The organism is Flavobacterium sp. (genome assembly GCF_013823965.1).
Lineage (GTDB): Bacteria > Bacteroidota > Bacteroidia > Flavobacteriales > Flavobacteriaceae > Flavobacterium.
Genome location: NZ_PNNA01000012.1, coordinates 1 through 57,671 on the forward strand (window position 1 = coordinate 1; position 57,671 = coordinate 57,671).

Below are 57,671 nucleotides of genomic sequence, written 5' to 3' on the forward strand. Positions count from 1 at the left end.
AAAATTTCTTCGATGTTCGATTCGACGATATTTACCCATTTTGGGTCTGTAACTAATTTTAATCCCAACATTTTCTTTCGTATATAAATTATTTACAAAAATACTGCTTTTATTTGGGTTGGAACAGATTGATTTCGGGATTATTTACCGTATTTTGTGTCGTTAAATGTAACTTATGAATGCAAATCAGACTGTTTTAATTATTGGATTTGTTTGGCCGGAACCCAATTCTTCTGCAGCCGGAGGACGAATGGTGCAATTGATTTCCATTTTCAAGGAACAAGGATTTGAAGTCACTTTTGCCAGTCCGGCGATGGACAGCGATTATATGATTGACTTAAATTCTTTGAACGTCAACAAAAAATCCATTGCCTTGAATTGTTCCAGTTTTGACGTTTTTGTCAAGGATTTGAATCCATCCATTGTCTTGTTTGATCGTTTCATGATCGAAGAGCAATTTGGTTGGCGTGTTGCCGAAAATTGTCCCGATGCCTTGCGATTGCTTGATACTGAAGATTTACATTGTCTGCGTTTGGCACGCCAAAAAGCATTCAAGGAAAGCAGACCATTTTCAACAGATGATTTATTGGTCGAAGAAGTTGCCAAAAGAGAAATTGCCAGTATTTTGCGTTGCGATGTTTCCTTGATGATTTCCGAATATGAAATGGAAGTGTTGAAAACTGTTTTCAAAATCGATTCCAATATATTGTATTATTTGCCTTTGCTGTTGGAGCCAATTAAAGAATCGAACATTCAAAATCTGCCTTCGTTTGAAAATCGAAACAATTTTGTTTTCATTGGCAACTTCCTCCACGAACCCAATTGGAATGCGGTTCAATACCTGAAAGAAACGATTTGGCCACTTATCAGAAAGCAAATGTCGGAAGCGGTTTTGCAGATTTATGGTGCTTATCCTTCGCAAAAAGTACTGCAATTACACAATCCTAAACAGGGTTTTTATATAATGGGTCGCGCCGATGATGCACAGGAAGTCGTGAGAAAGGCAAGAGTGGTTTTGGCTCCTTTGCGTTTTGGTGCAGGAATAAAAGGAAAATTGTTGGAAGCGATGCAATGCGGAACGCCAAGCGTGACCACAACCATTGGAGCAGAATCAATGTGCGGTGATTTGCTGTGGAATGGTTTTATTGCTGATGATGCCCAGACTTTTGCTGATAAAGCGGTGGGATTGTATCAAGATAAAACGCTTTGGATAAAAGCCCAAGAAAACGGTTTTGAAATTATAGAAAAACGCTATTTGAAATCCTTGTTTACAGATGATTTTGTAAAGCATATTTTTAATGTGCAAACCAATTTAAATTCACATCGTTTGCATAATTTTATGGGAACTATGCTCCAACATCATACTTTGATGAGCACGAAGTATATGTCAAGATGGATTGAGGAGAAGAATAAATAAGCCTTTATTGGAGTCATCTTTTGATATAGTGCGTTGAAAGTTATATATTTGTGACCTATGCTGATTAGGCTAGACGTTATTTTATAATAATAGGTTTTCCTCTTTCATACAATGAATTCTAAAAATGAAATTTCAAATGCTGTTGCTTTATTTGCAACGGGTTTGCTTGCTGGTACTTTTTTCTATGTGAGATTTAATATAATGCCAAGTTTTTGGGAAGTGCCCATTGATGTCCACCTTCGTTTTAGGGTTGTGCTAATGAAGTACAATGATTTTGTTTTTAAGGTACTGATGGTGGCTTCCATTATTTCTTCTGTTTGGTTTGCATGGAGGATAAGGTCGTTAAAATATGTTTTTATTTTGACTGGCTTTGCAGTGATTCTCGCAACAATAACTTTTCTGATTAGTTATTTTGGGAGTATGCCAATTAGTGCCCAAATAAAAACATGGCTTCAAACTTCTCCTCCAAAAAATGGGGTTGCCATTCTTAAAACCTGGGATTTTTTTCACACTTGTAGAACGGCTACAGCCATGGGAAGTTTTATACTCATATTGGTTGCTACTTTTTTTAAAAAGGAATTGTTGAAACAAATGCAAAATTAGAATGGGATAACTTGCAAGGTTTTGAATCAAATTTTAAAATTAGAAACACTAAATTTTATGGATATTCGCATACTCTAGTTATTATAGCTGTTCTGACAAATTATTCAACAATTAATTTCACGGGTAATGTCAATATTGATTCTTAAAAGTTATTGGTTTTAATAAATAAAAAAATCCCGTTCTGATTTACTCAAAACGGGATTTCTATTATTAAAGTGAAAAGCTCTTAAGCAAGCATCGTCACTGGGTTTTCAATATATTGTTTCAAAGTTTGCAAGAACTGTGCTCCGGTTGCCCCGTCGATAGTTCTGTGGTCGCAAGCCAATGAAAGCATCATCGTGTTTCCTACCACGATTTGTCCATTTTTCACCACTGGTTTTTCTACAATCGCTCCTACAGATAGGATGGCAGAATTCGGTTGGTTGATGATGGAGTTGAATTCAGTAATACCAAACATTCCAAGGTTGGAGATGGTGAAAGTACTTCCTTCCATTTCGGTAGGCAATAATTTTTTGTTTTTGGCTCTTCCTGCAAGGTCTCTTACGCTGGCTCCAATTTGAGACAAGCTCATACCATCGGTGAATGGCAATACTGGAACAACCAATCCGTCTTCAACGGCAACGGCAACACCAATATTCACGTGATAGTTAATAGTGATGGCATCAGCAGACCATTGAGAATTGATTTTTGGGTGTTTTTTCAAAGCCAATGCCGAAGCTTTAATTACCATATCGTTGAAAGATACTTTGGTATCTGGCACGCTGTTGATAATACTTCTTGATTTCATTGCTTCGTCCATAGTCACCTCGATTACCAAGTTGTAATGCGGTGCCGTGAACAAAGATTCTGCCAAACGTTTGGCAATAACTTTACGCATTGTGGAGTTTTTAATCTCCTCGGTGGCAACTTGTCCAGCCGGAACATAAGGTTTTGCAGCTGGTGCAGCAGTTTCTGCTTTAGCTGGTGCGGCAGCACTTGCAGCGGCAGGAGCAGCAGCTTGTGGAGTAAAGTTTTCAACGTCACTTTTGGTGATGCGTCCGTTTTCTCCAGAGCCTTTTACTTGTGTCAATTGAATTCCTTTTTCGCTGGCGATTTTCTTTGCTAATGGCGAAGCTAAAACGCGTTGTCCGTCGGCTGGAGCTTCTTGAACAACTGGAGCTGCTTGTGTAGATGGAGCTGCTTTCGCTTCTTCAGCAGGAGCGGCTACTGGTGCAGCACTTCCACTAGCAATAATTCCACTAACATCTGTTCCTGCAGGTCCAATGATGGCCAAAAGTGAGTCAATTGGAGCAGTTTGTCCTTCTTGAATTCCGATGTATAATAAAGTTCCTTCGTTGAAAGATTCGAATTCCATTGTGGCTTTGTCGGTTTCGATTTCGGCAAGCATGTCGCCTTCGACAACTTTGTCACCTACTTTTTTTAACCAAGTGGCCACTGTTCCTTCGGTCATGGTGTCGCTCAAACGAGGCATGGTTACCACAATAACTCCTGCGGGTAAAGCTGCCGAAGTTGCTGCTGCTGGAGCGGCTTCTTCTTTTTTGGCTTCAACTGGAGTTTCTGCTTTTGGAGCAGCGGCACCACTAATTAAGGCAGAAATATCTTCGCCTTCGTTTCCGATAATTGCCAAAAGTGAGTCAATTGGAGCAGTTTGTCCTTCTTGAATTCCGATGTATAATAATGTTCCTTCGTTGAAGGATTCAAATTCCATTGTTGCTTTGTCGGTTTCAATTTCAGCAAGCATGTCGCCTTCGCTTACTTTATCTCCTACTTTTTTTAACCATGACGCCACCGTTCCTTCAGTCATCGTATCGCTCAAACGAGGCATTGTTATAATTGTTGCCATAATTGGTTTATAGTTTATGAGGGGTGAATGGATAGTTTTCTTGTTCGTAAACAACGTCGTATAGTTGTTGCTTTTCAGGGTATGGAGACTCTTCGGCAAATTTTACGCACTCGTCAATCAAATCTTTTACTCTTTGGTCGATGATTTCGATTTCTGCTTCCGTAGCATATTTTTGATCTTTAATTACATCCAAAACTTGGGTAATTGGATCAATTTTTTTGTACTCTTCCACTTCTTCTTTCGAACGGTATAATTGTGCATCCGACATGGAGTGTCCTCTGTAACGGTACGTTTTCATTTCAAGGAAAGTTGGTCCACCACCACTTCTTGCTCTTTCGATGGCTTCGCTCATGGCTTCGGCAACTTTTACCGGGTTCATTCCGTCAACTGGTCCGCAAGGCATTTCGTATCCTAGACCTAGTTTCCAAATATCAGGGTGATTGGCAGTTCTTTCTACAGATGTTCCCATAGCATAACCGTTGTTTTCAACGATAAATACTACTGGTAAATTCCATAACATAGCCATATTGAATGCTTCGTGTAAGGAACCTTGTCTAGAAGCGCCATCTCCAAAATAAGTCATTGTCACTCCGCCAGTATTGTTGTATTTGTCGCCAAATGCGATTCCGGCACCTAGAGGAATTTGTCCGCCAACAATTCCGTGACCTCCATAAAAACCATGTTCTTTTGAGAAAATGTGCATGGAACCACCCATTCCTTTTGAAGTTCCTGTTGCTTTTCCCATAAGTTCCGCCATTACACGTCTTGGGTCAACGCCCATTCCTATTGGTTGAACGTGATTTCTGTATGCGGTAATCATTTTATCTTTTGTCAAGTCCATAGCGTGCAAAGCACCTGCCAAAACGGCTTCTTGACCATTGTATAAATGTAGAAATCCCCTGATTTTTTGTTGGATATATAGTGCTGCTAGTTTGTCTTCAAACTTTCTCCAAAGTAGCATTTCTTCATACCACTTTAAATAAACCTCCTTTGTAACTTCTTTCATCTGAATTGTTTCTTTTTGCTAATTGTGTGTTGTGCTTAATAACTGTAATCGATAACGCTCAAGGTTTTTTTACCCCAAATTTGCAAGATGCAAAAATAGAACATTCTAAGGAAGTACTAAAATTTAAAATACACTTTTACTGCTAATTTTGTTTTTTTTACAAAAACTTCTTGTCAAACATAAAAGGAAGCAGGTTTTTTAGCGATGCCGATTGGTATATTATGCCAATTTCGCCCATAAAATAGATTTCAATTGGAGAGTCTTGTTTGATCTCATATTCGGCTATGGATTGTCTGCAAGAACCACAAGGAGGAATTGGGGCAACTGTCTGGTTGGAGTCTGAGGCTGCCGTAATTGCCATTTTCAATATTTTTGCTTCAGGATATAGCGCTCCGGCTTGAAAAACGGCTACACGTTCCGCACAAAGTCCAGAAGGATAGGCTGCGTTTTCTTGGTTTGAACCTAAAATAATTTTTCCATTGTCTAATAAAAGTGCTGCGCCAACCCTGAATTTAGAGTACGGAGCATAAGCATTTTTTCTGATGGCAACGGCTTGTTCCATTAGATTTTGAACATCAAGAGGCAATTCTTGAACAGAATCAAAAACGGAAAATTGGGTGGTAATAGTAATGTCTTTCATTCTTTTTATTGGAAAAAAAATCCAAACTTCATTGAAATGAAATTTGGATTTAAGTATAAATTAATTATTTGCTAGTATTCATCGTATTTGTCGCCAAAATTAAAGGAAAGTGAGAATCGTAAAGTGTTTTCCAAAGGATTTTTAACCTTGGATGTGGAAAACAAATAAGAAAGGTCCACTTTTACTACATTGTATTTAAATCCTGCTCCAAGAGAGAAAAATTGTCTGGCTCCTTTGTCTGGACTTTCATGAAAATAGCCCATTCGCATCGTAAAGGAATCTTGGTATAAATATTCAGCACCTACAGAATAGGTGAATTCTTTTAGCTCTTCGCTTAAACCACCTGGAGCATCAGTAAAGGATTGAGAAACTCCTGAAAACCATCCAATGGATCTGTAATTGTCATTGTTTTGGGCTCTTTCTTCGGCGGTAATCGTTCCGTCTTGATTCAAATCTGGGTCTTGCGGTGTTGGCACAAGCAACTTGTTGAATTCTACATTTAAAGCTACTTTGTTGTAATCGTCCAATATGAAATCGAATCCGGTTCCCACTTTTAAGTTGGCAGGAAGAAAGTTGTTGCTAAATTCGGTATTGTCATAGCTGATTTTTGGGCCTAAATTTTGGATATTGAATCCGGCTCTCCATCTACCGTTGAATTCGTTGTAAGCTATTTCTTCTGATTGGAAAAATCCTGCAACATCAACGGCAAATGAGCTTGCGGCAGAAGCATCTCCATTATCTGTTGCCACTTTAAGGCTTGAATTTATGTATCGGGCACCAACTGCCATCGAAAATTTCTCGCTTAATTTTAAGGAATATGATCCGTCAAAAGCAAATTCGCTTGGAGATACAGTTCTTACGGCTTCATTTGGATCGCCGGTTTGTCGTAATTCGATTTCGCCTAGTCCAAAATATCTAAAACTTCCGGCAAAAGCACTTTTTTCGTTTATTCGATTGTAATAGTTCAATTGTCCCAAAGAAATGTCATTTACCAAATCAGTAAGGTACGGAGTATAAGTTATCGAAAAACCTTGTTTGTCTATCGCAAAAGCATATTTTGCAGGATTCCATTGTTGCGAAAAAGCATCGGCAGATGAGGCAACGCCATTGTCAGCCATACCCGCAGCTCTTGCATCGGCAGCAACCAATAAAAACGGGACTCCTGTCGTTATGACATTTTCTTGTGCTTTGACAAATGAAACTATGAATAAAAAGACAAAAAGGAAAACTGTTTTTTTCATTGGTACTGAATAATTAGTGGAACAAATATAGTATTTTATTAAAGTATTACAAGTTTTTCAAATTTTTCGGTTTTCGAGTTGGTTAGGTTCGATTTCACGGTGAGTTTATAGACATATACTCCTTTTCCTATTCTATTTCCAAAATCATCTTTGCCGTCCCAAGTGATTTCTTTTGAGAGAAATCCTTCTGTCGTGACGATTTGGTTTTTTGTCCAAACCACTTTTCCGGTTATCGTTATCACTTGAATTTGAACTTCCAAAGGTTCATAAGGCCTATTGTGTGAAAACCAAAATTCAGTATAATTGACAAATGGGTTGGGATAATTCAGCACATATGTCAAACTTATGGACTCGTTGCCAACGACAATAAACTGGATTTCGGCAGTGATGGGATTGTTGTAAACATCCCAAGCTTTGAACGTGATGGTATGCAGTCCGACGGCTAAATTTCGCAAAGGAAATCGAAGCGTGCCTTTTGTATAATCATCCAGATTGGTTTGATAATAATCGTTTACAATAAAAGGATTGTCTACATCTCCATCCAATATTGCCACCATGTCATGTCCTATTCCGCTGGCTGTATTTATGCCGCTTTCGTCTTCGAGCTTGGCCAATAGAAAAGGGGAATCGTTTGTTGTGCCACCCGAAACAAAAGTTTCATCGTTCATATATAACTTCACAGTTGGACTAATATTGTCCACTACGGCATTTTCATTTATTCCGCCAATTTTTATGCTGGTGTCGTAACCGGTTTGATTCTCGAAAAGCTGATTCTTTTTGGCGTAAAAACTTATTTTTCCATTGGCTACGGGAATTCTAATGTCTCTTGGGACCACGAAGCTAAATTCAAATTTCCCATTGTTAACCGATGCATTTCCTCTAAAGATGGTTTCGCCTAGTGTGTTAAAAGACATGGATGGGCTGTGTCCGTCATTGTTCAAGGTTGTTCTTGAAATCATTTTGTCGAATATCGCGGTCGAAAGTTCTCCGTTATAATTGGTTAATGGAATATTGTTCTCGTCTGTTATTTCGCCTGTTATTTTCATTTTTGCCAATGATTTGAAATCGTCAAAGGGTTGTGAAACAGGAACGTCGTTCACTTTTGTCAGCCTTATTTTTGGTTTGGCTATGGCTAACATCAAGGCTGGATCGCCAAGGTAAAAAATCACGTTTGAAGAAGAGCTTGGATTGCTGTTTTTGGATATTCGCAAAGCTTCGGCGATTGATGTATATTGATTTGAGTCAAATGAAAATAAATTTTTTGCCAAAACATCATTGAAGTTTTCGGCACTAAATTGTCCAATGGATCGAATGGTGGTAATCATGGAAATAGCACCGCCTTTAGGATTCCAATAAGTGTATTCTCCCGCCGTTGGTCGGGTCGGGTTGTCAAATCTCGAAAAATCACAGGTTATGGTGATAAATAAGGGATATTTATATTGATTGCTTAAATTTTGTCCGTCAGATTTCTCCCAAATTCGTTCACTCGACAAGCCATCTTCTCCTCCATGGCCCAAATAATTGAATACCAAAGATCCTTTTTCGAATGCGCTGAAAATGTCTGTTCGAGCTTTAGGATAGCGCGATCCACCGGCTGAAGCTTCTTGAACATAAGAATCCAATATTATTTTATTGACGTTCATAAATGGTTTTGCCGTGGTAATGGCATCGGCCAAATTGTTTTGTCTGTTTTGCAAACTGGCATCCGAGGCTTTGTCGGAATCGTCACAAATCAAGGTAAAATTATTGCGCCAACTTCCGTAAGATTTCAAATCGTGGTATTCGATTACTTTATTGACCATTTCTTCGGCTTGTGCTGCGTCGTTATTCAGCATTCTGCCCACGGCGATGTCTATTCCTCCAAAAGAAGAAATGATATTTCCCTCATTGGGATCCATTAAACCGAAGAAATCATCGGAGGCAAAGGAGGATTCTCCCGTGGAATTGCTGTTTAAGGCGTGGTATATTGGGACAATATTGGTGTTGTTCGGGATTCGGTTTTTATAATCATAAGAAGCATCTCCAAAAAGGTTGACGTATTTCAATCTTTTTTCAGGTTCGGAAGCATTTTCATAAATGTATTTGATGCAGTTTCGAATAGCTGCAACATCCTGTTTCCCCGAAGAAAACTCTTGGTAGATTGTCTCTAGAGGAATTACTTTTACATTTAAATTGGAATAGGAACGGTGAAAATTGGCTAATTTTTCGGCCTGGACAGATAAAAAAGAAGGGGTGATGATCACGTAATCAATATCTTGAAATTGGCCTTGGTTGTTTTTAAAAATTGTTCCTTTCAAGTTCTGGTTGGTAATTTTTGTTCTGCTGCCCTTTAATGGAGTAAAATAATCCAAAGCGTCAATGGCAACGTATTTTCGGAGTTCACCTAAATTTGCTTTAAAAGAAAATGAAGCTTGATTAAGATTTTCGACTTTAGTTACATTATATAGGTCTGTAATGTCCCAAATTTTGGAAATTCCTGCAGCATTCGAAATGTTGTAACTCACAATTCCCAAGCTGGAACTGGCCAAATCATATTGAAACTGAAATTGTTTCCCGTATCCTTGAAGTTTGCTTTTGGCGGTAAGCCTGATTTTATCAAGATAGCCTTTGGAGTTTGGAACGCCATTGTTGTTGTAGGACAACTTGATTTTTATGGTTTCCGAAGCGGGAAACGAAACGTTGTTTAAAGCACCCGTATTGTAAACGATTTCCGAATTGACACTGAGCGGAGAAAAAGACATTGTTCCCACATCTTGACCATTTGCCGAAACTTTGAACGAGGTGGCCGTAAAAGCGGACGAAGCAGCATTGATGTTCAGTTTTACCGGCGTAGTGGAATCTATGTTTGGAAAAGTAAACGTAAATTCTTGGTCTTGGTTGATGTCAAAGGATTCGCCAAACCACTGTCGACCCAATCGCACCACATTTATAAGGTCTAATTCGTGAAATTGATAGTCGTCAAAGGTGTTTAAATTTAAAGTGCTGGTTCCGGTAGGCTGGACCATGTTTTGAATTCTTTTTCCGTCACTTCCTTGCACAGTTACATAATAATAGGACTTGGTGTCATATAAATTAACATTGGTTTGGCTGTCATTGTTCCAAGTGTCAACTCCTTCGGCATAAAAAAGAATATAGTCTTCATTGTTGAAAACGCCGTCGCTTTCGCCTATTATTTCAATGGCATTTTCGGCTAAATCTAACGGATAATAAGTGCTGTTCAACAAAGGCAACATTCTGCCTCCATTTCCGTAAATCTTTATCTTTTTTGGGTCAACTTTACTTACGTCAAGTCCTAATTGTTGCAGAAAACTTTTCGATATTTTATAGACTCCTGATTTTTCAACATAAAATTGATACCAGTCGCCGGTTGCCAAAACGGAATTAGTAATCACGCCAGTGGTTTTGCTGGTTTGTGCGATTCTGGAACTGCCGCCATTTATGGAATAGGAAAAAGATTTAATTCGTTTGAATCCCAATTCGTCTTTCACAATTGGTGAAAGAACCAGAAATACTTGTTTCAAATCTCTTGATTGATTGATTTTTAATGAAGCGGAAGGTGTTTTTGGGATGTTTTCCGGGTCTAAATCGCCTAGTTGAGAGGTTGTCAAGGTTTCGTAAACCACGTTTGTGATTTGAACTGAATTTCCGGCGAATGAATTTGATCCCGATAGGTTTAGGGTATAAAAAAGCGCTTTTTTGGAAGTGTCATAGTCATAACAATTTCCAACGAATTGAGGAATGTTAATGGTGAAATTGCCAAACGACATTTCTTTTTTTTCGAGCCATTCAATAGCTATGTCGCCTTTAATCTGTGCAAAAGAAACAAAGGGAATTAAGGTTAAATAGACTAAAAGTGTTTTTTTCATTGTTATTAAACGTAATTTATGACGTATTATTAGGATGAGTAAAAATATGTCATTTAGTGTTATTGTAAATAATAAAAAGTATAAATTTGCGTTGTCTTATGTAATTTATCCAATGTTATTTGGTTTTATTTAATTATTAAAAAATGTTGTTGCGGTTTAATGCTTAATTATTATATTGCACCACCTAAATTATTACCCATTAAATAGTATGAAAGTAAACAGAATTATAGCCTTGCAGTTGATGTTGTCAATGATGTTGATTATAGGTATTACTAGTTGTAGCAAAAAATCTAGCACAAAAAACTCCTCACGTGCAACGGGTTGGAACGTAGACAGTAAAAAAGCTTCAGCAAATAAAAAGCAAGAAGCTGGTCCAGGTTTGGTTTTTATTGAAGGAGGAACATTCACGATGGGTAAAGTTGAAGATGATGTGATGCATGATTGGAATAATACTCCAACCCAGCAACACGTTCAATCCTTTTATATGGACGAAACCGAAGTTACCAATTTTATGTATTTGGAATATTTGGACTGGTTGAAAAAAGTATTTCCGCCAACTGAAGAAAACTATAAAAACATTTATGAAGGCGCATCTCCTGATACATTGGTATGGAGAGATAGATTGGGGTATAATGAAACAATGACCAACAACTATTTGAGACATCCTTCTTATGCATATTATCCTGTAGTGGGAGTAAACTGGATTCAAGCAGTCGAGTTCAGCAAATGGAGAACGCAACGTGTAAATGAAGCCTTACTTGAAAAAAATGGCTACCTTAAAAAGAATGCCAAAACATTGGACGTAACCGCAGAAAGTAATTTTGACACGGAAACCTATTTAAATTCTCCGACACTTGCTTACGGAGGAAATTCCGAAATTGTTTTACCAGGAAAATATGCTGATAAAAAAGGAGGAATAAGAACTCCTAAAGCCGGTAAAAACGGAAAGGTAATTCAACCAACAAATATTTACGCCCAAAGATCTTCAGGAATCCTATTGCCTGAATACAGATTGCCAACCGAAGCAGAATGGGAATATGCCGCTGCTGCAGATGTGGGTCAAAGAGAATACAATATTTATAAAGGACAGAAGAAATATCCTTGGTCCGGAAGCTACACTCGTTCTGGAAAAAGACAAAGCAAAGGCGATCAACTTGCCAATTTCAAACAAGGAAACGGTGATTATGGTGGAATCGCAGGATGGTCTGATGATGGAGCTGATATTACTGATGAAGTTAAAAAACATCCAGCAAATGATTTCGGATTGTATGACATGGCTGGAAACGTAGCTGAATGGGTTCTTGACGTTTATAGACCAATCGTTGATAACGAAGCAAATGATTTTAATTATTTTAGAGGGAATCAGTACACCAAAAACAAGATTGGAAGCAACGGGAAAATTGAAGTTGTTACAAAAGAGACTATTAAATACGATACCTTAAGCAACGGAAGAATTGTTGCCAGAGCTTTCCCAGGTCAAATTGTCCAAGTTCCAGTTGATGAAAAAGAAACTTATTTGAGACAAAATTTCGATAAAAGTAATAACATTAACTACAGGGATGGTGATAAACAATCGTCCAGGTACTTTGATTTTGCCGACTCTGAATCCGATACCAAAAAAGTAAAAGAAGAAAGAGCGATGTATAACTCTCCTAGACATAATGTAACAACTGACAGTTTAGGCAGAATGGTTCGCAAATACGACAAATCAAATAAAAGAACGACTTTGATAAATGACAACATTCGAGTTTACAAAGGAGGATCTTGGAGAGATAGAGCTTATTGGTTAGATCCAGCACAAAGAAGGTATTTCCCTCAAGATATGGCTACTGATTACATTGGATTTAGATGTGCAATGTCGAAAGTAGGAGCTAAAGCTGAAAAAAGAAAATCGGCCAGAAATTAATCTAAAACAGAATAAAAACAAAAGCCCTTTGATTAGGGCTTTTGTTTTTTTAAATCATTTTTGAAATGGATATCCCTTACATTCATAGTTTGTTTTTAAAATGCAACTCGGTTTCTATCGATACGCGAAAAATTGAGGCAAATTCAATGTTTGTCGCCATAAAAGGCGAAAAATTTGACGCTAATACATTTGCCAAAGAAGCCCTGGAAAAAGGAGCTGCTTATGTGCTTGTTGACAATGAAGACTATTGTATTGACCAAAGAACTATTTTGGTTGAAAACAGTTTGATTGCCTTGCAAGAATTGGCAAAATTTCATAGAATGTATCTAAAATTACCCATAATAGCCCTAACAGGGAGCAATGGAAAAACAACAACAAAAGAACTAATCAATGTTGTACTTTCTAAAAAATACAATACAAAAGCAACCGTTGGGAATTTAAACAATCATATTGGCGTTCCTTTGACGTTGTTGTCTTTTAATGAGAAAACGGAGATTGGCATCGTTGAAATGGGAGCCAATCATAAAAAAGAAATAGCATTTCTATGTGATTTGGCGCAACCTGATTATGGATATATCACTAATTTTGGCAAAGCACATTTAGAAGGTTTCGGCGGGGTGGAAGGCGTTATAGAAGCTAAAAGCGAAATGTATGATTATCTTTCCAAAAACAACAAATTGGCTTTCGTTAACTTGGAAGATCCCATTCAGGCCAGGAAATCTGTAAATTTGAATTCCTATTCCTTTGGATTGGATAAAGTAGGTACGAATGTAAACATCAACTCCATAGCCGCAAACCCGTTTGTGGAAATTTCATTTTCAAATCTTCTTGTTCAAACACATTTAATTGGGCTTTACAACGCCAATAATGTCAATGCGGCAATCACCATCGGGAAGTATTTTGGAGTAGAGGATCTAGCCATTAAAGAAGCTTTGGAGAATTATATCCCAGAGAATAATAGGTCGCAGCTTATGACCAAAGGTACAAACCAGATTATTTTGGATGCTTATAACGCCAATCCTAGCAGTATGGCTGTTGCCATTGCAAACTTTTTGCAATTGGACAATTCAAACAAGATTTTGATTTTGGGCGACATGTTTGAGTTGGGCACCGAAAGCAGTAATGAACATAAGGCCATTGTGGATTTGCTATTGAATGAAAAAGCCATTGACTGTTATTTCATTGGAAAGGAATTCTATGCCAATCGAATGGATAAGCAGGGCTTTTATTTCCACGATACATTCGAATCGTTTTCGGAGTATTTGCAAAAAAACAAAATCGAAAATTCCTATTTGCTGATAAAAGGATCGAGAGGAATGGCTTTAGAGCGTACCTTGGATTTTTTGTAGCAGAACATAATTTAAACCAAAACGCCATCCTGATTTTAGAATGGCGTTTTGGTTTAAATTAAATACTCATTAAATATCCGATGAGATTTTCTTTCTTGTTGAGTCCGAGTTTTTTTCTTAATCGGTAACGTGCCAATTCCACACCGCCTCCAGAAATATTCATGATTTCAGCAATTTCCTTGGTCGACATGTTCATTAATAAATAGGTCGATAAATCCAGCTCACGAGGTGAAATGGTCGGGCATTTTTCTTTTAATCTTTTCAAGAAATCAAAGTGGACATTTTTGATGTGTTTTTCCAAATCTTTCCAGCTATGATCGGCATTAACCTCTTTTGCAATGCTTTTGTTTAATTTCGTGAACTGGAATTTGGCAGATTCATCAAATGATTCGATATCAATGTCTTTTAGTTTGTGGATAATTCCATTTAAAATTTTATTTTTCTTTACTACTTGCAAAGAATTGGTTACTAATTCTTTGTCTTTTGCCAAGATTTTGATTTTTAGTTTGTCGTTTTGCAGTTTTTCGATTTCTTTTTCCAAATCAAATTGCTCTTGCCTTATTTTTGATTCTTTTTCCAGATAAAGTCTTCTTTGTTCTACTGTTTCGTAGTATTTGTTTTTCCTGATCTTTGCCTGTATTCTTTTTCTGATATAATGAATGATTGTTGCGAAAACAAAGAGGTAGAAAACATACGCCAAAAAGTGTCTGTACCAAGGCGGAGAGACATTAAAAGGAACCACTGCGGCGTTAGACTGGATGCCATAACTGTTTATTACTTTTAATTTCATCTTATAATTGCCTTCCCTTAAATTGGTATATTCTTTTGTTGAAGCTGACGACCAATTGCTCCATTTGTCTTCAAATCCTTCTAATTGATAGGAAAATTTAATGTTTTCAATATTTTCATAAGTAGGAGATGAAAAGGTGAACTTTACATAATTCGATTTATAGGGAATTTTATATTTCTCGATTTCATTTTTATTTCCAAACATTAGAGTGTCTCCCAAGCTGGAAAAGCTTCTAATAAATGCCTTTGGTTTTGACGCGAAGTCATTTGATAATTTGGAATTATAATGTGCAAGTCCTTCAGTAAGTCCAATGAATATGTTTTCGGAATCTATGGTGTTTACAGACAGGTTGTTGTATACTAAATTCTGGGTTAAATTGATAAACGGTGCTGTAATATTAGAATAATGTCCATTTTCTTTTTTCATTAAAACGGCTAATGTCCCTTTGACTACATACCAAATGTTGCCATTACGGTCTTCCAAGATTGTACTTGTTTTAGGGACTTTTTTGAACAAGTTGGTCACGGCTTTGTCTTCATAAAACGCATTTTTTCTTTCAGAATATTTATAAAAATGATTGAATGTTTGAAAATAAATGCTTCCTTTTAGTCGTTGTACGCTGGCAATTCCTTTGAGGGTTTTAGATAGGTTTTGGTGGGTTTTTACAGATTTGAATTTTTTTAAATCAGTATTGAGTACAATTTGATAGAGAATGTCATCTTTTTTTACCCAAATATTATGGTCGTCAATTTCGTAATCCCCCACAGATTTTGAAAATCCTTTAATTTGACACACGAAATGCCAACCGTCTGTTTTCTTTTCAAATAGTGAAAATCCATCGTAATTAGATCCAATCATGTAGGCTGGTTTTTTTGGAATTTTTTTGAAACTCCAATATCCCACATTGTGTAATGTTTTAGTTGATTTACCGCCAACAATGGCTAAGGCTCCTCTGTTGTGAGCACAAATTAATTGATCGTCAATTATCTGTATGTTCCATGCTTGTCCGGTTGTGCCTTCAACAAGTGAAAAAGAGCCTTCCTCAAAAGGAGACTTCCAGGAGTGATAAAACACTCCCTGATTCGTCGCCACATAGAGGTTTCCTTTATAAATTGCAGTTGCATAAACCGTGCTTATGTCATAGCTAAAGCCAAAATAGGAAAATGGAGAATTCTCGTTCACGAATGCAATCCCGTTGTCAAGTCCTAACCACAGATTGTTTTTCTTGTCGATAAAAGAAGTTAACACAGTGTTGTTTTGCAAGCCTTTCTTGCGATTGATGTGCTGGATTATTCTGCCTGTTTTGTCGCAGACAATAATTCCATCCAAAACAGAATTAAGGACAATATAATTGTTCTTCATGGCAACTCCTCCCAAACAACTGTTCTTTTTGATAAAAGCATTGGCCTCGGTATTCCAAGGAATGAGTTTCCCGGTTTCGTATATATAAAGTCCTTTGTCCAAGGTTGCGATCAATAGTTTGTTTTCGGGCATTTGAAATATTCCCCATACTTCTGTGCTGTTTAAAACAGGGGAATTCACTAACGGGTAAAGATTGCCATTTATGTATTCCATCAATCCTTTTGAAACATCTTGAAAATAAATTCTACTCCCTACCTGAAACGAAAACTGGAATCGGGAAAAAGGCTTGAGTGTTTTTAGGGTATTGTTTTTAAAGATGAAAGCGTTACCAAAAGACTGAAAAATCACTTCATCATTATTAAGATGTATTTTCCAGGTAATGTCAATGGATTTGACAATTTTCTTGCTCAGGAATCGGGCTAGGGAAAAATAGACCAGTTTGCCCCTTGAGTTGGATTCAAAATAACCGAATTCGTTGTAACCTCCTACAAATATTTTTCCGTCATCCCCAATTTTTATGGCTCTAATGACGGAAAGGTTGGGTAAGTTGTATTTACGCCAAGAAGAGCCGTCAAATTGAAAGAGTCCATTGTTGTTGGCAAAATAGAGATTACCGTTTTTGTCTTGGTCAATATTCCAGTTTTGGGTTCCTCCTTTATAATCGGTTCTTTTATAGTTTCTGATTTCAGGAAGTCCAATGTTTTTTACCTGACCAAACAGGGATGTTAATGATAACAATAATAATGTGATTGCAAAATGGCGAATTGAAAATATCATAATGGAATTTTTTGCAGAAGTAATCAATTGTAGGATATTTATTGATAATAGTTAATTAATAATAAAAATTTAACATAAAGCAGGGGTTAATGAATGTGTAAATAACGGCAAATGCTTATCTTTTTATAAATGTAGTGTTTGTTTTTTAATTATCATATTTTAAATGTGATAAATAAAATTTTAAACAATTAAATATCAATAATTTAATTTTTATTTGATGTGTTTTTGTAATATAAAAAAATAGCTTTTGATGTGTTTTTGTAAGGAAAAAATCCAATGATGATATGTTAATTGTGAAAATTTATCCATATTATTGTATTGAATTACTAATTAATTAACCAAAAATTTAGAAAAATGAAATTAACAAAAGTATTTATTTTTTGTTTTTTATCTATTCTATTTTCAGTTTACGCGCAAGCACAAGATGTTGCAGTAAGCGGAAAAGTTATAGATGAGAGTGGATTACCCATTCCGGGAGTAACCGTTTTAATTAAGGGAACTTCTAAAGCCACGTCTTCGGATATTGATGGGAATTATCAAATAAAGGCTGCTTCGAGTGGTACTTTGGTATTTAGTTACTTGGGCTATTCTTCCTTGCAAGAAGCCATTAACGGAAGAACTCGTATTGATGTAAAACTTAGCCCAGAGGCTCAATCTCTACAAGAGGTTGTGGTTGTGGGGTATGGTACTCAAAAGAAAAGTGTAAATACTGGTGCTATCTCTAGTGTTAAGGCAAAAGATCTTGAAAAAATTCCTAATGGGCGTATTGAACAAGCTTTGCAAGGAAGGGTTTCCGGGGTTATTGTTTCGGCACAATCAGGCCAACCGGGAGCTGCATCCACGGTTAGGGTTAGGGGATTAACTACTTTTGACACTTACGGTGGAAACAATCCTCTTTGGGTTGTTGATGGTGTAATCGTGGATTCAGGAGGAATTGGTTATGTAAACCAGTCAGACATTGAGTCTATTGAGGTGCTTAAAGATGCCGCTTCATTGGCTATTTATGGAGCTCGTGCTGCTTCTGGTGTTATCATGATTACGACCAAAAAAGGGAAAGAAGGTAAATTTAGCGTAAGCTACACTGGATTTACAGGAGTTTCTGCTCCAGAAAAAACAATAAAATTACTTAATGCTACCCAATATGGCGCCATAATGAATGAAAAAGCGGGTGCGGCAGGACAAACAATTCCTTATCCTAATTTGAGTACTTTGGGTGTTGGGACAGATTGGCAAAAAGAAATTTTTAGTGATGATGCCATGCGTACCAATCACGAATTCAGTTTAAGCGGTGGTAATGAGGTTTCGACCTTTTTTGCTTCTTTTGGTATTCAAGATACGGAAGGTATTGTTTCTAAAGAAATTTCAAAATTTGGCAAAAAGAATATCCGTTTAAATTCAACCCACAAATTATCTAAAATGTTCACCATAGGACAAACATTTGGATATACACATCAAAAAGGGGTTGGTTTAGGAAATACAAACAGTGAATATGGAGGACCTTTAAGTTCAGCTTTAAACTTGGATCCTACAACTCCAGTAGTGGTTACGGATCCTATTGCTGCCAATAGTACTTTATATACCAATAATCCAGTATTTAGAGATGCAAATGGAAATCCTTACGGAATTTCGTCTGTGGTAGGTCAAGAGATGACTAACCCTGTTGCATACATAAACACAAGATTGGGAAATTATAACTGGTCTGATGATTTTATCGGAAATGCTTTTCTTGAATTTACACCAATCAAAGATTTAAAATTCAGGTCAACTGTTGGTTTGAAAAGAGCGTTTTGGGGTGAAGAAAATTTTACTCCTGAATATTATTTAAGTGCTACCGTATTGGCTTCACAAAATAATTTAAGCAGAAATACCAATGAAACTTATGCTTGGAATGTTGAAAACACGATTTCTTACACAAAAAGTTTAGGGGAACATAACCTTACTTTATTGTTGGGACAAGGTGCTTATGTAGACAATAATTCTAGCGGAACTTACGTGTCTTATCAAGATTTACCGGTTAACAACTATCAAGATGCTTCATTCAATTTTCCGCTTCCAGACGATAAAAAAACGGGAGGTGCATATACTTCTCAAGAGCATAGAGTAACTTCTTTATTCTCTCGTTTAAATTATGATTATAAAGAAAAATATTTGTTTACTGGAATTATTCGTCGTGATGGTTCAACTAATTTTGGATCTAACAATAAATATGGGGTCTTCCCTTCCTTTTCTGCAGGATGGGTGCTTTCAAAAGAAGATTTTTGGAAACAAAATGATGTAGTGAGCAGCTTAAAAATTAGAGCTGGTTATGGAGTAACAGGTAATGACGCGATTCAAGCTAATGGATTTTTAGCGCTTATCGGTGGAGGCAGGAATTACACTTTCGGTACTTCAGGTTCAGTTATTGAATCAGGAAACAGCCCTGATGCACCAGCAAACCCAGATTTGAAATGGGAAGAAACATCACAAATGAACATTGGTTTTGATGCCAAATTATTCAATGATTTTAATTTGACAATTGAATATTACGATAAAAAAACTACTGGAATTTTGCAATATGTTGAATTGCCAGGTTATGTTGGAGCAACAGGAAGTCCTCTAGGAAACGTTGCCGATATGGGAAATAAAGGTGTTGAATTTGAACTTGGTTACCGTAAAAGATTTGGTGACTTTAATTTCTCTGCCAATGGAAATGTATCATATCTAAAAAATGAAGTTACCTTTTTAGGTCAAGGTAAAACATATATCGGTGGTGGTGCCTCTTTTCAATCTATGGGAGATGTGACAAGAACCGAAGTGGGTCAGTCATATAATTCTTTCTATGGATATCAAACGGCTGGAATTTTTCAAAGCTACGAAGAGATTAATGCCAATACAAATGGTGCAGGAGCTTTAATCCAACCAGGTGCAAAACCAGGAGATTTCCGTTGGGCTGATACCAATGGTGATGGATCCATCTCTGATGAAGACAAACAATATTTGGGAAGTCCACTACCAAAATACACTTTTGGTTTGACTATCAACATGGATTATAAAGGTTTCGACTTTATGGCTTTTGCCCAAGGAGCAACTGGAAATAAAATTTTCCAAGGGTTACGTCGTTTGGATGTTTTAAATGCAAACTATCCTGTAGATGCCATGAGCCGTTGGACAGGTCCAGGAACTTCAACAGAATATCCTAGACTTACAAATGATGATTCTAATGGCAACTTTGGAAAAATGTCTAATTTCTATTTAGAAGACGGAGATTATTTGCGTCTTAAAGTGGTTCAATTAGGATACTCTTTGCCTAGTAGTGTTGTCGCTAAAATGAAAGCTTCCAAAGTGAGATTTTATGTAACTGGCGAAAATTTATTGACACTTACAAAATACACAGGTTACGATCCAGAAATTGGAGGAAATGTTTTTGGAATAGATAGAGGATACTATCCTCAGGCCAAAACTTTTATGATTGGAGCTAACGTACAATTTTAATAAATAGAATTATGAAAACAATAAAATTTAAGTCTTTATTTGTCGCTATTGCAATGGTAATCACATTGGTATCATGCAGCAAGGACTTTTTAGAGGTAGAACCTAAAGGAACTAATCTAGAATCAAATTATTATAAAAATGAAAGCCAAGCTTTTGCAGGACTTGTTGCTGTTTATGACATCATGAACAAGAATTCTGGAGGTTTTGATAATATGGTAACCATGATGAACGCCGGTTCTGACGATCATTATGCTGGTGGCGGTGGAGCAACCGATGGAGCTGGAATTCAAGGATTTTCAAATTATACTTTGAATCCTACCACTATTTCAGGAAGTTTTTGGAGTGACCATTATCAAGGCATTTACAGAGCTAATTATTTGCTGACTAAATTGTCCGATGTTCCAATGGATGCAAGCTTAATTGCAAGATATACTGCAGAATGTAAAGCTTTGCGTGCCAATTATTATTTTAATTTGGTGAGAATGTTCAAGAATATTCCCCTAATAACAACTCCTCTTGCCGGTTCAGAATATTATACAGTATTACAAGCAACTCCAGCCGCGATTTACGCACAAATGGAAAAAGATCTTAATGAAGCAATAGCTGTTTTACCAGCTACCGTTCCAGCCGAAGAAGCAGGTCGTTTTACAAAAGGTGCCGCTAGAGCGTTACTTGGAAAAATATATTTGTATGATCCAGCCGGAGACAAGAAAGCATTGGCTGCAACTGAATTGGCCGCCGTTAATGGAACTCCAGGCGCAACAAGTCAATACGGTTATAAATTATTGACTAATTACAAAGACCTTTGGGTTGTTGACAATAAATACAACACAGAATCTATTCTGGAAGTTGGACACACTAATGCCTCAAGTGCCTACTGGGGAAACTGGGGTGGTGGTGCTGCCGAAGGGAATATTATAAATACCATGTGCGGACCTAGAAACTACACTAAAATTGGTGCATCTGCTCCTGATTTACCTTCAGGATGGAGTTTCAATGTATTTACACAAGCCTTTTATGACGTGATTAAAACTGATCCTAGATTTGGTGCGACAGTTTTAGACTTAAAAGCATTGAGTGCAGCCAATCAAGCAAGTTATATTGGTGGATATCAAGACACCGGATATTTCCTTAATAAATTTATTCCAAGAAAAGCCGATGTGACTACAGGAACAGGAGAGCCAGTTTTGAATTACAGACAAAATTCTTATGTTATTCGATTAGCCGATACTTATTTGTTGGAAGCAGAAGCCTTGGGAGGAACAGGAGCAAGAGCACAAGCATTACTTGATGCCGTAAGAGCAAGAGTAGGTTTGGCCAGTACCCCGGTTTCACTTGCCGCAATTAAAGCGGAACGTAGATTGGAATTAGCAGGCGAAGGACACCGTTTCTTTGACTTGGTGAGATGGGGTGATGCAGCAACTGCATTGGCCAGTAGAGGCTTCAAAGCAGGTAAAAATGAAGTGTTCCCAATTCCTTACAAAGAATTGCAAAACACTTTAATTGTTCAAAATCCTGGGTATAGTAATTAATAGTAATAATAATAATATGAAAAACATAAAATTAATTTTCAGCTTCGTATTGCTACTGGCTGTTACAATAAGTTGCAGCATTCCTGACGGGATTGATCAGGACACTTCTTTTTTAAGTTCTGCAGCTTCAGGAAATGTTTCTAAAATTTTTGACATAAGTACTGATAATTCTGGAAATGTAAAAATTTCGCCATTAGGTGAAGGTATAACATCATCGACAGTTAATTTCGGACACGGAACGGGTGCTGCTGCATCTGCAGTGGTTGCACCTGGAGGAAGCACGACTCACGCTTATCCAGAAGGAACATATACGGTTTCCATAGTTTCTACAGATGTCTCTGGGAAACAAACAACAGCCACTTATCCGTTGACGGTTACTTATAGAGCACCAGAAAATTTGGCAGCAAATATTACTGTAAATGTTTATACTGTTAAAGTATCTGCAACTGCTTTGTATGCAAAATCATTCTTGGTTTATTTTGGGGATGTGGCTAACGAAGTGGGAACTCCATTGGCAGTAGGTGCAACTACACCTTTACACACGTATGCTGCTGGAGGATCTTATAATATAAAAGTTGTAGCCTTGAGCGGTGGAGTTGCCAAAACGGAAAGTATTACTCCTATCGTAATTTTTGATCCACTAGCACTTCCTTATACTTGCGAATTGGCTTCACAAAATTATATGGCAGGAGGAACATTTGGAGGAGTTAATTACTCCATTGTGGATAATCCGTTTTCTTCTGGATTGAATACTTCTTCTAAAGTGGCTAAATTCGAAAAACCAGTAAACGCCGAAGAATGGGGTGGTACTTGGAAACCTTTTGATGTTGCAATAGACTTAAGCACCGGAACAAAAATAAAAATGCTTGTTTACGCGACTGAAGTTGGCAAAAAGGTAGGTATTGAATTGCAAGGTTCTACAAATGGAGCGCCAAATACCTCAATTTTTGTGGCAACTACTGTGGCGAATCAATGGGAAGAACTTGTTTTTGATACTACAGATCCAGCAGTTAGCCCTGCCATTCCAGCCGGAGCAAAATACAAACAATTAAATATCAATTACAACAGACCTAATAAAGGTTTGGGAGAAGTAATTTATATTGATAATATTAGAGTAACCAATTAATTATAAAAATCATGAAAAAAAACATAAACTATTTTCTAGGTGTTTTCTTTGTGTTACTTCTAACAGTTAGTAGTTGTTCAGAAGAAACATATTCTTTAGGAGATTTAACAGCTCCTTCCAATATAGCAATTACTGCAGATCTTGTAGGTAAAGATGCTTCACATCCAAATGGTGATGGTTCAGGTAACGTTAAAATAACGATAACTGCAAATAATTCACTGGGATATAAAATTGATTATGACGCCAATGATTCTGAGTCTTGGAATATATTGTCAAGTAACGTGGTAACCAAAAAATTTGATTCAAAACTGGGTGTAAACACGTATAGAGTTACTGTTGTTGCTTCAGGAGCCGGAGGCACTACATCTACTACCACCAAAGATATCACGGTAAGATACGATTACACTCCAGATCCAGCCATTGTTACTAATTTAACAAACAATGCATCTAAAACTTGGATCGTGGACAAAAGTGTATCTGGTCATTTAGGAGTTGGTCCATGGGAGGCTGGTTCTGCTACTCCAGTATGGTGGGCTGCAGGCGTGAACGAAAAAGTAGCTTGTTGTAATTGTTTTTACACCGCTTCATTTACGTTTGCTAAAGATGCGGCTTCAGGAACTTATTCATTAACGGTAGCAACCCCAGATGGGGCATTTACCAAAACTGGAGCTTTAGCAGGTGGTCTTCCTGGTATTCCAGCTTCTGGAGACGAAGGTTGTTATGCTTATGCCGGAGGAACTTCTGCCTTTACTTTTGGTGGGTCAACTTCAGGTGTTGCTGCATCAGCACCATCTACACAAACCAATATTAATTTAGCAGGTGTTAACACTTTCATTGGTTATGGAGCTACCCAAAAATCATACGAAATCATGACAATAACATCATCTACCATGTACCTTAGAGTACAAGGAACTGAAACAGGAAATGCTTGGTATTTAAAAATGATACCAAAACCTTAATTTTCTAGACAAAATGACCCAGAACCATCTCTTGGTTCTGGGTTTTTTTTTGAATATTTTTTGTTAATTCTAATTAAAATATTCTAATGGATTAATACTAATAAGTCAACACTAAAAGTTAATTATAATGATACAAAAAACAGCAATTCAAAGACATTTACTTACAAAACTACTCGATTATCGTTTATTTGTATTATTTCTTTGCACAACTTTTATATTGATTTCCTGTAGTGGAGATAGCGGTAGCAGTGGGGGAACAAATGCAGGAACAACTCCTTCAAATCTTGTGGTTTCGGCAGCAGTTGTAGGCACAAGTGCTCAAAATCCAAATGGTGACGGCAGCGGAATAGTAAATTTTAATATTAGCGCGACAAATGCAACTTCCTATAAAATTTCACTCGGAAATGGAGAAATACAAGAGGTAACAAGCGGCACTTTCACTTATACTTACACGACAGGAGGAACAAATACCTTTGTTGTATACGTATCTGCATACAATGGAGCCAATTTTATCAGTACTTCAGTAAGTATAACTTTATATGTGGCCCCCACTTCAATTTGGTCAGATGAATTTAATGTGGATGGCGCACCGAATAGCACTAAATGGGGATATGATTTAGGCGGCGGCGGCTGGGGAAACAACGAAGCCCAATATTATACTAGCAGAGCAGAAAATGTTATTGTTCAAGGTGGTGTTTTAAAAATTAAAACCATAAAAGAAAGTTATAGCGGAAGCAGTTATACTTCGGCTAGAATTCTCAGTAAAGGCAAATTTTCTTTCAAATACGGCAAGGTCGAAATCAGGGCAAAAATGCCTGTGGGAGGAGGAACTTGGCCAGCGCTGTGGATGTTGGGAAGCAATATAGATACAGCTCCTTGGCCAGCTTGTGGAGAAATTGACATCATGGAACACCTAGGCAATCAACTTAATAAAATATATGGTACGCTTCATCATCCTGGCCATTCAGGTGGAAACGCGGATGGAGGAACCACTAATATAACCAATGCAACAACAGAATTTCATGTTTATGCATGCGACTGGAGAGCAGATGCCATCAAGTTTTATGTGGACAATCAGTTGTTTTACACTTTTACAAATTCGGCTAGTTTGCCATTTAACCAGAATTTCTTCTTAATCATCAATTGTGCAATGGGAGGTAATTTTGGCGGGACAATAGATCCGAATTTCGTTTCTTCGACATTTGAAGTTGATTACGTTCGAGTTTATAATTAATATTTTGTGTAGTTCATTTTTTCATTATTCGCTTCCGGTTTTTACATAAAAAGCGGAAGCAATGGTGAAAATAAAATTTAAAAGTTTTATAATGAATAAATTAAATGCGTTTGGTGTTCTATTTTTAGTTTCTACTTCAATATTTTTCTCGGCTTGTGGGGTCAAAAAGCAAGCTTTAAGTAATAAAATTGAATTAGCAGAGAATAGTATAATTGCCCACCGCGGCGCATGGAAAAAAATGGGATTTCCCGAAAACTCCATTGTTTCGCTTAAACATGCAATTGAATTAAAATTGGCGGGGGCTGAATTTGATGTTAGAATGACTGCTGATGATTCACTAATTGTTAATCATGATCCACAATACAATAAACTGGCTATAGAAACTACAACCTATGCTGATTTAATTAAATTCAAATTATCCAATGGTGAAAAGTTGCCTACTTTAAAAGAGTATATCAAGGCCGGAAAAGAAAACAACAATTCCACACGATTAGTTTGCGAAATAAAACCATCCGAAATAAGTAAGGAAAGAGGACAAATAATTGCGACAAAAACGGTTCAATTAGTCGAAAAACTCAAAGCAGGGCAAATGGTTGTTTATATAAGCTTTGATTATGATATTCTTAAAAAAATAAGAACAATGAATCCCACAGTTTCCCTGCAATATTTACAAGGTGATAAATCTCCTGAACAATTGAAAGCAGATGGAATTTCAGGACTAGATTACCATTTTTCTGTTTTTAAAAAACATCCTGAATGGATTGAAAGCGCCAAGAAAAACAATATTACATTAAACGCTTGGACAGTTAATGATGCCGAGGATATGGATTGGCTTATTGCCAATGGATTTAATTATATTACCACAAACGAACCGGAATTATTACAAGAAAGAATAAAATTATCACCAGTTTCAAACGGAATGAAATTGATTTGGAGCGATGAATTTAATGGTAAAGGAGCGCCAGATTCAACAAAATGGGATTATAATATTGGCGGTGAAGGATGGGGGAATAATGAATCTCAATATTACACCAACAGACCAGAAAATGTAAATGTTCAAAACGGGCTATTAAGTATAAAAGCCATAAAAGAAGATTACAAAGAAAGCCATTACACCTCAGCCAGGATCCTTACTAGAAATAAATTTTCTTTCAAATACGGAAAAGTGGAAATCCGTGCCAAACAGCCTTCTGGGGGAGGAGTTTGGCCAGCTTTATGGATGTTGGGAGACAATAAAGGGGAGCTTAATTGGCCTGCTTGCGGAGAGATTGACATTATGGAATATGCTGGAAACCGTGTAAATAAAATAACGGCAGCTTTGCATCACCCCGGACATTCTGGTGCTAATCCTGATGGTGGATTTACAATGATTGCCAATGCAGAAACTGAATTTCATATATATACTTTAGAGTGGTCACCTTCATATATAAAGATATTTGTTGACAACCAACAGTTTTTTGCATTTGCAAATTCAAGTAGTGTCCCTTTTAATAAAGATTTCTTTTTGATATTCAATTGTGCAATGGGAGGAACTTATGGGGGGCCAATAGATCCTAATTTTGTCTCTTCGACTTTCGAGATAGATTATGTTAGAGTATACCAAAACAAATAAAAAAAATAACAATTAAAGTGAAATATATCCTGATTTTATTGACGGTATTAAATGCATGTTGTTCAAGTGCGCAAAGCATAAAGATCATGACATACAATATTCGTTTGGATGTAGCCTCTGATGGTGAAAACGATTGGACGCATCGCAAAGATTTTTTTGCTTCACAAATACAGTTCTATGAACCGGATATTTTTGGAGTTCAAGAAGCAACACCCAATCAAGTAATCGACATGTCGGGAGTTTTCCCCCAATACAACTTTTTAGGCATCGGAAGAGAAGGGGAAGGAAAAGGAGAATCTTCCAATATTTATTATAAAAAAGACCGTTTTAAGGTATTGTCCAGCAACACTTTTTGGCTTTCAGAAACTCCGGACAAAATTTCAAAAGGTTGGGATGCGGCATTCAACAGGGTTTGCACCTATGGTTTGTTTAAAGATTTGAAAACACAGACAACGTTTTGGGTTTTCAACACGCATTTGGATCATATGGGTGAATTGGCCAAGACCAATGGAATTTTGCTCATTCTTTCGAAAATAAAAGCATCGAACACTAAAAATTATCCAGTGTTTTTTATGGGAGATTTTAATTCCCTGCCTACCGACGATAGAATAGAAATGTTAAAAAAAGAGATGAACGATACTCGGGATATTTCGGAAACAAAGCCTTTTGGACCTTCGGGGACTTTTAATGGTTTTCAACACGACAAGCCCGTAACAGAATTGATAGACTATGTTTTTCTGTCCAAAAACAATAAATTTAAAGTGAAAAAATATGCCGTTTTAAGTGATTCCAAAGATTTAAAATATCCTTCAGATCACTTGCCGGTTTATGTAGAGATAAGTTATAAATAAAATAAAAATGAATAAAATAAAAATGAATAAAATAAAAACAATAATGAAAATTTTTCTGATAGCCTTCTTGACCAGTCTTGTAGCAGAGTGTTCTCCATCAAGTCCACAGCCTACTCCAACACCGCCAACACCACCAGTAGTGACAAATGATGTGGATTTTTGGTTGACAAAAGGAGATCAATCCGTATTGCTCAAAAAACAATCCGCTATTTTAGGATTTGGCACGGTGTACAACATGTATCCAAATATTGAAGTCAATGATGCACAAACTTTTCAAACTGTTGACGGGTTTGGGTACACTCTAACGGGAGGAAGTGCTGAAGTTATCAATCAATTAACGACCGTCAAAAAGCAGGAATTATTGCAGGAGTTGTTTGGCTCAAGCGAAAATTCAATTGGCATAAGTTATTTGCGTTTGAGCATTGCCGCTTCAGATTTGAACAGCGCTCCATTTTCTTATGATGACATGCCAACTGGACAAACGGACGTGAACTTGGCCAACTTTAGCTTGGCTCCCGACATGACAAATTTAATACCCGTTTTGAAAGCTATTTTGGCCATCAATCCAAATATAAAAATCATGGCGACACCTTGGTCACCTCCAGTTTGGATGAAGGACAACAATAGTTTTATTGGCGGAAGCCTGCAGCCACAATATTATGGAGTTTATGCCCAATATTTTGTGAAGTACATCCAAAAAATGAAAGCAGAAGGCATTACTATTGACGCTATTTGTCCACAAAACGAACCCTTGCATCCAGGAAATAATCCAAGTATGTTGATGACGGCAAGCCAACAAGCAGAATTCATAAAAAATAATTTAGGACCAGCTTTTCAAACTGCGGGCATCAATACCAAAATTGTAATTTATGACCACAATTGTGACAGACCTGATTATCCAATTGCTGTTTTAAGTGATACTGCGGCAAACCCTTTTATAGACGGGGCTGCATTCCATTTGTATGGAGGTGATATCAGTGCTTTGTCATCCATTCACGAAACTTTTCCAAACAAAAATGTTTATTTTACAGAACAATGGACTTCATCCGAAGGCAACTTTGGAGGCGACCTTAGATGGCATGCCAAAAACGTGGTTATTGGTTCCATGAGAAATTGGAGCAAAATTGCGTTAGAGTGGAATTTGGCCAATGATTCGTCATTTGGACCTCATACTCCAGGTGGATGTTCGCAATGCAAAGGCGCCATAACCATAAACAGTGCAGATAGTTATGTTAGAAACGTGGCTTATTACATAATTGCCCACGCTTCTAAATTTGTTCCATTTGGTTCAACAAGAATCGCCAGCAATGTACAAGGAAATTTAAGCAATGTGGCTTTTAAAACACCTACCGGGAAAATAGTTTTAATTGTTGTAAATGACGGAAACAATGCGGCACAATTTAACATAAAATACAACGGCAGATGGATTACCTCTTCACTGGAAAGCGGTGCTGTGGGTACTTATGTATGGTAAAAAAACTTAAACCAAAATAATTAACAATCAAACAATAAATTTTATGCAAACAAAAAAAAGTTCAGTAACCCTTATTGCACTTGTAGTGGCAATGGGTGGATTTTTAATGGGATTTGATGCATCCGTTATTTCCGGGGTAATTAAATTCATAGAACCCGAATTTCAACTTTCAAAAATAGAATTGGGCTGGGCAGTGGCTTCACTGTCTTTATCGGCTACAGTGGCGATGATGTTTGCCGGACCCATAAGTGATAAATATGGCCGAATTATTGTTTTAAAATATTCCGCTTTATTGTATGCTTTTTCTGCAATTTTATCGGCTGTGGCTCCTACATTTTTTATCTTGGTTTTTGCCAGAATGCTGGCCGGAATTGGAGTGGGGATTTCTCTAATCATAGCACCAATGTACATTGCCGAAATTGCGCCTGCCGACAAACGTGGTAAAATGGTTTCCTTCAACCAGTTGAATATCGTGATTGGTCTTTCGGCAGCTTTTTTCACCAATTATCTTATCGTGCATTTAGCCGGTTCCGATGCTGCTTGGGTTGATACTTTAAAAATTCGTGAATACAATTGGAGATGGATGTTGGGAATTGAATTCCTGCCAGCAGTCTTGTATTTCATATTTTTGTTTTTTGTTCCCCAAAGTCCAAGATGGCTTATCATGAAAGGCAGATACAACGAAGCTTTGGATGTCATGAAAACCGTTGGCGACGAAGAAGTTGCCGAGAAAATGGTTAGCGAAATCAAGGAAAGTATTCTGTTGGATTCCGCTCCAAAAGAAAAAATTTCCATCAAAGAATTGTTTACGCCATCGATGAAATTGGTGATGACCATAGGAATTGGAATTGCCATCTTGCAACAAATTGTCGGAATCAATTGCGTGTTTTTCTATGCGCCAATGATTTTCGAACAATCCGGAATTGGTACCGATGCTTCATTTATACAAGCTATTTTGGTGGGTCTTATCAACGTGGTGTTTACCATCGTGGCAATGTCATTGATTGATAAACTGGGAAGAAAACCGTTGTTGGTCATTGGTGTAAGCGGTATTGCGCTAAGCATGTTAGTGTTGGCTTACAGTTTTAATGCGGCGACTTATACCCTGACCGATGCTTCTGTTGCGAAATTGCCAACCGAGATTCAAGCTGACCAATTGGCGACTTTAAAAAACAAAACCTTTGAAACCGATACCGAATTTAAAGCTGCAGTGGCGGAAACTATCGGAGCTGATATTGCAACCAAATACGAATCAGAGTTGATTACGGCTTCGATAACGATGAATTCAACACTAATCCTGTTCTGTATTTTAGGTTTTGTGGCGTCATTCGCCATTTCGCTTGGGCCAGTAATGTGGGTGTTGTTTTCCGAACTTTTCCCTAATAGAATTCGAGGTGTTGCCATTTCATTTGTAGGATTTGTCAATTCAGCGATAAGCTTCTTGGTTCAATTGGTTTTTCCATGGGAATTGGCCAACTTGGGGACTACTTTGACTTTCTTGCTATTCGGACTTTTCGCAATTTTAGGACTCCTTTTGATAATAAAATTATTGCCGGAAACTAAAGGGAAATCATTGGAAGAATTAGAGGCAATTCTAGTAAAATAATTGATTAAAATAATAGAGATATGTTAATGCAGTATAGAAAATTAGTAAAGCAAACCGCTTTGCCATTGATGGCAATTTTGTTATTGTCCAATTGTGCCAATACAAAAAACACCAAAAATTCATCACCAACAGTAGTAATCGAAGCCGAAAGTTTTATCAAAAACTCTGGGAATATCACAGTTTTAGACAAAGAAAATGCTGGATTTGTCAAAACGGGTCAAGATGGATCTTGGCTTAGTTATAGTGTCAACATTCCTGTTTCTGGTAGATACATGGTTCGCCTTTATGCCAAAAACGAGACGACCAGCGAAGTAAAATGTTGGCTTGAAGATTACATAGACAACAAAGATGAACGAACATATAATGTCACTGGCAGCATGAATGTTGCAGGTAACAGTGCCAGCAATTTTGTCCAAATTGACGGTTCCCCTTTTGAAGCAAAGACGCATTTGATGAAATTCCACATAGAAAAAAGCCCTTTGTTGATTGACAAAATCGAGTTGATTTTGATGAAAGAACACAAAGCTTCTCCAGTGGTTGTCAAACAAAATACCACCGGAAAAGATTGGGAATTAACTTGGAGCGACGAGTTTAACGGCAAAGGATTAATTGATGAAACAAAATGGACTTATGATTTCGGAAATTGGGGTTGGGGCAATAACGAGCCACAATACTACACCGAAAAAAGAGTTGAAAATGCCAGACAGGAAGATGGTAATCTTGTCATTGAAGCCAGAAAAAATGACGATGGAAAACCTTGGACATCGGCTAGAATAACCACTCGTGGAAAGGCTAGTTTCTTGTTCGGAAAAATCGAATTCAGGGCCAAAGTTCCGGCAGGACAAGGAGCTTGGGCAGCAGGATGGTTGTTGGGAGATTCGTATGTGGATGAATTATCTTGGCCTTATTGTGGCGAAGTGGATATATTGGAAAATGTAGGTTCTGAAATAGACGACACTACTGGAAACGGTAAAACACACGGTTCCGTTCACTATGAAGGATATTATTTCAAGAAAGGAAACCAAATACCGTTTGTTACCGATGTCGAAAACATGAATGGAGAATTCCACAACTACACACTCGAGTGGTTGCCAACAGGAATGACGATGTATGTTGACGGAATAAAATATTTTGACTATCAAGTCACAGAATCAAGAAGTGCAGCTTGGCCTTACAGCAAAATACCCCAAAACCTGATTTTAAACCTGGCGATGGGCGGCGGAATGGGCGGAAATATTGATCCGGCATTAACTTCCCAAAAACTAATCGTCGATTATATAAGGGTTTATGAATTAAAATAAACAAACAGAATAAAAATACAGATTTAGATTAAGCATAAAAAAATGGAAAAAGAAATTCTTCTCGGAAGCAATAAATTAAATGTCGAAAGCAATACAATTACTGGAGGTTTCACGGATTTAAACGGGGAAACTTTTTATAAAATTGCCAACTACCACCAGATGGATCCATTTTTTATGACCATCGTCAGCAGTTCCGATCATTGGATGTTTATTTCCAGTAACGGTGCTTTGACGGCTGGTAGAAAAAACCCAGACTTGGCCTTGTTTCCTTATTACACGGTTGATAAAATCCAGGATTCTGCCGAGATATCGGGAAGCAAAACCATATTATTGGTGACAAGAGGAGACAAAACGTCTTTGTGGGAACCGTTCTCGGATAAATACAACGGTGTTTATAAAATTCAGCGCAACATTTACAAAAGTGTTTACGGCAACAAAATAGTTTTCGAAGAAATAAATGAAGATTTGGGAGCCACTTTTTCCTATGAATGGATGAACAGTGAAAAGTTCGGTTTTATCAAAAGGGCCACAATCGCCAATAATCTTGAAAAGACTTGCTCGATTTCGGTGTTGGATGGAATCCAAAATATTTTGCCAGCCGGAATCAACCGCCAACTTCAATTGTCATTGAGCAATTTGGTCGATGCCTACAAGAAAAATGAATTGGTAAACAATCATCCCATAGCCTTGTTTATGTTGAGTTCCATAATCGTGGACAAAGCCGAGCCCAGCGAAGCCTTGAAAACCACCGTGGTTTGGTCAGAAGGAATGGAAAATGCCAAAATTTTATTGTCGTCACGCCAATTAAACAATTTCAGAAAAGGTCAAATTCTGGAAACAGAAACCGACGTGAGAGCCGCAAGAGGCGCTTATTTCATAAATTCGGAAATGGAACTTGCTGCCGGTCAAAACAAAACATGGCACATTGTGGCAGAATTAAACAAAGATGCCGGCTACATTGCGACTCTGAAACATTTTGTAAAAGAAGAAAAAAACATTGCACAACTGCTGCAAAACGACGTGAACAATTGTACCCAAGATTTGGTAAAAATCGTCGCTTCTGCAGATGGATTGCAACTTACCCAAGACAAATTAAGTGTCAACAGGCATATGTCAAATGTATTGTTCAACGTGATGCGCGGCGGAATTTTTGATGATAATTATACCATTTCCATAAAAGATTTACTCGAATTTATTCTTGGTGCCAATGCTGAAGTGCATAAAAACAACAAGATTTTTATCGAAAATTTGGGTTCTTCGATTGCATTTCCAGTTTTGGTCGAAGAAATTGCCGCCCATAAAGACGAGCAATTAATCCGGTTGTGTTTCGAATATTTGCCATTGGCATTCAGCCGAAGACACGGCGATCCATCACGTCCTTGGAATCTTTTTTCCATCGAAATGAAAAGAGAAGACGGTTCAAAAAACCTGAATTATCAAGGAAACTGGCGCGATATTTTCCAAAATTGGGAAACGCTTAGTTTATCTTATCCTTCTTTCGTCGAAAGCATGATTTGCAAATTTTTGAATGCATCAACCGCCGACGGATACAATCCCTACCGAATCACCAGAGGCGGAATCGATTGGGAATCGCCGGAACCTGACGATCCATGGGCGAATATTGGTTATTGGGGCGATCACCAAATTATTTATTTGCAAAAATTCTTGGAGATTTCAAAGAAATACCATCCCGGAGCATTAAACAAGATGCTTTCTGAAAATATTTTTGCTTATGCCAATGTGCCATATAGAATCAAGCCTTACAGCGATTTGGTAAAGAATCCTTTTGACACGATTGACTTTGATTTCGAAGCCGAAAAATTAGCTTTGGAACGAGTGAAAAAAACGGGCAGCGACGGAAAATTAATTTGGGATAAAAACGGCAAAGTAGTGCACGTGAATTTCACCGAAAAATTATTGGTAACCGTATTGGCAAAGCTTTCCAATTTTATTCCCGAAGCCGGAATCTGGTTGAACACCCAACGTCCGGAATGGAATGATGCAAACAATGCCTTGGTGGGCAACGGCGTTTCGATGGTAACATTGTACCATTTGAGAAGACTTCAGTCTTTTTGCCTCGAATTATTCCAGAAAACGGCAACGACAAATATGGAAGTATCGGAAGAAATTGTCGAATTCTTTAAATCAACCTACGACACATTCATCCAATTTGAATCCGTGCTCAATGGTAAAGTTTCTGACAAGGAAAGAAAATTAATCATGGATGCCCTAGGAACTGCAGGAAGTAATTTCCGTGAGAAAATTTACGGCAACGGTTTTTCTGGAAAGAAACAACTCATCGAGGTCGACCAACTTTCTGGTTTTATCGCATTGACATTGAAATACATTGACCACACCATTTATAGCAACAAACGTTCGGATAATTTATACCATTCCTACAACCTGGTTGCCATCAAAAAAGACGCGGTTTCCATTCGAAATTTATACGAAATGTTGGAAGGACAAGTGGCAGTTTTGAATGCCGGAGTTTTAAACACGGCTGAGGTTATCGAAGTGCTTGATGCCTTAAAATCTAGCGCGATGTACCGCAAAGACCAGTACAGCTACATGTTGTATCCAGACAGGCAATTGCCAAGGTTTATGGAAAAAAATTGTGTTCCTGCCGAATTGGTTCAAAGCAGTCAGCTGCTGACGGAACTTATTTCTGGAAATAATACCGAAATCATCTACAAAGATGCAGATGGCGTTTTCCATTTCAACGGAAATTTTAGAAATGCTGCCGATTTGAAAAAAGCGCTGGATTTGTTGGAAACCAAAAACAATTTGGAACAAGAAAAAGTGTTGCAAATTTTCGAAAAAGTATTCGACCATCAATCTTTCACGGGACGTTCCGGGACTTTCTATGGTTTCGAAGGTTTGGGTTGCATCTACTGGCACATGGTTTCCAAACTGTTGTTGGCCATTGGCGAAAATTATTTTATGGCGCTTCACAACAATGCCGATGAAGACCAACTTGGTAAGATGGTACAACATTATTATGATGTGAGAGCTGGAATCGGACTCAATAAATCACCGGAATTATTTGGGGCATTCCCAACCGATGCTTATTCCCATACGCCAGGTTTTGGCGGAGCCAAACAACCCGGAATGACAGGGCAGGTGAAAGAAGACATTATTGCACGTTTTGCGGAATTAGGCATAATGGTCGAATCTGGAAAAATCTCTTTCAATCCAGGATTGTTGAGAAAATCAGAATTTCTTCTCTCGGCCGAAGAGTTTCAATACATAACCGTAGAAAATAAAAATGCCAGTATTGCTTTAAATAAAGATGCTCTAGCATTCACTTTTTGTCAAGTTCCATTTGTTTATCATTTGTCCAATCAAAATTCAGTGAAAATTACAAATGCAAACGGAGATATTTTAGAAGCGGAAGGACTTGAAATAAAAGCATTGGCGAGCAATGAAATATTTAACAGAACAGGATTGGTAAAACAAGTAGACGTTTACTTGATGCCACTATTAAAATAAAAAAATAAAAAAAACCTACTTATGAAAGCAACGATTCTATCCCTGGTTTTGCTGGTAACAACCAGTGCTTTTGCCCAGCAAAAAAGCAAAACCCAGCCCAAACCTTTTTCTGCAAAAGACAAGATGGTTACTGTTTACACTTCTGCTGACAGTACAAATTTGAGATTGGCAAAAACCGATAATCTTAAATTTTCAGACTTGAAACAACCCGTGGAAAGACAATCTTGCATTTTTGTGAATCCAGACAAAACGTTCCAAACCTTTTTGGGAATTGGTGGTGCCATTACGGATGCCAGCGCCGAAGTTTTTGCAAAATTGTCAAAAGACAAGCAACAAGAATTCTTGGATGCCTATTACAGCAAAGACAAGGGAATTGGTTATTCCATCATTAGAACAACCATTCACAGCAGTGATTTTAGTTCCGGAAGTTATACTTATATAGCCGAAGGAGACAAGGAATTGAAGACCTTCAACATTGATCATGACAGGAAATTCAAAATCCCCTTGATCAAAAAAGCGATTCAAACGATTAATGGCGACGTGAAATTATACGTTAGTCCTTGGAGTCCGCCAGCTTTTATGAAAGACAATAAAAACATGCTTAAAGGAGGTAAATTGTTGCCGGAATTTTACCAACCATGGGCCAATTATTACGTGAAATTTATAAATAGTTACCAAAAAGAAGGAATTCCGGTTTGGGGATTAACCCTTCAAAACGAACCGATGGCCGTACAAACATGGGAATCATGTATTTATACCGCTGAAGAAGAGCGTGATTTTCTGAAAAATTATCTTGGGCCAACATTGAAAAAAGCAGGACTTGGCGACAAAAAAATCACGGTTTGGGATCACAACAGGGATTTGATGTCGCAAAGAGCAACCACCATTCTTGACGATCCCGAAGCCAATAAATATGTTTGGGGAATAGGTTTTCACTGGTACGAAACTTGGAGCGGTGGCGAGCCAATGTTTGAAAACGTGGGCAAAGTTCATGAAATGTATCCCAACAAAAACTTGTTGTTCACAGAAGGTTGTGTAGAAAAATTCGATGCAAAAAAATACCAACTTTGGGAAAACGGAGAACGCTACGGAAAATCAATGATCAATGATTTCAACAACGGAACGGTTGGTTGGACAGATTGGAACATTCTTTTGGATGAAAACGGCGGGCCAAATCACGTGAGTAATTTTTGCTACGCACCAATTCATGGCGACACAAAAACGGGAGAGTTGATTTATACGCCTTCTTACTACTTTATTGGACATTTCTCTAAATTTATTGGAAAAGATGCCAAAAGAATTAGCAGTGTTTCCAGTCGCAGCAATCTGATAACCACTTCATTTTTAAACAAAGACGGAAAAGTGGTTACCGTTGTCATGAACCAAAGCGACAAAAAAATCACGTATAATCTATGTGTTGGAACAAACGCAACGGAAGTCACAATCTTGCCTCGCGCCATTCAAACTTTAGTGTACTAAAATTTGCGAAGCATTTTTATTCAAACTTTTAAACCTATATTATGAAAAACCTCCTTTTGTTATTTATTATTCTTATGTCATTTTCATCTTTTGGGCAAGGCTATTTGCATAGAAATGGACAAAAAATTGAAGATGGAAACGGTAAAAATATCGTATTGAGAGGATTGGGTTTAGGAGGCTGGATGATTCAGGAAGGTTATATGCTCAAAACCGATGCAGCAGCAGGACCACAGCATGTAATCAAACAAAAAATAACCGATTTAATTGGGGTAGAAAACACCGAGGAATTCTACAAAGCCTACAAATCAAACGGAATTACAAAAAAAGACATAGACTCGCTTGCAGCTTGGGGATTCAATTCCATAAGGTTGCCAATGCATTACAACCTCTACACTTTGCCTATTGAACAAGAAACCGTTTCGGGTCAAAATACTTGGCTTGACGAAGGTTTTAAAATGACGGATGATTTGTTGAGCTGGTGTGCCGCCAATAAAATTTACTTGATTTTAGACTTGCACGGAGCACCCGGTGGTCAAGGACATGACGCGAATATTTCGGATTATGATACCACAAAACCTTCACTTTGGGAAAGTTTGGCCAATCAAGATAAAATGGTTGCGTTTTGGAAAAAATTGGCCTCTCGCTATAAAGACAGTCCATGGATTGGTGGTTATGATATTATCAACGAACCCAATTGGAACTTTACCGGGACGAATTTAAACGGTTGTGACGAAACTTCGAATGCTCCGTTGAGAGCGTTGCAAGTTAGAATTACCGAGACCATCAGGGAAGTCGACACCAATCATTTGATTTTTATAGAAGGAAATTGTTGGGGCAACAATTATGACGGAATTTTTCCGCTTTGGGATGAAAATATGGCCTTGAGTTTTCATAAATATTGGAATCCAAATGATGTGGCTTCCATCCAAAAATTCTTGGATTATAGAACGCAATACAATGTACCAATTTGGTTGGGTGAATCAGGAGAAAACTCCAATGTTTGGTTCAAGGAAGCAATCTCTTTGATGGAAACAAACAACATTGGTTGGGCTTTTTGGCCAATGAAAAAAATAGACAATCTCGCCGGAGTCACTTCGGTTACCATAACATCGGAATACAAGCGATTACTGGAATATTGGAAAAATGGAGGAGAGAAACCTTCGTCAGATTTTGCAAAATCAGCTTTGATGCAAATTGCCGAGAACTATAAAATGGAAAACCTGACCATCAAACATGATGTAATCGACGCTATGTTTCGCCAAGTTCAAACTACCGAAACCAAAAAATACAAAACACATTCGTTGCCAGGAAAAATCTTTGCCACGGAATATGATTTGGGACAAAATGGCTATGCGTATTTTGACAAAGATGTGGTAAATCATGACGGAACAAAATTCACCAGATGGAACAAAGGCGGTGCGATGAGAAATGACGGCGTCGACATTCAAATTTGTAATGATAAAATCAGCAATGGATACAATGTGTGTTTCATTGACGATACCGAATGGTTGCAATATACGGTGACATTGGCTACAGAAAATGTATTTGATGTTGATATTCGATATTCAAATAATGCGGCTGGTGGAAAATTTTATTTGGAAGATGAAAACGGAAAAATTACCCAAACCATTACACTTCCTTTTTCGGGAGGAGCTGCTAAATGGAAAACGGTGACTTTAAAAAATGTGGCTTTAAAACAAGGAGTCAATAAAATAAAAGTTCGCTTTGAAAAAGGAAATTTTAACCTCAATTTTCTGGAATTCAAAAACCCAAGAACTTTGGCAAAGGATTTAAAAAATAATGAATAGCTTCAAGTTAATGCCACGATTAACCAAGTGATTCATCCTAATTATGAGTTTCTAAAATGAAAAAAACAGCCACTACAATATTTTTATTAATTTTCTTTTACAGCTTTTCACAACAAAAATCGGTAGACCAAAAAGTGGATTCTTTACTGTCATTGATGACATTAAAAGAAAAAGCGGGTCAAATGCTGAACATCGGTTTGCCAGCTATATTGGAAGGCGATTATTGGGGAGAGCGAGAAAAAACCATTTATGACTCGGCAAAATTCAAGAAATTAATTGTTGATTATGCCGTTGGGTCCATCCACAACACGCCCGGTTATCCGGCAGAAAGGAAAGGTTGGTTCCAAATTGTTAAAAAAATTCAGGATGCCGCAATGACAAAATCCCGTTTGGGAATTCCTGTTTTGTATGGAATCGACAATATTCACGGCGCCAATTACGTGAATGGTTCCGTGCTTTTTCCACACCAAATTGCCGTTGCCGCAACCTGGAACACGGATATGTCAAAAATATGTGGTGCCATAACTTCTTACGAATCAAGAGCGGCATCGCTCCCTTGGAATTTTAATCCAAATGTGGACGTGGCGATGAACCCGCTTTGGGGTCGAATTTCCGAAAGTTTTGGCGAAGATCCGTATCTCATTTCAGAAATGGGAGCCGCTTATGTAAAGGGTTCGCAAGAAAATGGATTGCAAGATGCCAAGAGTACGGCAGTTTGTTTGAAACATTTTGTGGGTTATGGCGCTGGCAGAAACGGCAAAGACAGGGCAAACGCTCTTATACCAGAGAACAGCCTTCGCCAATATTATTTGCCGCCTTTTGAAAAAGCAATAAAAAACGGCGCAATGGGCGTGATGATTAGTTCCAATGCCGTAAATGGAATTCCATGTCACGTCAATAAATATTATATAACCGATATTTTAAAGGGTGAAATGGGTTTCAGAGGAGTCGTGATTTCAGATTTCAGCGATGTTGATTTATTGGTTGGCGGACACCTTACTGCCAAAGATAAACGGGAAGCCACCAAAAAAGCTGTCAATGCAGGATTGGATATGTTAATGAATCCTTTTGATGCCGATGTGGTTGATTTTATTGTTGATTTGGTCGAAAAAGGCGAAATTCCAATGAGTCGCATAGACGATGCCGCGAGCCGGATTTTACGATTAAAATTTGAATTGAATCTTTTCAAAGCTCCTTATTCCGATCCAAAAAATTATCCAGATTTTGGTAGTAAAAAACATGTTGATGCCAACTATGAAATGGCAAGCGAAGCCATTACATTGTTGAAAAACAAAAACAATATTTTGCCGCTTTCTTCGACTAAAAAAGTATTGGTTACGGGATATTCCGCTAATTCCATTAATGTTTTAAATGGAGCTTGGTCAAGGTCTTTCTTGGGAAGGGAAACAAAATATAACGACCCGAGCAAGTTGACAATTTTGGATGCCATACAAAAACAAGTTGGAGCAACCAATGTTGAATTTGTGCAAGGAACCAATTATTTGGAAGACATTAATTCGGACAAAGCAGTCGAAAAAGCCAAAGATGTGGATTATGTGATTGTTTGTGTTGGTGAAATTCCGGCCTCGGAAAAACCTTCAGACATCAACGAATTACAACTTCCGGAAGCACAGCAAGATTTAATCAAGAAACTTTCGGCAGCGGGGAAACCAGTTATTTTGGTAATGGTTCAAGGAAGACCGCGCATCATTCGGGAAGTGGAACCACTGGTTGACGCAGTAATTATGGGCTATTATCCAGGAGATGAAGGAGGTCGAGCCATTTCTGATATTTTGTTTGGCAAGGTAAATCCAAGTGGGAAACTGCCTTATACTTATCCTAAATTTACCGGAAATGCGCTAACATATTACTATAAAAAGACAGATATAAGAGATGCCAATTGGGGTTTTGATGGTTTTTATCCGCAGTTTGAATTTGGTTTTGGATTATCCTACACGACTTATGAATATTCCAACTTAAAAATGAGCACTGAAAATTGGAAAGGCAATCAAGAACTCAATGTTTCCATCGATGTCAAAAACACGGGAAGCAGGGAAGGCAAGGAAACCGTTGAGGTTTTTATCAAAGATTTGGTGGCTACCGTTTCGCCAGATTGCAAAAAACTGGTTCGTTTTTCTAAAATTGGATTGAAACCCGGAGAAACAAAAACCGTTACTTTTAGTTTAAATTCAAGTGATTTGGCCAGCATAGGAATGGAAAACAAATGGATAACCGAAGAAGGCGAATTTGAATTGCAAATTGGAGGAAATCCTCAAGCCTTGTTAAAAAAAGCTTTTTATTACAGCGAATAAATAGCTATTGGAAAAAACACAAATCAATTTTGAATAAAATAAAAATTGCCTTGTAAATAAAATTGTCACTTACTTGATTAAAAAAAGGGAAGACCACATAAGTTGGCTTCCCTTTTTTTGTTGCCTTATAAAACTTTAAATTTTTCAAAAAAATTTTTTTTTCAAGCACAGGATTTTAGCCATGGTTTTTTACTGAATTTCAAAGGATTATAATAGAAGAGGATTAATGTTGAAAGAAGGAAAAGAAAAGATTTTTAAGCGAAATATAAACCCATAAAATAATTGTAAATTTGAGGCTAAATACTAACGTTATGAAATTTGATTTAAAATTTTTGAAGGCAATTATCTGTGTTCAGATGTTGTTTTTTTATACCATTGCCGAAGCCCAGAATCCTCCTTTTTGGAATGACATTCAAGCTTTCAAAAAGCAGGACAGCATTGCGATGCCGACTCATTATAAAACACTTTTTATAGGAAGCTCTTCTTTTACAAAGTGGAAAACGTTGGAGCAAGATTTGCCGGAATATGCGCCGCTTAATCGTGCTTTTGGAGGGTCAACCTTGTTGGATGTAATCCGTTATCGTGAAGACGTCATCAATAAATATAATCCCGAAAGAATCGTGATTTACTGTGGCGAAAACGACGTTGCTTCTTCCGATACCGTGACCGGAAAAGTGGTATTGGAAAGATTTAAAGTGCTTTATCAACACATCAGGGAAAAATTCCCAAAGATTGATGTCTATTATGTTTCATTAAAACCGTGTCCGTCGAGATGGAGCATGAGACAAAGAATGATAGATGGCAATGCACAAATCGAGGCTTTTTGCAAGAAACAAAAACATGCTTATTTCATTAGTATTTGGGATCAAATGCTCGAAAATTCGGAGCCAATTCCATCCATTTTTGTGGAAGATAGATTGCACATGAATGCAAAGGGTTATGAAATTTGGATTAAAGAAATTAGAAAGAAAATTAAAAATTAGAAGTCACTCAAATCGTAGTTTAACTGAATTATTGGGTTTCTAACGATGAATTTTGTTGCTTCTATGTTGTTTTTTTAGGTTTGATTTATAAAGAACTATAAACCTTAAGTAAAGGGGAGTACGATTTATTGATTATTATGAAAAAAACAAAAAAATTAGTAGGACTGTTATCAGTATTTTTAATAACGCTTTGTTCTTGTACAAACGAAAATGTTGATCCTGTTCAGGTTCAGTTGCTGAAAAAGATAGTGGAAGTTTCAGTTGACGGGTCTTCAAAAACAATTCTCCTTTCTTATGAAGGCAACAAAATAGTGCATATTGATAAATTTGACACAGTTTCCACATTTTATTACACGGGTGACTTGATTACTAAAATCGTCGAATTGGACAAAACAAATCAACACCTGAATACCTCGGAATATTTCTATTTTGATGGACTGTTGACCAAAATTGCTTCATCTGATAATTACGTGATCAACTATGTTCACAATAATGATGGCTCAGTTTTCTATGAAAAGTTGACAAAGGATTCCAACAACAATGACGTTAAAATCTATCACGGAACTTTGTATTTTCAAAGCGAAAATCTTGTGAAGGACGAAAGATTTTTTGACGATGCCGGGCTGGCCGTCTTGAGTAAAAAAAGTATAAGTTTAGCATATGATTCTAAAAACAATGCCTTGCACAACATTTTGGGGTTTAATAAATTGTTGGATTATGCTAAAACAATTTCCTTGAACAATAGTATAAATAGCGCTGAAATTTCTGAAATAAAATATACCGATTCAGATCAAGTTGTTTCGGCAATGAATATTTATAAAAGCAAATACCAATACAATTCGAATGGTTATCCAACAGAAATTGTTTCGGAAAATCTCATCTTTGGAGGAAATGATTCCAATCATTTAAAATCGCAATTATTCTACAATTAATTCTATTTTTGTAAAAAACAATAGATGCAGTTTAGAACTAAAATCTCCATTCCCAAAAACAACGATTCAATAGATTACAATTCTAAAATTGTGTCTTTAGGCTCTTGTTTTGCCGAAAATATGGCGGAGAAATTGGATTATTTCAAGTTCCAAAATACCTGCAATCCGTTTGGGATTATTTTCAATCCAGTTGCTATCGAAAAAATGATTCATCGCATGGTGAATCAATCTTTTTATACCGAGAAAGACATTTTTTTTCACAACGAACGATGGCATTGTTTTGAGGTTCATTCCGATTTAAGCAATGCTAACAAGCAAGAATTAATTACCAATTTGAATGCTATTTTGGTAGCTACAAAATTACAACTCCAAGCCGCTTCCCATATCATTATCACCTACGGAACATCTTGGGTTTATCGAAATGTAGAAAGTAATGCTGTCGTTGCCAATTGTCATAAAGTGCCTCAAAAACAATTTATTAAGGAAATTTTATCGGTTGAAACCATCAAAAAATCGATGCAGAATACTTTGGATTTAATCCAAAAAATCAATCCAAACGTCAATTTTATTTTTACCGTTTCGCCAGTTCGTCATCTTAAAGACGGTTTTGTGGAAAATCAATTGAGCAAAGCGCATTTAATTTCAGCAATTTATCAAATCTTGCAATCAGAAATCTGCAATCAGAAATCTGCAATTTATTTTCCTTCCTACGAAATCATGATGGACGAGCTTCGCGACTATCGCTTTTATGCCGCAGACATGATTCATCCAAATCAGATTGCAATAGATTATATTTGGCAACGGTTTTCCGAAACTTCAATTGATTATGAAAGTCAATTGATTATGCAAGAAATCGGAACCATTCAAAAAGGATTTTCTCACCGTCCTTTCAATCCTGAGTCCGAAAGCCACCAGCAATTTTTATCGAAACTTCAAGATAAAATTGCCAAACTCCAGAAACAGTTTCCTCAAATCCAATTTTAAAAAATACGTATTTCGTCGTATTGTTTCTATTTCATGTTTGATTCAAATTTGTTGGGTACTAATCAATAAATCAAATCATTATGAGAAAAAATCAGCTTTTGCTTTGTGTGGGAATTTTTCTTTTGCTGTTTTCGGCACCCGCTTTTTCACAAAAAAAAGTTTTGACTGACGAAGAAGAAGTGACCGAAATGGTAACCAAGGAAATGGATGAGGTATTTAAATCCAAAGATTTTTTGAAACAAAAAGACAAAAAATTCAAGGATGTTACCGGAACAATTGTCACCGATATTGGGGTGGTTCAAAGCGGCAAAGTTTCCACCTTCTTTAAAGTGGATAGTGACATCAATAATCCAATGTTTACCAACTTCCTTTCGGAATATGTGTTGGATCACAAATTTTATTTCAAACTTCAAAAACAACAGCGATATAAAGTACGCTATACCGCTACATTTTAATTATTTACTAAACTAAAAACGCAATAAAATGAAAAAATTACTAACATTAACAATGGCCATTTGTTTGATGGCAACATTGCCGGCTTCGGCACAATTCGGAAAACTATTGGACAAGGCAAAAAACGCAGTTTCTGGTGGTGGAGCAGGAAAAAAATCCGGAAGCTTTACAACGGTATGGGAATCAGAATTCGAAAACAAGGCTACCCGATTAGCAGTTTGTGGTGGTGATGGCGAATTGATAATTGGCACCGACGATAACTCGGCATCGGTATTGGACGCAACAGGCAAACTCGTTTGGAATGGAGATTATAAAAAAATAACCACCAATAACACTAATAAATCAGAATACCAATATACCCAATGGAAATCTGGAAAAGGAGGCTATCTCTTTCTTTTTGACGAACGAAAACTAGGAACCGATAGGGTGGCTTGCCTGGATATTGCCACGGGAAAAGAATTGTGGAGTTCGGAATCTTATCAAAACCTCATTCCAAAAGGAACAAAATCTGAAGATGGAGCCGATCAAGGGGAATTGGATACCGTAAAATACATCTCGGAATTAGATGCGTTTTTGATTTCGCAAAAAGCTTCGATTATTTTGGTAAAAGCCAATACGGGTGAAAAAATTTGGGAAACCAATAGATTCAAGGGTGGAGTTGGAAAATACATTTACAACAAGGAAAAAAATGAAATCATTATGGCCAATTTCAAACCGACAGCTTTAGGAGCCTTGTTTGCAGGTTTCAAAAACCAATTGGTTAGAATCAACGCCTCAAATGGTGAAATTTTATGGGACGCCACCTTTGTGGGAACAGTCGAAAAAGAATTGGTGACCAGAAGAGCCATCTTGGATATGTGGATTAGAGACAACAAAGTTTTTCTCTACCTCAACGGATTGATGGTTTATGATTACAACAACGGGCAAAAACTTTGGGAAGCCATATATGAAAATGACATGGATGGCGGTGGTGGTGGAATGTTCTCCAATACACAAAGCAAAAAATATTACAGAACCCTTGCCGATCCATTATTTACAGAAGATGCGGTCTATATCGTGATGTTGGGAACAAGAGACAGAACCAAATATGTCGAAAAACACGACTTGGAATCGGGTAAATTGTTGTGGGCTACCGAGAAAGTTACCGGAGCATTTTGTATGCCAAACCTATACAAAACCGGAAATAAAGTCTTGGTGCAAATTGGAGGAAAAGTGCAAGTACAGGAATATCGAATGGAAAGCAGAACCTCGCCAATGGGAGGAACCTACAAAGAAAGAGTGCCTTATATTTATTGGGATTACAAAGCCCAGAAAAATGGATTGATTTGTTTGGATGATGCCAGTGGAAAAACGGCTTGGCGTTCCGATAAATTTGACAAACGAATTACCGACATGATCATAAACGAAGGCAAAACCGTTTTTGTTGGAGACGGAGATGAATTTTACAGTTACGATATTGCTTCGGGAAAACAATTGTTTGATGTGAAACACAACGATGCCAGGGTAGGAAAAGCAACAGATGTAATCGATTTTGATGACAAAGTTGTTGTACTTTCCGAAAAAGGTCTTGCCGCTTACAACAAAAAAGACGGTTCAAGAGCTTATGCCACAGAAAAAATAAAAGGTGTAGATTATTTTTACCACATTGGCGACAATTATTTCTTGAGAGATCAAAGAAACAGCAAAAACATCATCTATGGAATCAATATGACCAATGGCGAAACCAAAGGTTCAGTGCAATCCAAAGGGAAAGGCGGAAGTCCAACCTATGGTGATGGAATCGACATTACCACGGACGGTGAATATATTTTTGCTTTCAAAGGCAAATCGGTAGAAAAAATCAAAGTAAACAATTAAGCGTTTTTAGTTGTAATGATAAGGGTTGTGGATTGATTTTCACGGCCCTTTTCTAAATTAAATCAATATGAAAAAAACTATTCTTCTTTGTTCATTCTTCCTTGTCCTTTTTTCCGTTCAAGCCCAACAAATTCAATGGGCCAGCAAACTCATTAAATTCTCGACAGATTTGGGAGGAAAGCAAAACAATATCAAAAGAATTCTGGGCAAACCCGATGCTTTTCCGCAAGGTGGAAGTTCCGCCAATGCCTGGATGCCCAAAAATGCCCTAGATGGCAGGGAAATTGTAGAAGTGGGTTTCGAAAAACCACAAACCGTAAAACAAGTCGCCGTTTGCGAAAACCTGAATTCGGGTTGTGTCATCAAAATTTCGGTGGACAACGGTTCCGGAAATTATGAAACGGTTTGGACTCGAAAAAGAGATTGGAAAACACCCACTTTCAAATCCACGGCCTCGGTAGACCACGCTTATTATTTTGGTCGAAAAAGAAGAAAAGTGCAGGAAGTACCCAATGTTTTCAATCCCGGAATCGAATATGCCATTTTTGATAATGCAGTAAGCAATGTGGTTGCGGTAAAAGTGGAGTTCAGCTTTGCACTCATTCCTGGTCAAAAACAAATCGATGCCATCGGGATTTCCGATTCGGACGTACCCATCGAGATAAAAGTCAATACCATTTCTGCTTTCGAAAACCTGTCCAATCCAGAGACTTTGGAGTTTGAAAACAGTGAAGTTTCCAATGTAATCGTTTCGCAAGATGGACAAAAAATGTTCTATTCGGCTTTCGCCAATAACAAAGACGTGGTTTTTTCGTGTCAAAAACAAGCCGACGGCAAATGGTCAAAACCCTTGGCGGAACCCAGCTTGAATCGGAACGATGAATACAATTATTTGGAATATTACAGTGATGATTTTATCCTGAAAGGTGGCGTGGGATATACCAAAAACACAACCGAAACAGGGTTTGAATTTCTCGAAAACATAAATGGAACCTACCAAACCCTGAAACCGCTCAAAATCGCCGCCTACAACAATTATGATAAAACAGCCGATTTCACTATGACCAACGACGGCAAAATCTTGATCATGGGAATCGAAACCGATTTTACCCAAGGCGGAACCGATTTGTATTTTGCCAACCGAAAAGAAGACGGAACTTATGGATTGTTGCAAAATATGGGCAAAGTCATCAATTCTGCCGCCGATGAAGGAATGCCACAGCTATTGTCCGATACCAAAACCTTGCTTTTTAGCAGCATTGGTTTCAGCAGTTACGGTAATTATGATATTTACATTTCTTACCGATTGGACGATACTTGGAAAAAATGGTCGGAACCCATCAATTTGGGTAAGAAGATTAACAGCGATGGTTTTGAAGGATCTCCTTATTATGATGAAAAAACAGAAACGCTTTATTTTACCAGAACTTTCGAAGGGAAATCATCCATTGTCAGGGTCAAAATTCCCAAAAGCGTAGTGATGCAAAACTGAGTTTAGAATCTTAAAAATACGATTAATATCGTATTTTTTTGTTTTTACTAAGACTCTATTTTTGAATTATAATTTAAAAAGTTATTATTATGAAAAGAATATTTACTTTACTATTGGTTATTTTTTTGAGCACGGTTGCAAACGCTCAATGTTGGCAAACCATTTCGGCCGGAAACCTGTTTACGGCGGCGATAAAAAGCGATGGAACGCTGTGGACTTGGGGTGATTATCAATACGGACAATTGGGAATTGGAGCAGTAACGACCGATGCAGGAAGTCCGGTACAAGTAGGCACGGCAAACGATTGGGTTTTTGTAACGGCCAATTGGTACACCGTTTTTGCTATCAAGAGCAATGGTACACTTTGGGCCTGGGGACAAAATACTTATGGAAAACTGGGTGATGGAACCACGACCAACAGAAATGTGCCCGTTCAAATAGGAACGGATACCAATTGGCAATCGGTTTCTTCCAATATCAACAACACGACAGCCATAAAAACGGATGGTTCTTTGTGGTCTTGGGGCGGGAATTTATCCGGACAAGTGGGCGATGGAACTTACACGAACCGATATACTCCTGTTCGAATTGGAACAGCAAACGATTGGGTTTCGGTTTCGGTTGGAAATAGTCATACTCTGGCAAAACGCTCCGATAATTCGATATGGGTTTGGGGAGTTGGTTTGTATGGACAATTGGGTTTGGCGACGGTAAATTTGAAAAATGTTCCCACCCAAATAGGTACCAGTACAGATTGGAGCCAGATTGAAGCGGGATACAGCCATTCGGTGGCCATAAAAAACGATGGAACCCTCTGGACTTGGGGCTATAATGCCAATGGGCAATTGGGAGACAATACCACGGTAAACAAAAATGTGCCTACTCAAGTGGGGACCGATACCAACTGGCAAAAAATAAAAGCCTATGAACACAATTTGGCGGTTAAAACCAATGGCACTTTGTGGGCTTGGGGGTTGAACGGAGGGTATCAATTGGGAGATAATACCTTGACGAATCGGTTGATGCCGTTTCAGTTGGCAAGCGTTTCAAACGTGACCAAAATAAGTGCTGGAGGTCATTTTTCGTTTGCTCAAGACAACAATGGCAATACATTTGCTTTTGGTGATAACTCCGATGGGATGCTAGGAACAGGAGATTATTTGCAAAGAAAAACGCCAACACTAATTTTTCAATGTTCAGGGTTGGGACTAAACAATGCTTTAGTCGAGGAATTCAAAATTTATCCCAATCCAACAAATGGAAACTTCAATATCGAAATTGGTGAAGATTTAATGGGGGCAAAAGCCACTGTTTACAATCTTCTGGGGCAAAAAATAAAAGAGTTTACCTTGAAATCGACAACCACGAATCAAACTTTAAACAAAGGAGTCTATCTTTTGGAAATAAAAAAAGAAGGAAATAAAACCACCAAAAAATTGATCGTGAATTAAAGAATACAGGAATATGGTTTATATTTTAATACTAATAATCGGGGTGCTTTTTTTTGTGATTTTCGGATTGATTATCAGCTTTAAAGCCAGTAATTTAGACTTCCAGAGGCGAATAATGCTTCTGGAAGACATTATTTTGGAGATGAAATCCAATTTGGAGCATCAAAATCAAAAAATCAAACTCTCGGAGGATTTAAGGTCAAAACTCAAGGCATCCAACGAGTCCTTGAACAATTCCATTTTTAATTTGAGTTGCGAAATTTTCGAAGAATTGTATTCCCAAAAATAAGTTTGGAAAATTTTATTATATTTATGCTGTAAAAGTTTTTTATGAAAAAATATTTCTACTTGTTGGTTTTAATGGTCTCATTATCTGTGTATTCCCAAAATGCGCAGGACATCATCGACACACTTAAAAAAGATTTAAAAACCCAGCCCGATGCCAAAAAAACTGCCACAATTTATTCGGATTTGACTTGGTATTATTCGACTGTTTCCATTGATTCAGCATTGAAATATGGGAATAAAGCAGTTCTAACTTCCACAAAACTGGGCGATTCTACTTTAATTGCACAAGTATATAGTGATATTGGTGCTGTGTACTTTAGAAAAGGTGATTTTCAAAATTCAAAGGAAAATTATCTCAAAGCATATAAAATCAGAAAAGCCAGAAAGGATGATAAAGGATTGGCAAAAATCAATAATAATTTGGCCAACATTTATGAAAAAAACGGCCAATACAAAATGGCAATGGCAACATTTTTAGACGCCTTGCAATATTTTGAGAGCATAAACGACGATAAGAATAGCCATATCATAAAAGGTAACATAGGACTAATCCTTTTGAAATTAAAAAATTATCCAAAAGCATTTACTTACATAAATGACGTTGTTGAATTTCAAGAAGAAAACAAAGCTACGGCAGAATTATGCGTTTCCTGTTTGAATTTAGGGAATGTTTATCTGCAAATGAATGACACCGTCAATGCGTTGAAACAGTACAACAAAAGCTTGAAATACTGTGCATTGGTCGGAAATAAAAAAGGGATGGCCAGTGGTTACAATAATATTGGTTCTATAAAAACCGAGCAAAAAAAATCGAAAGATGCTTTGGCTTTTTATGAAAAATCAAAAAAGACCAGAGAACAATTAAATTCAGATATTGACAAAGCGAACTTCGACTTTAATGTTGCCGAAGAATATTTAAAACATAATAAATTGATTGAAGCCAAACAATTATTGTTAAGCACCAAGCAAATTTTCGAAAAAGAAAAATTATACGACAAATTACAAATAAACTACAAATCATTAATTCGAGTTTATGCAAAATTAAACATGCTTGATAGTGTTAGCTTGTATGTCAATAAATTGGTGGTGGTTAACAATCAATTACTCGAAAACTTGGTAGTAAAACAAACTGCCGAACTCGAAACGAAATACCAAACCGAAAAGAAAGAAAAACTATTATTAGAAAAAGAAGCCGAAGCCAAACAAAAAAACACAATGTTAATTGGGATTTCGCTTTTAGCTTTTTTTATAGCACTGATTGGGTTTTTAATTTACCGCCAACAAAAACTAAAAAATGTCCAACAAAAGCAAGAGTACAAACTCAAAAAAGAAATTTCAAAAATAGAAAACCAAAACAAATTGCAGGAACAACGCCTGAGCATTTCGAGAGATTTGCACGATAATATTGGCGCGCAACTGACTTTCATTATTTCCTCGGTAGACAATATAAAATACGCTTTCGAGATTACGAACGAAAAATTAGACCATAAACTTTCCAATATTTCCGGTTTTGCCAAGGAAACCATCGTGGAACTTCGCGACACGATTTGGGCAATGAATTCTAATGAAATTTCATTCGAAGATTTAGAAATCCGAATCAATAATTATATCGAAAAGGCCAAGGAAGCCAAAGACCAAATCAGCTTTTCCTTTGCCATCGACCCAGTTTTAAAAACTCAAAAACTGACTTCTATCCAAGGAATGAATATTTACAGAACCATTCAGGAAGCAGTAAACAACGCCATAAAATATGCCAATGCCAGTGTTATTTCCATAAATGCAAAAAAAAGTCACGACCTAACAAAAATCACCATTCAAGACAACGGAATCGGTTTTGACCTCGCCAAGATTGAAAAAGGAAACGGATTGCAGAACATGCAAAAACGCATTGAAGAAATAGGCGGAGAATTCCATCTTTCCTCTTCGGATGAAGGAACTCGAATTGAAATTTTATTAAAAAAATAAATGAGATATGATAAAAATAGCTATCGTAGAGGATAATTCATTTTTGATAAAAACAGTTCAAGAAAAACTTTCTTTTTTTGAGGATTTCTCTTTGAAATTTACGGCCGAAAATGGGTTGGATTTAATCGAAAAGTTGGAAAAAAACCACAATGTCGATTTGATTTTAATGGATATCGAAATGCCCAAAATGAACGGAATCGACGCAACTTGTTTCGTGAAGCATAAATATCCGCAAATAAAAATCATTATGCTCACCGTTTTTGACAACGACGAAAATATTTTTAACGCCATAAAAGCGGGAGCCGACGGTTATTTGCTCAAAGAAGTGAATCCCAAAGATTTGCATCAAGGAATTGTCGAAACGATGAATGGTGGTGCCACGATGACACCGTCGATAGCAATGAAAACCCTGAAATTGTTCCGAAATCCAATGGTTTTTGAAAACCTCCCAAATCAGGAAGAATACAATTTGACGCCACGCGAAATCGAAGTTTTGGAGCAATTGAGCAAGGGATTGAAATACAATGCCATTGCCGATAATTTGTTTCTTTCCATTGGAACAATCCGTAAGCACGTTGAAAACATTTACACCAAACTACAAGTCCACAACAAACTCGAAGCCATTCAAAAAGCCAAAAACAACAATTTGATTTAGTCAGTTATCCTGTTTCATTTCAATATTTTTTCTAATTTTATAAAAAAAAGAAATGCAAAGAAGAATTTTATTGGGCTCCGGAATTATTGTCGTGATTATTTTGCTTTTCAAATTTTGCGAATTTAAAAAAGAGGATGATGCCTCTTTGGATTACAACACGAATCTCATCCAACAGCAAATCGTGAATGTAGGAAAATTGGTCGTTACCGAAGGTCATTTTGCAGAAGTCGTTACCTATAAAAACCAAGATAAATATTTGATGAATATGGTTTCTTTTGAAAAGAAAGCTATCGTGATTGTGAATGCCGATGTGACCGTGGCTTATGATTTACATCAAATGAAATACGATATCGACGAAAAAAACAAGACCATCACCATACTGAATATTCCAAAAGAAGAGATAAAAATAAGTCCTGATATCCAGTTTTATGATGTGGAGCAAAGCAAAATGAATCCTTTTACCGGCGATGATTACAACAAAATAAATAAATCGGTTAGAGCCAATTTGGCCAAGAAAATAGAAAAATCTTCCTTGAAAACCAACGCCAAAAACCGATTGATTTCTGAACTTTCGAAAATCCTGATTTTGACCAATACGATGGGCTGGAAGTTAAAATACGAAGGAAATGTTATTGAAAAAGAAGCTGATTTTAATCAAAAAATAAAAGGCTAAAATTTGTTTCTATTTCTTTTAATCATAAGAAACGCAATATGAAATTGGCAACAAAAAAACCACAACTTTTAGGTTGCGGTTCTTTTTTATAAAATCCTTTTCTGGCAAATTATGGTAAAATGTAATCTGGTTATTTCTTAATCGGGGGATATTGTGCTAAAATTTTGGCCACAAATTCATTTATGATGGCTTCTTTTTTAGAACGATCTTGGGTCAAATAGCCAACACCTTCACCTTGCCAAACCAACTCGTTTTTCTTGGCGTCAATTAAATCGATAAATAATGTTCCTTCAACTGAAGTGGATACATGAGGGTATCCTCCCCAATAGAATGGATAGCCATAACGATAGCCTCTCCAGCCATAACCCCAGTTGTTGTAGTATTGGTTAACGTCAACTTCTTGTTTTTCTTTGGTAAAAATATTGATCAGCAAATCAGGAGTTTCGCTTTTTGTCATTCCTTTTTTACCAAGTTCGGATTCGATTGCCTGAAGAATTCTTCTTTTGTCAAGTTCCGAAATTTGTACTTTATCAATGCTTTTTTGATGAAAAGCATATGTTTTGTATGGACTAAAATCAGTGTTTTTGTCAAAATCAGAATACACGTTAATCGAAGAGCCGCAAGAACTCATTATAAAAAATAATAGGACGGGAATGATTTTAATTGCTTTCATTTTCTAAAGTTTTAAAAATTTAATTCATAAAGTTTAAAGCTTTTTTAGGATATTTTTCCAGAACATTAAACTTTAAAATAATTGTTCGTCAACTATGTTTGGAATGGTCACTTTCAACAAAGGTTGTGTTTCCATTGCTCTTTTTATGGCAAAAATGGCGCCTTCATTTCGTGCCCAACTTCTTCTGGAAATTCCGTTGTTTACATCCCAGAAAAGCATTGATTTTATGCGTTTAGATGCTTCAGTTGTACCATCAAGAACCATACCAAAACCGCCATTGATAACTTCGCCCCAACCCACACCGCCGCCATTGTGGATGGAAACCCAAGTGGCTCCTCGAAAGCTGTCGCCAATCACGTTTTGTATTGCCATATCGGCAGTAAAACGGGAACCGTCATAGATATTTGAAGTTTCCCTATACGGAGAATCTGTGCCCGAAACATCATGATGGTCGCGACCCAAAACGATTGTTCCTATTTCGTTTTTGGCGATGGCTTGATTGAAAGCTTCGGCAATTTTCATTCTTCCCTCGGCATCGGCATAGAGGATTCGGGCTTGGGACCCCACGACCAATTTATTTTCTTGTGCATTTTTTATCCAATGAATGTTGTCCTGCATTTGTTGCTGGATTTCGGGCGGAGCCGATTTGGCCATTTCTTCCAAAACTTCACAAGCAATCGCATCCGTTTTTTGCAAATCTTCTGGATTTCCGGAGGCACAAACCCATCGGAATGGACCAAATCCGTAATCAAAACACATTGGTCCCATAATATCTTGGACGTAACTTGGATACTTGAAATCAATTTGGTTTTCGGCCATCACATCCGCACCGGCTCGAGAAGCTTCCAGCAAAAAAGCATTTCCGTAATCGAAAAAGTAGGTTCCATTAGCGGTATGTTTATTGATGGCATTGGCATGACGCCTTAGACTTTCTTGTACTTTTTCCTTGAACAATTCGGGATTGGAGGCCATCATTTCGTTGGCTTCCTCAAAAGAAATTCCTGCAGGATAATAACCTCCGGCCCAAGGATTGTGCAACGAAGTTTGGTCGGAACCCAAATCGATAGAGATGTTTTCTTTGTGAAATTTTTCCCAAACATCCACCACATTTCCAAGATATCCTATGGAAACAATTTCTTCATTGGCTTTCGCCAAAGTGACCCTTTTGACCAATTCATCGATGTCGTCGATGATTTCGTTGATCCAGCCTTGAGTGTGGCGAATCTGCGTTATTTTTGGATTTACTTCGGCACAAACGGTGATGCAACCGGCAATGTTTCCAGCTTTGGGCTGTGCTCCACTCATTCCGCCCAAGCCTGAAGTCACGAATAATCCGCCTTTGGGATTGGTTTTTATTTTTCGGAAACCGTTTAAAACCGTGATCGTGGTACCGTGAACAATGCCTTGCGGGCCAATGTACATATAACTTCCGGCAGTCATTTGACCGTATTGCGAAACCCCGAGCGCATTGAATTTTTCCCAATCGTCGGGTTTGGAATAATTGGGAATAACCATTCCGTTGGTCACGACAACTCTCGGTGCTTCTTTGTGGGACGGGAACAATCCCATTGGATGACCGGAATAAATCGCGAGGGTTTGCTCTTCGGTCATTTCAGATAAATACTGCATCGTCAATAAATATTGTGCCCAGTTCTGGAAAACGGCTCCATTTCCACCATAAGTAATCAGTTCGTGCGGATGTTGCGCCACGGCAGGATCTAGATTGTTTTGGATCATCAGCATGATGGCTTTAGCTTGTTCGCATTTTCCGGGATATTCCGAAATGGGACGAGCATACATTTTGTAATCAGGGCGAAAGCGGTACATATATATTCTGCCGTAAACATTCAATTCCTCTGCAAATTCCTGGATTAATTCCGCATGATGTCGAGGTTTGAAATAGCGAAGCGCATTGCGAAGCGCCAACTTTTTTTCTTCTGCCGAAAGAATTTCTTTCCGTTTGGGAGCGTGATTTATTGCTGGTTCATACGCTTTTGGCTTAGGCAATATGTATGGAATTCCTTGCTGGATTTGTTCTTGGAAAGTCATTTTTGTTTGTTTTTATAGTTTATGCAAACTGAAAATTGCAACTGCAAACGGATTACTTTTTTATTTGCCCCGTTTTCTTGTCAAATCCATAAGGGCAATGACGGCAGCCGCTTTTGCAGCAATATCCTTTTTTTAGATGGTATTTTTCGGTGAAGCATTTAAAGCCTTCGGGCGTATAATAAAAATCTTCGCCTTCAATTAATTTATTTTCATTACTTTGTTCGTTCATAGCTACAAATTTATAAACTTTACAACGAATGTTTCTTATTGTTACCAAATATTTAATTCCGAAAGGCTATCGAGGATTGGCCGTATTCCCGTTTGTGTTTGTCAAACAAGCATTGGATAAAAAAAATGAAGTTTTTGTCAATCACGAACGAATTCACTTGCGCCAACAATTGGAATTATTGGTAGTTCCTTTTTTCTTATGGTATTTTCTGGAGTTTTTGGTACGCTTAATCCAATATAAAGAAATGGATTTGGCATATCGAAATATAAGTTTTGAGCGAGAGGCTTACGCCAATGAAAAAGATATTGAATATTTAAACAATAGATTTTTATGGAGGTTTCTTAAATATGTTTAATAAATAAAAGGAATACTATTAAACTTATAAAATTGTTAAAATGTGTATTTGGTCGTTTATTTTTGCTTTTAATGGATTTTTTATTGATAAAAAAGAGTACCTTTAATGCATTATTTTAAATAATGCAACTGAGGCTGGGTTGTTTAAATGGACAAAAAAAGGATGGAGATACTTTAATCCATTGAATTATGAACTCAAAAATACTAAATATAACGTTGTTGCTTGTTGTTGGATTCTTGTTTCAGGGTCAAGGATATTCACAGGACATGTATGTTAAAGACAATACTTTTATCTATGTAAGTAATCAATCTGTTTATGTAAAAAATGCTCTTGAGTTAAACGCAATTTCCAGTATTTTTTATTTAAGAAACGAGGGACAGCTATTGCAAGGTACTACTGGATCCGGAGCGAATAAAGGAGTAGGTAGCTTGTCCGTTTTTCAGGAAGGAACCGTTAATAATTATCAATTCAATTACTGGTGTTCTCCTGTGGGGAATGTATCTTCGCCAACATCGGTGAATAATCCTTTTGGAATTATGCAATTGGGAAGGCCAATATCACTGACTGCAACAACAGCGGCAACTGCATCGATGACTTATGATGGAACCTCTTCTCCATTATCAATTGCCTCATTTTGGGTAAATAAGTTTCAGGTGAATTTGTCTTTATATTCTGATTGGGTTTCTGTGGGTTCTGCTTCTACCATAAATCCAGGTGAAGGTTTTACAATGAAAGGCTCTTCAGGTACTGATGCCACAACAGTGGGTGGTGTGCAAAATAATTCAGACGGAAAACACCAACGCTACGACTTTAGGGGCAAACCCAATGACGGAACCATAAGCATTCCTGTTTTAGCTGGTGAATGGACATTGACCGGAAATCCTTATCCATCGGCTATTGATTTACAGGCATTTTTAATTGCGGAACTAAATTGCACGGGTACTGCTTATTTCTGGGAGCAAGATAAAATGGTAAATTCACATTACCTGGCAGATTATAAAGGAGGTTATGGAGCTTATTCATCGGCAAATATATATGTTCCGGCTCCATTTTATTCATATGACGGAGAAGGAAATCAAATATCTGGAACTGATGTTCGTTATGGCGGAGATTACAAAAGAAAATATGCTCCCGTTGGTCAAGGCTTCATGGTTGAAGGACTCGTGAACGGGAATGTCCAAATGAAAAATAGTTACAGAAAATTTGTAAAAGAAAACACGGCAAATAATTCAGAGTTTGCAAGAATTAAAAATGGTAAAACCGCAGCAGCCACTACAGTCGATTTGCCACAAATCCGTTTCAATATCTTATTGAACAATGGACCGGTTAGTCCAATGGTTTTGGCATTTGACCCCACATCCACAGACGGTGTCGATCGCGCAGATTCATCGTCGCCAAATGAAAGCCCGGCAAACAGTTACTTTGTGATTGATGGTAACGAATATATTATTGAGGTGATGCCTTTTGATATTGACAAAAAAATCCCCATTGGTTTTAGAAATAATGCCGAAGTCAATTATAAAATCACGGTCAATGAAATGATAAACCTTCCAGAAGTCACCAATGTGTATTTGCACG

At 37.3% G+C, this 57,671-nt stretch carries 40 protein-coding genes and 2 pseudogenes (1 of these 42 running past the window's edge); 32 read left to right on the plus strand and 10 right to left on the minus strand.

From position 1 onward, the window contains the following. Positions 1-71, minus strand: a pseudogene (locus C0430_RS01140) (tRNA 2-methylthio-N6-isopentenyl adenosine(37) hydroxylase MiaE); the annotation flags it as partial. Between the two features lie 85 nt (positions 72-156). Here C0430_RS01140 and C0430_RS13385 point away from each other — a divergent pair. The 3 genes and pseudogenes from C0430_RS13385 to C0430_RS01150 form a co-directional block, all read left to right on the plus strand. After that, positions 157-237, plus strand: a pseudogene (locus C0430_RS13385) (hypothetical protein); the annotation flags it as partial. Beyond that, complete coding sequence (locus tag C0430_RS01145) at positions 203-1,417, plus strand: glycosyltransferase (protein WP_366559282.1); 1,215 nt, start codon at positions 203-205, stop codon at positions 1,415-1,417. The pseudogene C0430_RS13385 and the gene C0430_RS01145, both read left to right, overlap by 35 nt. Before the next feature lie 111 nt (positions 1,418-1,528). Beyond that, a complete protein-coding gene (locus C0430_RS01150) occupies positions 1,529-2,020 on the plus strand; it encodes a DUF1772 domain-containing protein (protein WP_290864617.1) in 492 nt (163 codons plus the stop codon). Positions 2,021-2,246: 226 nt separating this feature from the next. Here C0430_RS01150 and C0430_RS01155 read toward each other — a convergent pair whose 3' ends face one another. The 5 genes from C0430_RS01155 to porU form a co-directional block, all read right to left on the minus strand. Next, positions 2,247-3,863 carry a pyruvate dehydrogenase complex dihydrolipoamide acetyltransferase gene (locus tag C0430_RS01155; protein ID WP_290864619.1) on the minus strand — a complete coding sequence of 539 codons (1,617 nt, stop codon included), beginning with the start codon at positions 3,861-3,863 and terminating at the stop codon, positions 2,247-2,249. Between the two features lie 7 nt (positions 3,864-3,870). Next, positions 3,871-4,869 (minus strand): pyruvate dehydrogenase (acetyl-transferring) E1 component subunit alpha, encoded by a 999-nt coding sequence (pdhA, locus tag C0430_RS01160; RefSeq protein WP_290864621.1) that lies wholly within the window; start codon positions 4,867-4,869, stop codon positions 3,871-3,873. A 157-nt stretch (positions 4,870-5,026) separates the two neighbouring features. Beyond that, a complete protein-coding gene (cdd, locus tag C0430_RS01165; protein WP_290864623.1) occupies positions 5,027-5,509 on the minus strand; it encodes a cytidine deaminase in 483 nt (160 codons plus the stop codon). Between the two features lie 71 nt (positions 5,510-5,580). Further along, entirely contained in the window at positions 5,581-6,750 is a 1,170-nt protein-coding gene (gene porV / locus C0430_RS01170; protein ID WP_290864625.1) for a type IX secretion system outer membrane channel protein PorV, read from the minus strand. Between the two features lie 38 nt (positions 6,751-6,788). Then, positions 6,789-10,616, minus strand: a complete 3,828-nt coding sequence (porU, locus tag C0430_RS01175; protein WP_290864627.1) for a type IX secretion system sortase PorU — start codon at positions 10,614-10,616, stop codon at positions 6,789-6,791. 208 nt (positions 10,617-10,824) lie between these two features. On the opposite strand from porU, the gene gldJ reads away from it, so the two are divergent. Then, on the plus strand, positions 10,825-12,522 hold the full coding sequence (gene gldJ / locus C0430_RS01180; protein WP_290864628.1) for a gliding motility lipoprotein GldJ: 1,698 nt from the start codon (positions 10,825-10,827) through the stop codon (positions 12,520-12,522). A gap of 65 nt (positions 12,523-12,587) precedes the next feature. Next, the gene (gene murF, locus C0430_RS01185; RefSeq protein WP_290864630.1) at positions 12,588-13,871 is read left to right on the plus strand and encodes a UDP-N-acetylmuramoyl-tripeptide--D-alanyl-D-alanine ligase; all 1,284 of its coding nucleotides are present in this window, start codon (positions 12,588-12,590) and stop codon (positions 13,869-13,871) included. 58 nt (positions 13,872-13,929) lie between these two features. Here murF and C0430_RS01190 read toward each other — a convergent pair whose 3' ends face one another. Further along, a complete protein-coding gene (locus C0430_RS01190) occupies positions 13,930-16,800 on the minus strand; it encodes a triple tyrosine motif-containing protein (RefSeq protein ID WP_290864632.1) in 2,871 nt (956 codons plus the stop codon). A gap of 354 nt (positions 16,801-17,154) precedes the next feature. On the opposite strand from C0430_RS01190, the gene C0430_RS01195 reads away from it, so the two are divergent. From C0430_RS01195 to C0430_RS01315, 25 genes are all read left to right on the plus strand, one after another. Continuing rightward, positions 17,155-20,271, plus strand: a complete 3,117-nt coding sequence (locus C0430_RS01195; RefSeq protein ID WP_290864634.1) for a TonB-dependent receptor — start codon at positions 17,155-17,157, stop codon at positions 20,269-20,271. Between the two features lie 11 nt (positions 20,272-20,282). Beyond that, positions 20,283-21,803, plus strand: a complete 1,521-nt coding sequence (locus C0430_RS01200) for a RagB/SusD family nutrient uptake outer membrane protein (RefSeq protein ID WP_290864636.1) — start codon at positions 20,283-20,285, stop codon at positions 21,801-21,803. Positions 21,804-21,819: 16 nt separating this feature from the next. Then, positions 21,820-22,929 carry a hypothetical protein gene (locus tag C0430_RS01205; protein ID WP_290864638.1) on the plus strand — a complete coding sequence of 370 codons (1,110 nt, stop codon included), beginning with the start codon at positions 21,820-21,822 and terminating at the stop codon, positions 22,927-22,929. Between the two features lie 11 nt (positions 22,930-22,940). Next, entirely contained in the window at positions 22,941-23,888 is a 948-nt protein-coding gene (locus C0430_RS01210) for a hypothetical protein (RefSeq protein WP_290864640.1), read from the plus strand. Between the two features lie 127 nt (positions 23,889-24,015). Then, entirely contained in the window at positions 24,016-25,122 is a 1,107-nt protein-coding gene (locus tag C0430_RS01215) for a glycoside hydrolase family 16 protein (RefSeq protein ID WP_290864642.1), read from the plus strand. 91 nt (positions 25,123-25,213) lie between these two features. After that, complete coding sequence (locus C0430_RS01220; RefSeq protein WP_290864644.1) at positions 25,214-26,734, plus strand: family 16 glycosylhydrolase; 1,521 nt, start codon at positions 25,214-25,216, stop codon at positions 26,732-26,734. 86 nt (positions 26,735-26,820) lie between these two features. After that, positions 26,821-27,585 carry an endonuclease/exonuclease/phosphatase family protein gene (locus tag C0430_RS01225; protein WP_366559280.1) on the plus strand — a complete coding sequence of 255 codons (765 nt, stop codon included), beginning with the start codon at positions 26,821-26,823 and terminating at the stop codon, positions 27,583-27,585. A 43-nt stretch (positions 27,586-27,628) separates the two neighbouring features. Beyond that, positions 27,629-29,059, plus strand: a complete 1,431-nt coding sequence (locus C0430_RS01230; RefSeq protein ID WP_290864646.1) for a glycoside hydrolase family 30 beta sandwich domain-containing protein — start codon at positions 27,629-27,631, stop codon at positions 29,057-29,059. Between the two features lie 43 nt (positions 29,060-29,102). Beyond that, a complete protein-coding gene (locus C0430_RS01235) occupies positions 29,103-30,665 on the plus strand; it encodes a sugar porter family MFS transporter (protein WP_290864648.1) in 1,563 nt (520 codons plus the stop codon). A gap of 26 nt (positions 30,666-30,691) precedes the next feature. Further along, on the plus strand, positions 30,692-31,966 hold the full coding sequence (locus C0430_RS01240) for a family 16 glycosylhydrolase (RefSeq protein WP_290864650.1): 1,275 nt from the start codon (positions 30,692-30,694) through the stop codon (positions 31,964-31,966). Between the two features lie 42 nt (positions 31,967-32,008). After that, the gene (locus tag C0430_RS01245) at positions 32,009-35,455 is read left to right on the plus strand and encodes a hypothetical protein (RefSeq protein WP_290864652.1); all 3,447 of its coding nucleotides are present in this window, start codon (positions 32,009-32,011) and stop codon (positions 35,453-35,455) included. 21 nt (positions 35,456-35,476) lie between these two features. Continuing rightward, on the plus strand, positions 35,477-36,934 hold the full coding sequence (locus tag C0430_RS01250; protein ID WP_290864654.1) for a glycoside hydrolase family 30 protein: 1,458 nt from the start codon (positions 35,477-35,479) through the stop codon (positions 36,932-36,934). Between the two features lie 41 nt (positions 36,935-36,975). Continuing rightward, positions 36,976-38,742, plus strand: a complete 1,767-nt coding sequence (locus tag C0430_RS01255; protein ID WP_290864657.1) for a cellulase family glycosylhydrolase — start codon at positions 36,976-36,978, stop codon at positions 38,740-38,742. A 56-nt stretch (positions 38,743-38,798) separates the two neighbouring features. Next, entirely contained in the window at positions 38,799-41,054 is a 2,256-nt protein-coding gene (locus tag C0430_RS01260; protein WP_290864659.1) for a glycoside hydrolase family 3 N-terminal domain-containing protein, read from the plus strand. A 311-nt stretch (positions 41,055-41,365) separates the two neighbouring features. Then, a complete protein-coding gene (locus C0430_RS01265) occupies positions 41,366-42,037 on the plus strand; it encodes a GDSL-type esterase/lipase family protein (protein ID WP_290864661.1) in 672 nt (223 codons plus the stop codon). A gap of 137 nt (positions 42,038-42,174) precedes the next feature. Beyond that, positions 42,175-42,969, plus strand: a complete 795-nt coding sequence (locus C0430_RS01270) for a hypothetical protein (protein ID WP_290864662.1) — start codon at positions 42,175-42,177, stop codon at positions 42,967-42,969. Positions 42,970-42,993: 24 nt separating this feature from the next. Continuing rightward, a complete protein-coding gene (locus C0430_RS01275; RefSeq protein WP_290864665.1) occupies positions 42,994-43,953 on the plus strand; it encodes a GSCFA domain-containing protein in 960 nt (319 codons plus the stop codon). 80 nt (positions 43,954-44,033) lie between these two features. Next, complete coding sequence (locus tag C0430_RS01280) at positions 44,034-44,408, plus strand: hypothetical protein (RefSeq protein ID WP_290864667.1); 375 nt, start codon at positions 44,034-44,036, stop codon at positions 44,406-44,408. Between the two features lie 28 nt (positions 44,409-44,436). Beyond that, positions 44,437-46,263: a PQQ-binding-like beta-propeller repeat protein gene (locus C0430_RS01285; protein WP_290864669.1), complete on the plus strand. Its 1,827-nt coding sequence runs from the start codon at positions 44,437-44,439 to the stop codon at positions 46,261-46,263. 67 nt (positions 46,264-46,330) lie between these two features. Then, positions 46,331-47,755, plus strand: coding sequence for a hypothetical protein (locus C0430_RS01290; RefSeq protein WP_290864671.1), 1,425 nt, complete (start codon positions 46,331-46,333; stop codon positions 47,753-47,755). 89 nt (positions 47,756-47,844) lie between these two features. Then, complete coding sequence (locus C0430_RS01295) at positions 47,845-49,206, plus strand: T9SS type A sorting domain-containing protein (RefSeq protein WP_290864673.1); 1,362 nt, start codon at positions 47,845-47,847, stop codon at positions 49,204-49,206. A 13-nt stretch (positions 49,207-49,219) separates the two neighbouring features. Beyond that, positions 49,220-49,495, plus strand: coding sequence for a hypothetical protein (locus tag C0430_RS01300; protein ID WP_290864675.1), 276 nt, complete (start codon positions 49,220-49,222; stop codon positions 49,493-49,495). A 41-nt stretch (positions 49,496-49,536) separates the two neighbouring features. After that, the gene (locus C0430_RS01305; protein WP_290864677.1) at positions 49,537-51,459 is read left to right on the plus strand and encodes a sensor histidine kinase; all 1,923 of its coding nucleotides are present in this window, start codon (positions 49,537-49,539) and stop codon (positions 51,457-51,459) included. Positions 51,460-51,466: 7 nt separating this feature from the next. Then, positions 51,467-52,114 (plus strand): response regulator transcription factor, encoded by a 648-nt coding sequence (locus C0430_RS01310; protein WP_290864678.1) that lies wholly within the window; start codon positions 51,467-51,469, stop codon positions 52,112-52,114. Between the two features lie 52 nt (positions 52,115-52,166). Beyond that, positions 52,167-52,787, plus strand: a complete 621-nt coding sequence (locus C0430_RS01315; protein WP_290864680.1) for a DUF4230 domain-containing protein — start codon at positions 52,167-52,169, stop codon at positions 52,785-52,787. 130 nt (positions 52,788-52,917) lie between these two features. Here C0430_RS01315 and C0430_RS01320 read toward each other — a convergent pair whose 3' ends face one another. The 3 genes from C0430_RS01320 to C0430_RS01330 form a co-directional block, all read right to left on the minus strand. Then, positions 52,918-53,460 carry a DUF4136 domain-containing protein gene (locus tag C0430_RS01320; RefSeq protein ID WP_290864682.1) on the minus strand — a complete coding sequence of 181 codons (543 nt, stop codon included), beginning with the start codon at positions 53,458-53,460 and terminating at the stop codon, positions 52,918-52,920. A gap of 72 nt (positions 53,461-53,532) precedes the next feature. Then, positions 53,533-55,509, minus strand: a complete 1,977-nt coding sequence (locus C0430_RS01325) for a urocanate hydratase (protein ID WP_290864684.1) — start codon at positions 55,507-55,509, stop codon at positions 53,533-53,535. Between the two features lie 52 nt (positions 55,510-55,561). Continuing rightward, on the minus strand, positions 55,562-55,738 hold the full coding sequence (locus C0430_RS01330; RefSeq protein ID WP_290864687.1) for a DUF5522 domain-containing protein: 177 nt from the start codon (positions 55,736-55,738) through the stop codon (positions 55,562-55,564). Between the two features lie 28 nt (positions 55,739-55,766). Between C0430_RS01330 and C0430_RS01335 the strand changes: the two genes are divergently transcribed. Next, complete coding sequence (locus C0430_RS01335) at positions 55,767-56,093, plus strand: hypothetical protein (RefSeq protein ID WP_290864689.1); 327 nt, start codon at positions 55,767-55,769, stop codon at positions 56,091-56,093. A gap of 188 nt (positions 56,094-56,281) precedes the next feature. Then, positions 56,282-57,671 carry the 5' portion of a T9SS type A sorting domain-containing protein gene (locus C0430_RS01340; protein WP_290864690.1) on the plus strand. The gene runs 377 nt beyond the window's last position, so only the first 1,390 of its 1,767 coding nucleotides appear in the window; the start codon lies at positions 56,282-56,284; its stop codon lies beyond the right edge, outside the window.

Coding starts and splice junctions, on each gene's coding strand:
- C0430_RS01235 (WP_290864648.1), top strand. CDS start 29,103: ATGCAAACAAAAAAAAGTTCAGTAACCCTTATTGCACTTGTAGTGGCA.
- C0430_RS01265 (WP_290864661.1), top strand. CDS start 41,366: ATGAAATTTGATTTAAAATTTTTGAAGGCAATTATCTGTGTTCAGATG.
- C0430_RS01155 (WP_290864619.1), bottom strand. CDS start 3,863: ATGGCAACAATTATAACAATGCCTCGTTTGAGCGATACGATGACTGAA.
- porU (WP_290864627.1), bottom strand. CDS start 10,616: ATGAAAAAAACACTTTTAGTCTATTTAACCTTAATTCCCTTTGTTTCT.
- C0430_RS01280 (WP_290864667.1), top strand. CDS start 44,034: ATGAGAAAAAATCAGCTTTTGCTTTGTGTGGGAATTTTTCTTTTGCTG.
- C0430_RS01215 (WP_290864642.1), top strand. CDS start 24,016: ATGATACAAAAAACAGCAATTCAAAGACATTTACTTACAAAACTACTC.
- C0430_RS01295 (WP_290864673.1), top strand. CDS start 47,845: ATGAAAAGAATATTTACTTTACTATTGGTTATTTTTTTGAGCACGGTT.
- pdhA (WP_290864621.1), bottom strand. CDS start 4,869: ATGAAAGAAGTTACAAAGGAGGTTTATTTAAAGTGGTATGAAGAAATG.
- murF (WP_290864630.1), top strand. CDS start 12,588: ATGGATATCCCTTACATTCATAGTTTGTTTTTAAAATGCAACTCGGTT.
- porV (WP_290864625.1), bottom strand. CDS start 6,750: ATGAAAAAAACAGTTTTCCTTTTTGTCTTTTTATTCATAGTTTCATTT.
- C0430_RS01195 (WP_290864634.1), top strand. CDS start 17,155: ATGAAATTAACAAAAGTATTTATTTTTTGTTTTTTATCTATTCTATTT.
- C0430_RS01260 (WP_290864659.1), top strand. CDS start 38,799: ATGAAAAAAACAGCCACTACAATATTTTTATTAATTTTCTTTTACAGC.
- C0430_RS01285 (WP_290864669.1), top strand. CDS start 44,437: ATGAAAAAATTACTAACATTAACAATGGCCATTTGTTTGATGGCAACA.
- C0430_RS01190 (WP_290864632.1), bottom strand. CDS start 16,800: ATGATATTTTCAATTCGCCATTTTGCAATCACATTATTATTGTTATCA.
- C0430_RS01240 (WP_290864650.1), top strand. CDS start 30,692: ATGCAGTATAGAAAATTAGTAAAGCAAACCGCTTTGCCATTGATGGCA.
- C0430_RS01330 (WP_290864687.1), bottom strand. CDS start 55,738: ATGAACGAACAAAGTAATGAAAATAAATTAATTGAAGGCGAAGATTTT.
- C0430_RS01335 (WP_290864689.1), top strand. CDS start 55,767: ATGTTTCTTATTGTTACCAAATATTTAATTCCGAAAGGCTATCGAGGA.
- C0430_RS01250 (WP_290864654.1), top strand. CDS start 35,477: ATGAAAGCAACGATTCTATCCCTGGTTTTGCTGGTAACAACCAGTGCT.
- C0430_RS01210 (WP_290864640.1), top strand. CDS start 22,941: ATGAAAAAAAACATAAACTATTTTCTAGGTGTTTTCTTTGTGTTACTT.
- C0430_RS01315 (WP_290864680.1), top strand. CDS start 52,167: ATGCAAAGAAGAATTTTATTGGGCTCCGGAATTATTGTCGTGATTATT.
- C0430_RS01300 (WP_290864675.1), top strand. CDS start 49,220: ATGGTTTATATTTTAATACTAATAATCGGGGTGCTTTTTTTTGTGATT.
- C0430_RS01200 (WP_290864636.1), top strand. CDS start 20,283: ATGAAAACAATAAAATTTAAGTCTTTATTTGTCGCTATTGCAATGGTA.
- C0430_RS01305 (WP_290864677.1), top strand. CDS start 49,537: ATGAAAAAATATTTCTACTTGTTGGTTTTAATGGTCTCATTATCTGTG.
- C0430_RS01320 (WP_290864682.1), bottom strand. CDS start 53,460: ATGAAAGCAATTAAAATCATTCCCGTCCTATTATTTTTTATAATGAGT.
- C0430_RS01325 (WP_290864684.1), bottom strand. CDS start 55,509: ATGACTTTCCAAGAACAAATCCAGCAAGGAATTCCATACATATTGCCT.
- C0430_RS01230 (WP_290864646.1), top strand. CDS start 27,629: ATGAAAATTTTTCTGATAGCCTTCTTGACCAGTCTTGTAGCAGAGTGT.
- C0430_RS01205 (WP_290864638.1), top strand. CDS start 21,820: ATGAAAAACATAAAATTAATTTTCAGCTTCGTATTGCTACTGGCTGTT.
- C0430_RS01225 (WP_366559280.1), top strand. CDS start 26,821: ATGACATACAATATTCGTTTGGATGTAGCCTCTGATGGTGAAAACGAT.
- C0430_RS01310 (WP_290864678.1), top strand. CDS start 51,467: ATGATAAAAATAGCTATCGTAGAGGATAATTCATTTTTGATAAAAACA.
- gldJ (WP_290864628.1), top strand. CDS start 10,825: ATGAAAGTAAACAGAATTATAGCCTTGCAGTTGATGTTGTCAATGATG.
- cdd (WP_290864623.1), bottom strand. CDS start 5,509: ATGAAAGACATTACTATTACCACCCAATTTTCCGTTTTTGATTCTGTT.
- C0430_RS01270 (WP_290864662.1), top strand. CDS start 42,175: ATGAAAAAAACAAAAAAATTAGTAGGACTGTTATCAGTATTTTTAATA.
- C0430_RS01245 (WP_290864652.1), top strand. CDS start 32,009: ATGGAAAAAGAAATTCTTCTCGGAAGCAATAAATTAAATGTCGAAAGC.
- C0430_RS01150 (WP_290864617.1), top strand. CDS start 1,529: ATGAATTCTAAAAATGAAATTTCAAATGCTGTTGCTTTATTTGCAACG.
- C0430_RS01220 (WP_290864644.1), top strand. CDS start 25,214: ATGAATAAATTAAATGCGTTTGGTGTTCTATTTTTAGTTTCTACTTCA.
- C0430_RS01255 (WP_290864657.1), top strand. CDS start 36,976: ATGAAAAACCTCCTTTTGTTATTTATTATTCTTATGTCATTTTCATCT.
- C0430_RS01290 (WP_290864671.1), top strand. CDS start 46,331: ATGAAAAAAACTATTCTTCTTTGTTCATTCTTCCTTGTCCTTTTTTCC.
- C0430_RS01275 (WP_290864665.1), top strand. CDS start 42,994: ATGCAGTTTAGAACTAAAATCTCCATTCCCAAAAACAACGATTCAATA.